Here is a 54335-nt window from a genome sequence, read left to right on the forward strand (position 1 = left end):
GCTTCCTTGACCAGCGCGTGCAGGGGTTTGACCAGAATTCGTGAGATCAACCAGCCCAGCGGCAGGCACAGCAATAACGTCGCGAGGGTAATCAGCGCACCTTGCCAGCGCATGCGATAGGCGTCGACCAACAGTTCGTCCTCTGGCACCAGCAAGGCCAATTGCAAACCTCGTGGCCCACCTTCCTGCATGCTGCTGCGGGCGACGATCCATTGGCGACCTTCGGATTCCAGGCGATTGCCTTTGTGCGCGCCGGACAGCAACGCATGCAATTGCGGACTGAGATCAGTCACCTTGGCCAGCCGTGCGGTGCGATCGTCGACGATCAGACGACTGCTGTCGGGGTAGGCCACGGCATTGCCGTCAGCATCGAACAAGGCGATTTCGGTGGCCGGGGTGACCACGTGTTTGGTCAGCGTCGCGGAGAGCGCTTCCAGCGTCAGGTCGGCGCCAATCACGGCGTTTTCGCCACTGCGCCGGGCGAGGGTGGTGCCGACATTGTGGGTGGAGAAAAATACGTAGGGTTCGGTGGTGATTTGCTCGGCCTGCTGTCGGGCGCTGGTAAACCAGGCGCGGTTACGCGGGTCATAAAGGTCTTCGGGGTTGTCCTGTCGGCTGATCGGCGTGAGCGATTGATCAAAGAACAGCGATTGCGACCGTGGCGGGCCATCGGCACCGTGCTCAATGCTCCAGACCTGAAACGCTGCGGCCTCCGGTGCTTTGAGCAGGGTTTTCAAAGCACCATTGCGCAACGGTCGCACCATGAAGAAGTCACCGTTTGCATAACCCAGATACAGCGAGGCCAGATCCGGATTGTCCGTCAGTGACTGGCTGAATGGCCTGAGCAAAGGCAGGCGCTGATCCAGCGCCAAGGCCTGTGTGGCTGGGTTGTCTGCCAGCAGGCTGAGCAGATGGCGAATCGGCTGATAGGTGGCGTGCAGGTCGACGCGTACATCCTGTTCGATGCGGTTGAACAGTTTTTCGCTGCTCGAGAGGATGATTTGCGTGGTCTGTCGGTAATTGAACAGCCCCAGGATCACCCCGGTAAGCAGCAACAGAAATGTGAACATGACGCTGATGTGCACATGCAAGGGAAACCGGCGTTGTTCCGGGCGCAGTGGGCTGGGCATTTCTGGCTCTCCAAAAGATTTAACTCACTGCTCAGCGCCCAAGCATAGTTAAGGCACAGTCATTTTGCCTTGGTCGGCCAGTGCCAATTGTTGCTGCAACGCCTGCTCCAGTTCGAGCATCACCTGATTGCTCGCCGCACAGCGCCGCGCAATCTCGTCTGCCGACATTGACTGGTTGCAGGCTTGTTCCAGTGCGTCGCAGCATTCGATCACTCGCGAAGCCTGTGCAATGCGTGCCGCGCCTTTGATCTTGTGGGCGACCAGCGCCAATGCCTGGCAGTCGTTCTGCGGCGACAACGCGAGTAATTCTTCACGATCGAGGCGGCTGCTTTTGAGCAACTCGGCCAACAATCGCCGACCCTGTGCAGGGTTGCCACCGGTCAGCAAGTTCAGGCTTTGCAGGTTGAATGCCGGCGATTGAGGGGCCGGGGTGATGCCGTCCACCCAGTGGCTCAGTTGGCTCAGGCTCAAGGGTTTGAACAGGCAGTCGTCCATCCCGGCCTGCTTACAGCGCAGGATTTCCTCGGGTTGAGCATTGGCGGTGAAACCCAGCACCGTGCACGGCGGGCTGTGGTTCTGCTGCTCATGCAGGCGTATCGCGCGGGTCAGGTCATAGCCATTCATCAACGGCATGTTGCAGTCGGCGATCACCAGATCGAATTGACCTGCTTTCCACATGTCCAGTCCGCTGCTGCCGTTTTCGGCGAGGCTGCACTGGTGCCCCAGAAACTCCAGTTGCTGACACATCAGCAGACGATTGGCCGGGTGATCATCCACCACCAATACGTTGAGTGGGGCGAGTGATGCCTTGATCGGCGGCTCGGCTTTGCGGGTGATCACTTCGGCGGGAAATGTTTCCAATGGCAGGGAAATACACACCTGAGTGCCGATCCCGGGATGGCTGCTCAACTGCAGTTTTCCGCCCATCATTTCGCACAGGCTGCGACTGATCACCAGACCCAGACCCGCGCCACTGCGGGCTTGCTGAGCGCTGTTCTCCGCTTGGGCAAAAGGCTCGAACAGACGCTGCTGATCTTCGGCGCTGATGCCGACGCCACTGTCTTGAACGGTCAGTTGCATCAATGAACGCGCCGGATCGTCGGTTTTCATCAGATCGAGAGTGATCCTGATTTGTCCGTGCTCGGTGAACTTGATCGCGTTGCTGATCAGGTTGGACAGCACTTGCTTGAACCGCAGCGGATCCAGTTGCACGTCGACCGCCAGTTGCGGCGGGTTGAACGTCATGTGCAGTGACAGGTTTTTTTGCCGCGCCAGACCATCGAAGATGCGCGTAACAGACGCCACCGTTTCGACCAGGTTGACCCGCTCCGGGCTCAGGCTCAGGCGCCCGGATTCGATTCGCGCGATATCCAGAATATCGCCGATCAGACCCAGCAGATCCTTGGCCGAATGGTAGGCGGTGTCGATCGATGAGCGATCGGGGTGCTGCTGATCCATGCGTTTGAGCGTCAGTTCGAGCATGCCGATGACCGCATTCATTGGCGTGCGGATCTCGTGGCTCATCGTCGCCAGAAAGGTACTTTTCGCACGATTCGCATCGTCGGCCTGCTCTTTGGCCGTGCGCAGTTCCTCGAACAGCTGGCGGCGTTCGCTGATGTCGATCCAGCCGCCGATGATGCCTTGCACGTCTGCGCTAGAGTCACGATAGGGCAGGATCCAGTGATAGATCGTCAGCCGCCGATTGCCGATGTGCAAGGGACGGTCGAGCACCAGCGGCTTGCCTTGGGCGATGACTCGCTGATAATCCGCCTGGAATGCCTGGGCTTCGAAGGCGTTGCTCAGCGTGCCCTGCATGACGCTTTTGCCGATCACGTCTTCTCGTTTGGCGTTGAAGGCTTCGAGGTAGCTGTCATTGCAGCTTTGCAACAGTCCTTGCCGGTCACGCACGTAGATCGGATGCGGCGTGCCGTTGACCAGTGAACGCATGAATTCGAACTGGTCGTTGAGCGCCCGTTCAGCGGCTTTGCGCTGGTTGATCTGGCGGCGCATATAAGCGTTCCACGCCAGCAACAACAGCAGAACCACGCCGGCAGCCCCGATGACTTGATAGAACAGGCGTTGATAATTGCGCCAGGTGTTCTGCGAGGCCGAGGTGTAGCCGCGCCAGCGACCATTGATCACACCCAGTTCTTCGGGTGCGATGCTCAGCAGTGCTTTGTTGATGATCGAACTCAGCTCGGTATTATCGCGCGCCGTGGCCAGAGAAAAGGCAGCCTGACCAGTGCCGATGGTGGTGGTGATCTGCAGCGCCCGCTCGAAAATCCGCGAAGAGATGAAGTAGTTGGCGATCACCAGAGAATTCACCGCGCCTTCAACATGACCTTCGGCCAGCAGCGAAACCGCGCTGAAGGTGTCCGGTGTCTCGATCAACTGGATGCGTGGAAATTCGCGGCGCAGGTACTCGACCATTGGATTGCCTTGCGCAATCGCGATCGGTTTGTCTTTGAGCTGGCCCAGATTGGTCGGGCTGCCCGCACTCTTGCGGGTCAGCAGGACGTAAGAGTTTTCCAGATAAGGGCGACTGAAAGTCAGGGTCTCTTCGCGCTCGGCGGTCGGCAGAAGCGCGGCGATGAGGTCGGCCTGGTGGTTGTCGATCTGTTTGACCATTTCGGCATCATTGCGGCTGCGGCGGATGTCGAAACGCAGGCCGGTACGCAGACGGATCAGCTCCAGCAGGTCGGCGCTGATGCCGCGAAAATTGCCATCGCCGTCGAAGAACGTCAGCGGCGCGTAAGCCTCGTTGACCAGTACGCTGACCACGGGATGCTGCTTGAGCCAGGCCTCTTCGCGGCGGGTCAGTTGCAGTTTCTGGTCGGTCAGCAACATGTCGCTGCCGGCGCTCCAGCGTTTGGCGATGTTCTCGCGCGCACTGCGCGGTACCGCTTTGAGTACCGTGTTGATGACGTCCAGCAAATGCGGATTGTTGCGGCGCACGGCGAAGCTGAACCCTTGGGCTTCCTGTTTGCCGAAGTTGGCCATGCGCACGTTGTTGAGGTAACCCTTGTTGATCATGTAGTGCGTGGACAGGGTGTCGCCGAGAAAGACATCGGCCTGGTCGAATGCCACCGCGTTAATTGCGTTCTGGTACGACGGATAGCAGGTGATCAGCGCTTTGGGGTACAGCGCCTTGACCTCGGCCAGCGGTAGATAGTGATAAACCATGCTCAAACGCAGGCCGGCCAGCCCTTCGCTCAGGGAGCGGGTTTCGCCTTCGCGTGTCACCAGCACCGGTTGGTCGACCGCATAGGGCTCGGACAGAGCCAGATTGGCGTTGCCGGCTTCGTAGCCGTTCGCCGTTCCGAGCAGATCGACCTGGCCGTCCAGCAATGCGCGAATGGCGGCATCCCGCGAGGGGAATCGTTGAATGCGGATCGGCAGGCCGGTGGCTTCGCTGAGGAAACCGGCGTAGTCGGCAGTCAGGCCTTCATAATCGCGGCCACTGACGGTCATGTCGAACGGCGGGTAATCCGGTGCCGAGGTGCCCAGCACCAGTTCGCTGCGGGTGTGCAACCACTGTCGTTGCGACGCCTCGAAGGTGACCGATAACGATTCGCCGGTCGTGCGACTGAATAAGGCATACACCGGTGATTCGCCAACCATGGCGAACACGTTTGAGCTCAGCAACAGGCTTGCACTCAACGCTATTAAATAGTCCTTTAAACGACTGGGCATGCGGGCTCTCACACGAGTGCGTTACGTTTGGCCATTTCGATTAGTTCAACAAGGGATTTGGCTTTGAGTTTTTGCATTAAGCGTTTTTTGTAAGTGCTCACGGTTTTGTTGCTGAGAAACATGCCTTTGGCAATTTCCTTGTTAGTCCGTCCTTGGGCAAATAGTTGTAACACCATGAGTTCGCGGTCGTTGACCGATTTGAATAATTCAAGTTCAGCATAACGAATGTCATCGCTACGTACAGGATTCAATGCCTGACTTGGGAAATAGTTGTAACCGGAAAGTACTGCCTTGATTGCACTGACCAGTTCACTCAAGTCTTCCTGCTTGCACACGTAACCCGAAGCGCCGGACTGCATGCAGCGAATGCCGAACAAGGTCGGGCACTGGGCGGTGAGCACCAGGGTTTTCAGGCAGGAACCCATGGCGTTGAAGCGGGCCAGCACTTCGAGCCCGTCGAGCTTGGGGATGCTGATGTCAAGGATGATCAGGTCAGGCATGCACTCGCGCACCATTTGCATGGCATCGACCCCATTATCGGTTTCGCCGACGACCTTATAGCCTTCATGTTCCAGCAGCATGCGAACGGCAAGACGGATGACCGGGTGATCGTCGACAATAAAAACGGAGTTCATAATCAAATCCCATACAAGCACGAATAAAGCGCGCACCTTAGCTCAGATGTATGAACGCTCGTATGAGCGAGCATGGCTCTAGGTGCGTTATAGGATAATTCCTACAATTACTTGGGAATGGGACTACGGGTGATTAGGTTTGACGTAAGGAAGGGCTATTTCAAATGTCGCGGGTTTGCGCAGAGTGTTTTGCAAGTGCGGGTCGCAACTGGGGTTTTATAGTGTGTTTAATATTTGTTTGAATTACGCCGCAAAAGAGGGTGCATCATAGCTAGCAGAGACCTTCGATAATGATTACACCCGACCGGCGCCGGTCGGGTGCAAACGGATCAATGACTGGAGCGTCCGGTCATTTCCAGTGCCATGTCGCTGGCGTAGCTGTCGGTCATGCCGGCGATGAAATCGATCATGCGCAGAAACGAGCTGTGTAACGACGCCTGTGGATCCGGCGCGTTATTGCCCAACAAGTCGAGGATGCGGCGGCTTTTGAACGACGGCGTGCGGCCATTGTGTTGTTCCAGCGCGGCGCCACAGAACGAGTTGAGGAGGATTTCCAGCGTGGTGTACGCGCCGATTTCATGCAGGGTTTTGCGCTTGTCCTGAAAGATCTTTTTGCGCGCAATGTCCTTGGCGTTCAACACGCAACGTTTGGCCGGACCGTGCATGTGTTCCACCAGATCGCCGTGCAAGGTGCCGGCGAGGAGGGCGTCTTGCTGTTCGACGAAGGCTCGCGCCGCCGCGTTTGTCAGGTGTTCGATGGCTTTGCCGCGCAGGATAGCCAGTTTGCGCCGACGTGAATCCTGCGGGCCGAGCTGGCGATAGGTTTCCGGCAGGTCGTCACCGACCAGACCGAGCAGCAGCGATTCGACCTCGGCGTACTCCAGCAGCTCCATCTCGAGGCCGTCTTCGAGGTCGATCAGCGCGTAGCAGATGTCGTCGGCGGCTTCCATCAGATACACCAATGGATGACGCGCCCAGCGCTGGTCTTCGATTTGCGGCAGACCTAGCTTATGAGCGATCTGCTCGAGCAGCGGCAATTCGCTCTGGTAGCAGCCGAACTTGTGCTTTTTGTAACCGAGGGAATCGGCGTGACGCGCAGTCCACGGGTACTTCAGGTAGGTGCCGAGGGTGGCGTAGGTCAGACGCGTACCACCGTCGAACTGGTGGTATTCCAGTTGCGTGAGCACGCGGAAACCCTGGGCGTTGCCTTCGAAATTGAGGAAGTCTCCGCGCTCGGCCTCGCTCATGCCATCGAGCCAGCCACGTCCGGCGGCCTGTTGGAACCAGTGACGAATCGCATCTTCGCCGGAATGGCCGAACGGCGGATTACCGATGTCGTGAGCCAGACACGCCGATTGCACGACCATACCGAGGTCAGCGGGGTCGCACCATTCCGGCAAAGCACTGCGCAAGGTTTCGCCGACGCGCATGCCCAGCGAGCGGCCGACACAACTGACTTCCAGCGAGTGGGTCAGGCGCGTGTGAATGTGATCGTTGCTGGTGACCGGGTGCACTTGCGTCTTGCGGCCCAGGCGACGAAACGCGCCGGAGAAAATAATGCGGTCATGGTCTTTGTGAAAAGGGCTGCGGCCGAGTTCTTGCGGGCTGTGCAGCGGCTTTCCGAGGCGTTCGCGGTTGAGCAGGGTCTGCCAATCCAAGGCTGATTCTCTCCGTCTGGATAACTGATGCCCTAGCTTCCCGGTTCAGCCCCGTGCCTGCAAGCGGAACTACAGTCCCGCTGCATCAATGTCGATCAGCAGCAGTCGTTCACCGTTGTCGAAAAACTGTCCGGCGGTGAGGCAGTACTGGTTGCTGGTGGCATCGCGGTAGGTGTTCGACAGGGTCAGACGGCGTTCTTCCCAGCCTTCGGCGAGCAGATGATAGAAGTACGGGCGCCACGACCAGTTGTGTCCCAGATAGCGGTTGTCGGCGAACCAGCCGTTCTGCCGCCATTCCAGATTGGGCGTCAGTTGTGTGCCGTGGCGGTCGCATTGGTAAAACCGCAGCAGCCACGGAAAGGCATCCAGTTGCGGCAATGCAGTCAAGGGCGCGCGGGCCTGAGCCCAGGTTTGCAGGATCGTCATCAGTTCGCTGAGTTGCTGGCGCATCTGCATCAATCGCCCGCGTTCGTTGAGTTTCTGCCGGACGTAGCGTTGGCGAAGTTCAGCGAAACGTTGCACAAACGCATCGGCGGGGAAGAAGTCTTGCTGGGCACGTGCGAACAGAAAACCTTGCACGTAGCGCGAGCCGCACTCCAGGGCAAAGTTCAGCTGCGCTTCGGTCTCGACACCTTCGGCGATGATCCAGCAGCCTGTCTTTTCTGCCATCTGTGCCAGCGCTTTGACCACGTCACTGCTGGGCCCGCCCAACGCGGCCGCCTGGAACAGGCGCATGTCGAGTTTGAGGATGTCTGGCTGCAAGGCCAGCACTCGATCAAGCTGCGAATAACCCGCGCCAAAGTCATCAATGGCGATTCTCGCTCCGGCCTGACGATAGCGCGCGACCACTTCGGCCAGGCGTTGGCTATTGCCGCCCAATTCGGTGATTTCGAAAACGATGCGCTGCGGATCGACGCCATGCCGGGCCAGTTGCTTGAGGCTGGGCAAGGCTTGGTCGGGGCGCAGACGACTGATCCAGCGTGGCGACATGTTCAGGCTGAGAAACCAGTCTGCCGGCGCTTCATGCAGACGGCTCAAGGCGTTGTCACGGATCTGCCGGTCGAGGCGGCGCAGGCCGATGGCCGGCACGCGCGGGTCGGCGAAAAGCGGCCCGACCGAATTCAGTTGTCCATCAGCCTGACGCAGGCGGCCCAATGCTTCAACGCCGGCAATGCGTCCGGTGGCAGTATCGATAAAAGGCTGAAAGCAAGCGAGCGGTTGCCCGTCGATCACGGGGCCTCCTTAGTCGTTCTTGTTCTGGTTGAACCCTGCCGACCGGGTAGGCGTGCAGGATTGAACCTCTGGATAAGAGGTTCATCCCGCCGGTGTTGCAAGAATGTAGCCAGATGCGTCAGTTCAGCGTTTGCCAGAGCTTTGCATGACCAGTCTGATCAATGGCCCAAGGCTGGTGCCGAGACGGATCAGACGGGTCAGACCACCGACGCCGCCGCTTTTCGCGCCCTTCCCGGTGATGAAGCCCAGTAGCGTTACCGCCGCCACGCCCCACAACGGCGCGTGTTTGATGCCGAAGCCGCCTTGCAGATTTTGCGTCATGCCGCGCATGCGCTGCAGGGGTTGCATCACTTGTGCGGTTTCGTGGCGGATTTCCTGACGGTGCATTTCCATGCGCAGACGGATCAGTGCCTTGCGCATTTCCCGTCGAGAACCATTGTGCGGAAGTTGAGGCAGGCTCATGGCAGCAGGCGCTCCCGGTCGTTGGCCAGCTCTTCGAGCGTGCCGTGGAAAGGCGAGGACTCATCGAAGATCGCGGCCTTCAGGCGCAACCCGCAGAAGATCGAGGCCAGGGTGTAAAAGACGCACAGGCCAATGATCGCGGCAAGACGATAGGTGTCCCAGAAGATGATCATCACCAGCGTCGATAAACCCACCAGCAACAACAGGGCAAAGACCAGCGCCAGGCCTGCGAACAGCAACAGGCTGACGGTACGTGATTTCTGCTCCTGCAATTCGATGCCGAACAATTCGACATGGCTGTGCAGCAGACCGAGAACGGCGGCGCCCAGACGCCGCGTGGAGGAGGCGGTGCCCGCTGTCGGGCCGGATTCACCGATCGACATGATCAGCGCCGAGTGGCCAGCAGGCCAATAAGGAAGCCGACGCCAGCGGCGATCCCCACCGATTGCCAAGGGTTGGCCGACACGTAGTCTTCGGTAGCGGAAACCGCTGCCTGACCGCGTTCGCGCAGGGTGTCTTCGGTCAGCTTCAGGGTCTCGCGGGCGCGCAACAGGCTGTCGTGGATCTGCTCACGCAGTTCATCTGCCTGATCGCCGGCCAGGGTGGCGGTGTGCTCGAGCAACCGTTCGGTGTCGGCGACCAGTGTCTGGAAGTCGTTCATCAGGATTTCTTGAGCAGTCTTTGCCTTGATGCTGGCCATGGGTGGATCTCCGTAGTTGGCTTTCTGATGCGTTCGAGTATGAGCCTTGCGCGAAGGTTCAGTACAAATGACTGGTACAACTTTTGCTATCTCGTGGTGCGTGGCCCGGTCGCTGTGCGCTGTTGCCGGGCGTACGCGCTGGAAAACCTTAACTCAAATAATCCCGGTACGTGTCAGGACATCGACCTCGTGCGCCAAAGCAGTTCACTGGACAAATCCCTTCAGTGACTGCGTGGTCGCAACTTGGTGCATGAAATGCCCGCATGAACCGCTTTGGTGCCTTTTTCGCCTTTAGGTCTGCCTGCTTATGGAAAATCTGCAAAGCGCTGTGGACACCCTGGTGCACAGCTCCAACACCTTGTTCATTTTGATCGGTGCAGTGATGGTGCTGGCGATGCACGCCGGTTTCGCCTTTCTGGAAGTCGGTACGGTTCGCCAGAAAAACCAGGTCAACGCCTTGGCGAAAATCCTCAGCGATTTCGCCGTCTCGACCCTGGCCTATTTCTTTATAGGCTATTGGCTCTCTTACGGCGTGACCTTCATGCAACCGGCGGCGGTACTCAACGCTGATCACGGTTATGGCTTGGTGAAGTTTTTCTTCCTGCTGACCTTCGCGGCGGCGATCCCGGCGATCATTTCCGGTGGCATTGCCGAGCGCGCGCGCTTCGTTCCGCAGTTGTGCGCGACGGCACTGATCGTGGCGTTCATCTATCCGTTTTTCGAAGGGATGATCTGGAACGGTAACTATGGCCTGCAAGCGTGGCTGACGGCGCAGTTCGGCGCGCCGTTCCATGACTTCGCCGGTTCCGTGGTGGTGCATGCGATGGGCGGCTGGCTGGCGCTGGCGGCGGTGTTGTTGCTCGGCCCGCGCAATGGACGTTATCGCGATGGACGCTTGGTGGCGTTTGCACCGTCGAGCATTCCGTTTCTCGCGCTGGGCTCGTGGATTCTGATTGTCGGCTGGTTCGGCTTCAACGTGATGAGCGCGCAGACGCTGCAAGGCGTCAGTGGGCTGGTGGCAGTCAACTCGTTGATGGCGATGGTTGGCGGCACCATGGTGGCGTTGATCGTCGGGCGCAATGACCCGGGCTTCCTGCACAACGGCCCCTTGGCCGGGTTGGTGGCGATCTGCGCCGGTTCCGACTTGATGCACCCGGTGGGCGCATTGGTCACCGGCGCGATTGCCGGTGCACTGTTTGTCTGGTGCTTTACCGCCGCGCAGGTGAAATGGCGTATCGACGACGTGTTGGGTGTGTGGCCGTTGCATGGTTTGTGTGGCGTATGGGGCGGGATTGCCTGTGGCATCTTCGGCCAGACCGCGCTCGGTGGACTCGGCGGCGTCAGCCTGATCAGCCAGTTGCTCGGCAGCGCGCTCGGCGTTGCTGTGGCGCTGATCGGTGGCTTTGTCGTGTACGGCGCGATCAAGGCCTTGCACGGGCTGCGCCTGAGTCAGGAACAAGAGTATTACGGCGCCGATCTGTCGCTGCACAAGATTGGCGCGGTGAGTCAGGACTAGGCTTCTTCATCGTCGGCACCGGGATAAAAACCGTGCAACAGACGATAGCGGTCGATGCGCACTTGATCGACTTGTTCCTGCACCTGGTGTGCGGGCAGACCGAGCATGATCAAAGCGTGTGAGGCGAGCATCAGGCTCGACTCCAACAGCTCCGGCACCACCTCGGTGGCGCCGGCGGCTTTCAGTTCACTCCATTGGCTGTCGTCGCGGGTGCGCACCAGAATCGGTATGTGCGTGTTGAGTCGGCGCGCTTCTTTAAGAATGCCCAGGGCGACATCGCTTTGATCGACGGCGATCACCAGTAAACGGGCGCGCAACAGGCCGACGGCAGTAAGCAGATCACCGCGCGCGGAATCGCCATAATGTACGTCACTCTCGCCGGATGCCGCTTCCTGAACGCGCACCGGATCATTGTCCAAAGCAATGAATGGTTGCTTGGCATTGCGCATGAAGCGGCCAATGGATTGGCCGACGCGACCGTAACCACAGATCACCACGTGCTTGTCGAGGTCCGCGTTGAGCGCGCTGATCTCTTCGATCTGCGCTTCCTGATTGGGCTTGCGGTGCAGGGCGGCGGCGATGCGTGGTGCGGCGCGTAACAGCAGCGGCGTCAGCACCATCGAGCAGAACGTCGCCGCCAGCAGCAAGGCGCCGAGCCTTTCCGGCAGCAGACTGCTTTGCTGCATCTGCGCCATCAGCGCGAAGCAGAACTCGCCACCCTGCGCCAAGGCGAGACCGCTGCGCCACGCGGTTTCGCTATCGCTACCGCGCCACTTCACCAGCAGCGCGACGACGATCCCCTTGATCACCATCAAACCGACCGTGAGCCCGAGAATCAGCAAGCCATCGCTGACAAACAGTTGCAGGTCGATCAGCATGCCGATGCTGACGAAAAACACCCCGAGCAAGATGTCGCGGAATGGCCGTATATCGGCTTCGATCTGATGCCGGTAATGACTCTCGCCGAGCAACATGCCGGCGAGAAACGCGCCGAGGGCAGGGGACAAGCCGAGCAAGTGCGTCAGCCACGCCGTCAGCAGTACGATCACCAGCGCCAACAGCACGAACAATTCCGCGGAGCGCGAAGCCGCCACTTCATGAAATAGCCGTGGCAGCAACCAGCGACTGGCGAGCAGCAGACCGACAAACAGCACCACGGTTTTCGCCAGCGTCAGCGGCAGGGCCCAGTACCAGGCCTGTGCGCTGCTGCCGGCGAACACTGGCACCAGCGTCAGCAGCAAAACCGCCACCACGTCCTGAAACAGCAACACGCCGATCGCGTTCTGGCCGTGGCTGCTGAACACTTCACCGAGACTGCCGAGTTCCTTGGTGACAATCGCCGTGGACGACAACGACAGCCCGGCGCCGAGCAACAAAGCGGGCGTCACCGGCATGCCCAGCAAAATCAGGATCAGACCCAGAAGCGCGGTGCTGATCAGCACCTGCTGACTGCCCAGCCGGAATACCACTTGGCGCAACGCAATCATCTTCGACAGAGAAAATTCCAGCCCGAGCGAAAACAGCAGGAACACCACGCCCAATTCAGCCACGTCCGGCAGATGCTCACTCTCGTTGACCCAGTCGAACGCACTTGGCCCGACCAGCAAGCCCACGAATAGGTAACCCAGCACCGGTGGCAATCGCAGACGGCGGAACAGGGCAATCACCACGAGGGACGAGGCGAGGATGATCAACAGGTTGGCAAACACTAGACACTCCGATGTCAGGCTCTGGCTGTTCAAGCGTAGAGGCAAAAAGAGCGGGAGGATCACGTAATTGCGATTTCTGCGGACTGATTTGCATCAGGGTTTTGCGCGCAAGCGCTGTCGGAAAGACTCAAGCCTTTGGGCGGCGGTGGGTCGACGGGTTTTGCGCTGCGGCCTAGAATAGGCGCACTCTTTTTGTGGTCGAGCCCATCATGCCTCCTGAATGTCAGCTGTTCGGCACCCTTGGATGCCATTTGTGCGAATTGGCCGAAGCCGAGCTGATGCCTTTTGTCGAGCACGGTTTGCTGGTGGAACTGGTCGACATTGCTGACGACGAGTCGTGGTTCGAGGCTTACAGTCTGCGCATTCCAGTGCTGCGCCGCGTCGACACCGGCGCGGAGTTGGGCTGGCCGTTCAACGCTGATCAGGTTGTGGCGTTCCTCCAATAGTCGGTTTTCTGCATCCTCCCCGCCGGTCGCGACCGCGCATCCATTCCTTGGCAGTTTGCCAAATATTCGGTTACTGTATGTTCATACAGTAATTGGGTTGACCTGCTGCATTCTGTGTTTTTTGCAGGGCGTGAGCTGGTGAGCCGGACGTCAGAGGGATGCACCGTGGTCAATGTCGAACAGTTGAAGAACAGCGTGAACCGGATGTCGGTTGACGTGGTGCGCGAGGCCGTCGCCGAATTGCGCCTCGACGGCTTGGTCACGGAAGGCAAGACGCCCTTCAATAAAGTCCATTTCAATACGTGCTTTGCCGAGATCGAGGCGCTGTTTCAGCGTGCCGGTTATCACAAGCAACTCGACGTAGTCGGTTATCAGGGCTTGCTTTACGCCTTGTATGACCCGGGTCGCTGGGAGGCGGTCGAGGTGTTGCGCTGGCTCAAGGAGTTCACTGAGGCGGCGGCGCTCAAGTCGATTCCGGCGTGAGGATTCTGCGCTAGGTTCGTTTCCCTCAGTGTTGGATAATGCCGGCCTGCACTGAGGGTTAGAATTTTCGTATGTCCATATCTCCATTTTCCGCTGCACACAATCAGGCCAGCACCCTGTATCTGCCACCGGGTTCCTGGTCGACGGTGCTTGATTGTTTGTGCGAGCACTTCCGGGCCATCGGCCGTGAGCAGTGGCTGGATCGTATCGCCCGTGGCCGAGTGCTCGACGGTAATGGTCAACCGATCTCGGTGGATCTGCCGTACAAGGAAGGTCTGCGCATTCACTACTTCCGTGAAGTGCCGGACGAGAAACCGATCCCGGTGGTCGAGTCGATTCTTTATGCCGACGAGCATCTGGTGGTGGCGGACAAACCGCATTTCCTGCCAGTGACCCCGGCTGGCGAGTACGTCGAACAGACGTTGCTGCGACGTTTGATTCGGCGTCTGGACAATCCTCATCTGGTGCCGCTGCACCGCATCGACCGGCACACCGCCGGGCTGGTGATCTTCTCGGCTAATCCGCAAACGCGCTCGGCGTATCAGTCACTGTTCCCGACCCGGCAGATCGACAAGCGCTACGAAGCCATCGCGCCAGCGCTGCCTGAGCTGAATTTCCCGTTGGTGCACAAAAGTCGACTGGTCGATGGCGAGCCGTTTTTCCGCATGCAGGAAGGGCCGGGCGTCAGCAATACGGAAACGGCGGTCGAAGTTCGCGAGAAGAACGGCGATCTGTGGCGCTATGGCCTGTACCCGGTCACCGGCAAAAAACATCAACTGCGTGTGCACATGAGCGCATTGGGCGCGAGCATCTGCAACGATCCGTTTTACCCGGATGTGTTGAAAGACGTTGAAGATGACTACGCCAATCCGTTGAAACTGTTGGCGCAGGGCCTGCGCTTCATCGACCCGGTCACTGGCGAGGAGCGCGAATTCGAAAGCCGCATCACCTTGCAGTGGTGATGTCGCTTATAGCTGCTGATTCTTGACACTGTACGGTCACGTTATCTAGCATGTGTTTATGCGCCGATTTAAACAGCTACTTGCGGGGCGCCAGGTGACTTCAACAGTTGCCGTCAGAAGCCGGAACAGGGCTTCGAAATACCGCTAAAGCGCTGGTTCGGTGTTGCCTCTCACCTGCCATGCAGACTTTTGAGGCAGAGACACGACCAATGAATGCACTACGCCCTCCTGCACGTCCCGCGCCGATCACCGCGCATATCACTCAACGCAACCCGAAAATCCTGCTTGGCGGCAAACATCAGCCGACGCTGTTGCGTTATCTCGATGGTTGGCCACGCCGCAGCGGCGGCCCTGCCGCATTCCTGATCCAGTTTGTTGAAGACGGTGAGTCGCTGGCGCGGTTTGCCAGTGACAGTTTTGATCTGGCAGTGATTCAGGCGCCAAGCGCGGAAGACGCGCCGGAAATGATCAAGCAACTGACCCGCGTTGCGCGGCAAGGCCTGATCACCCGCCGCTGACTTTTCAGAGATATTCGATCGCCACGATGTAGACGAACTGTTCTCCGGTCGGCGTTTGCACGCGCACCTCAGCGTCCAGCGCCTTGCCGATCAAGGCGCGGGCCAGTGGCGAATCGATGCTGATCAAACCGAGTTTCAAATCCAGTTCATCGGGGCCGACGATGCGGTAACGCGATTGCTTGCCGTCTTCGTCCTCGATCGTGACCCACGCACCGAAGTAAACCTTGTTCGGGTCGCTGGGTTTTTCGCTGACCACCTTGAGTGCTTCCAGACGTTTGGTCAGAAAGCGCACGCGGCTGTCGATCTCGCGCAGCATCTTTTTGCCGTAGGTGTATTCGGCGTTTTCAGAGCGATCACCTTGCGCCGCCGCCTCGCTGACGGACTGAGTCACCTGCGGGCGACGCACATGCCACAGCTCATGGAATTCGGCACGCATCCGCGCTTCACCTTCGGGGGTGATCAGCGCGGTGCCAGCGGGGCGGGGAGGGCGGTAACGACTCATGGCAACTTCTTGTGGTTAAGTCCGCTGGAGTCTATCAACCCTCGCGCAACACTGTCAGCGGACTTGCGTTGAGCGCCCGGCGCGTACCGAACACACCGGCGCCACCGATCAGCGCCGCGCCTATCAATGGCAGCACCAACAACCATGGATGCGGATGCCATGGCAGGTCAAAGGCGTAGTGATAGAGCACCAGACTCACCACTTCCGAACCGATGGCCGCGAGCAAACCGCTGACCGCGCCGAGCAAACCGAACTCGATGCGCCGCGCCTTGATGAGCAATTGCCGTTCCGCGCCCAGCGCACGCAACAACGCGCCTTGGCGAATACGTTCATCCAGCGTCGCTTGCAGGCCGGAAAACAACACCGCCATCCCCGCCGCCAAAACAAACAACAACACATATTCCACGGCCAGGGTGACTTGCGCGAGGATGCTGCGCAGCTGTTCGAGCAGGGCTTCGACCTGCAGGATGGTCACCGCCGGGAAGGCGCGCGACAGCTCGACAATCTGCTGATCATGACCCGGTGCCAGATAGAAGCTAGTCAGGTAGGTCGCTGGCAGATCTTTCAAGGTGCCCGGCTGAAAGATCATGAAGAAGTTCGGCTGGAAGTTATCCCAGTTGATCTCGCGCAGGCTGGTGACCTTCGCTTCACGATTGACCCCGCCGACAGTGAACACCAGATGATCGCCAAGCTTCAGTTTCAAGCTCTCTGCGACTTTACCTTCGACCGACACACCGGGTACGTCGTCCGACGGTTGTCCGCTCCACCATGACCCTGCGGTGATTTTGTTACCAGTGGGCAAATCGGCAGCCCAGGTCAGGCTCAGGTCGCGTTGTATCGCACGATCCCCCGCCGAGTCCTTGCTGACGATCTGCTGTACCGGATCGCCGTTGATGCTGATCAGTCGGCCCGGCACTACCGGATACAGCGGCGCCGCTTGGGCTGACACGTTTATCAGGTGATCGCTGAACGCCTGTTTATCGGCGGGCAGAATGTTCAGGGCAAAGTAGTTAGGGGCATTTTTCGGCAACTGGTTTTGCCAAGTGTCGAGCAGTTCGCCACGCAGTAGCGCGATCAACGCCATCGACAACAGGATCAAACCGAAGGCCAGCGATTGACCGGCGGCGGCCAAGGGATGACGCAGCAACTGGCCCAGACCCAGGCGCCACGGCAGCGAAGCGCGGGCGAGCATGCGGCGCAGACTTTTCAGGAGTAAGAGCAGCAAACCGCCAAGCACCAGCGCGGCAACCACACCGCCGCCGAGCAAGGCAAATGTCAGCAGCAGATCCAGACTCAAACGCCACATGATCAGACCGAGCGCGCTGAGTGCCACGCCATAAACCATCCAGGTGCTCGACGGAATAGGCAGCATGTCGCGACGCAGAACTCGCAGCGGTGGTACGCGGCCCAGTGCCGCGAGCGGCGGCAGGGCGAAACCGGCCAAGGCTACGAGCCCGGTGCCGATCCCGGCAATCGCCGGAAACAATCCGCCCGCAGGTACATCGCTCGGCAACAAATCATGCAATAACGCGAACAAGCCCAACTGCGCCAGCCAACCGAGCAGCGCACCGCTGAGGGCAGCGAGCAAGCCAAGTACGGTCAGTTGAATACTGAACAGCAGCATGGTTTCCCGGCGCGACAGTCCGAGACAGCGCAGTAACGCGCTGGCATCGAAACGGCGACTGGCAAAACGGTTCGCCGACAATGCCACTGCAACGCCGGCCAACAGCACTGCGACCAGGCTGGCCATGTTCAGATAACGTTCGGCCTTGCCCAGCGCGCCACCAATTTGCCGGTTACCGTCGCGGGCATCCTGAATGCGCTGATTGGCCGCAAGGCCCGGTTTGATCAGTTGCCGATAGGTTTCCAGCGCCTGCGGTTCGCCGCGCCACAGTTCGCGATAACTCACCCGGCTGCCCGGTTGCACCACGCCGGTGGCGGCGAGGTCGTCGAGGTTGATCAGGACCCGTGGGGTCAGGCTATAAAAGTTGCCGGCGCGATCCGGTTCGTAAGTCAGGATGCGGGTCAGCTTCAGCGTCTTCATGCCGACGTCGATGCTGTCGCCGATCTTCAGATCCAGCGCGGTCAGCAGGCGTGCTTCGACCCAGGCTTCGCCGGGTTGCGGTTCGCCGCCGATGTCTTCAGGGGCGAAGGGTGCCGGTGCACTTTTCAGTTCACCGCGTAATGGATAGGCGCGACCGACGGCTTTGATGCTCGACAACTGAATGCCGTTGTCGGTGGCGATGACGCTGGAGAACTCCACCACTTGCGCATGATTCAGGCGCAACTCGGTGCCGCTTTTGATTTGCTCCTCGCGGGCCGGTGAGCTGCCTTCAAGCACCAGATCGGCGCCGAGAAACTCAGTGGCGCGCAACATCATCGCGCCGTTCAACCGGGCGCCGAAGTAACCGATGGCGGTACTGGCCGCCACGGCCACCACCAATGCAAAGAACAACACGCGCAATTCGCCGGCGCGGGCATCGCGCAGCAATTGGCGAATGGCGAGACTGAACAGACGCAACAGCGGCAAACGTGCCATCAAGGCTCCAGAGGGGCGACCAACAGCCCGGCTTCAAGACGGATCAGGCGCCGGCAGCGATGGGCCAGGCGTTCGTCGTGGGTCACCAGCACCAGGGTGGTGCCGCGTTCCTTGTTCAACTCGAAGAGCAAGTCGCTGATGCGCTCGCCGGTGTGGCTGTCGAGGTTGCCGGTGGGTTCATCGGCGAACAGCACATCAGGCTCGGCGGCAAACGCTCGGGCAATCGCTACACGCTGCTGCTCGCCACCGGAGAGCTGGCGCGGCGAGTGAGTCAGGCGCTGACCGAGGCCGACGCGCTGGAGCAATTCGGTCGCACGCTCACGCGCGTCTTTGCGGCCGTCGAGTTCCAGCGGCAGCATGACGTTTTCCAGCGCATTGAGGCTGTCGAGCAATTGAAACGATTGGAAGACGAAGCCAACGTGCTCGGCGCGAATGCGTGCGCGCTGGTCTTCATCGAGATTGCTCAGGCTTTGCCCGGCGAGAATGACTTCGCCGCTGCTCGGCAGGTCGAGGCCGGCGAGCAGGCCGAGGAGGGTGGATTTGCCGGAACCGGACGCGCCAACGATGGCCAGGCTGTCGCCCTTGTTCAGTTCTAGGCTGAGTTCGTGCAGGATAGTCAGTTCACCTTCCGCGCTGGGAACCACTTTGCTGAGGTTCTTCGCGGTGAGAATGCTTGAGCCCATGGAGAATCCGATGCGTGTGTGGTTTTTGAGTGCTGGCCTGGCCGTTATGTGCATGGCCCAGAACGCAGCGGCGGGTACTGTCCTGATCGTTGGCGATAGTATCAGCGCCGGTTTCGGGCTGGATACCCGCTTGGGGTGGGTGTCGTTGCTCGAACAACGGCTCAAACAGGAGGGTTTCGACGATAAAGTCGTCAATGCCTCCATCAGCGGTGACACCAGTGCCGGAGGCCAGGCGCGCCTGCCGGCGCTGCTTGCAGAGCATAAGCCGGAACTGGTGATCCTCGAACTGGGCGGCAACGATGGCTTGCGCGGAATGCCGCCAACTCAATTGCAACAAAATCTTGCCTCGATGATCGACAGCTCGCGCCAGAGCGGCGCCAAGGTATTGTTGCTCGGTATGCAACTGCCGCCCAACTACGGCAAGCGGTACACCGATGCTTTTGCCGAGGTCTACGGCAAACTCGCCGACGATAAAAAGATCCCGCTGGTACCGTTTTTCCTCGACGGCGTCGGCGGTCATCCGGACTTGATGCAGGCCGATGGATTACACCCGGCGGTCGGGGCTCAGGGCAAGTTGCTGGAAAATGTCTGGCCGACGCTAAAACCGCTGTTATGAGGCTTTTCTAAGGGCAGGCTTTCGGCTAATGTGGCGCCCCCTTATTCGGAGCCCCAGATGTCGCGTTCTGCCTGGTCCCTGTTTGCCTACCAACTGATCGAGCCTGACGAGCAGCTGGATCTGTTCGCCTGCCAGGAAGTGCGGGTGCATTTGGTGACGCGTCAGCTCGAACTCGGTGGCTCGGCTGATCGAACCCTGTGCGGCAGCCTGCTGCCGGCGCAACCGCGCTGGTCGAGTGTTGATCGGCGGGTGTTTCAGGATCAGCGTCTGTGCTCGCTGTGCCGGGCGATTCTGGAGTCGCAGAAGCGTGGCACGTCGCCGATCTGGCCGGAGCTGCGTTTCGAGCTCTGATCTTGTAGGAGCCGAGCTTGCTCGCGAAGAGGCCGTGTCAGTCAACACTTCTGGCGACTGACACACCGCCTTCGCGAGCAGGCTCGCTCCCACCCAAAGCACCTTGCATCGCCTGCTGCAGGGTGGTCTCCCCGAAATTTCAAAGTGCGGTGTACAATCGCGCTCTTATACCCTTGTTGATCATGCGAAGGATTTTCCGGATGTTGCCGCGCTTGCCTGCCGTCACCCGCTGCCTGTCACTTGCCGCCCTGTGTGTGGCCGGTCCCGTTGCTGCATTGGAGTTTCCCCTGCCACCGCCCGGTGAAGACATCATCGGTCAGGTGCAGGTGATCAAAGCCAAGTACGAAGATACCTTCGCCGATCTGGGCACGACCTACGATCTGGGCTATTCGGAAATGGTCGCGGCTAACCCGGGCGTCGATGCCTGGTTGCCGGGCGCCGGCACTGAAATCGTCTTGCCGACCCGTTTCATCCTGCCGCCGGGCCCGCGCGAAGGCATCGTGATCAACCTCGCCGAGTACCGCCTCTACTACTTCCCGAAGGGCAAGAACGTGGTTTACACGTTCCCGCTGGGGATTGGCCGTGAGGGTTGGGGCTCGCCGATCGCGCACACCACCATCACCGCGAAGACGCCGAACCCGACCTGGACGCCGCCAGCGTCGATCAAGGCTGAGCACGCCGCTGATGGCGATCCGCTGCCGAACGTCGTGCCGGCCGGCCCGGACAACCCGTTGGGGCCGTTCAAGTTCAACCTCGGCACGCCGGGTTACCTGATTCACGGTTCGAACAAGAAATTCGGTATCGGCATGCGTACCAGCCACGGTTGCTTCCGCATGTTCAACAACAACGTGCTGGAGATGGCCAGCATGGTGCCGGTCGGCACGTCGGTGCGCATCATCAACGATGCCTACAAGTTCGGCAGCAGTGGCGGCAAGGTGTACCTGGAAGCGCACACGCCGATCGACGACAAGGGCAACCCGTCGGTGGTCGACAAACACACGGCGGTCATCAATGCGATGCTCAAGCGTGAAGACGTCACCAGTAACCTGCGGGTGAACTGGGATGTAGTGCGCGATGTGGTCGCCGCTGAAGATGGTCTGCCGACAGAAATCGGCACGCCGAGTGCGTCGGCACCGATTGTTTCGAGCACACCGATCGATCTGCAGCAGTAAGCTGGCGATCAAGAACCCGTCGATGCCTTAAGCGTCGGCGGGTTTTTTATTGTCCGGACAAAAGCATCAGGCACAAAAAAGCCGATCCAGACATCGGATCGGCTTGATAACAATCCCGAAGGACTATTACTTGCGGCTAGCTTTGTCCAGCATGCGCAGAGCACGCTCGTTAGCTTCGTCAGCAGTCTGTTGTGCTTTTTGAGCAGCAGCCAGAGCTTCATCAGCTTTACGGTAAGCTTCGTCAGCACGAGCCTGGGAGCGAGCAGCTGCGTCTTCAGTAGCGGTCAGACGTGCTTCGGTTTCTTTCGAAGCGCTGCTGCAACCGGTAGCCAGAACTGCGGCCAGAGCCAGAGCAGAGAATTTCAGAACGTTGTTCATCGTGTTCCCCTTCAAGGACTTTCAATTAAGTGACTGTCTCCTCCGATTGAGGAAATAGCCGGCGTACATACTACCCATTACTTGTAGTAAGTAAACTGACGTAGCGCAAGATGCAAAAAAAATTGTAGGCGTTGATTCTTTTTCGAGCAACTTTTAACTGCGCTGTTTAAAAAATAAACAGCTACAAGCCCCGCGCTGAGCGAGTTAATGGGAAAAAGTTCCCGTTGTGATGGTTGTTTTTGCAGTCTTGGCTAAAGTCTGTCTATATCAATTCGTCCATACTTTCATTGCGATTTTGCGTGGTGCATCACCTATCTTTATGTTTCGTGAGGTGACTTTAAAAAAGGCTGCACGTCTTAAGTCTCAACATCCGGCAATGTTCAGGTGAGCGGCCCGGGAAGATCTTCTCCCACGCCACCCCTGCGTCCATCGGAGCAACCCCCGTCAACTGGCTTGATGACGAGCGCACCTTGAGCATTTTTGCCAATGGTGCCTACTATTTATCAGGTGCTCGGTTGCGCGAGATCGGTGTGGCTCTTCTCGGTGTCCAACAGGCACGGGGTGGCGTAGATGTTCCTTCGCCGGAAAAACATCGGTAAGGTAGGGGTCAGAATTCAAGACCCGCGAGGAGTAGTGATGAGCGAGGCGTTGTCCATCCACCATGACCAGGCTGGTCATCAGTTCGAGACCAATGTGGACGGTCATCGTGCCTATCTGACCTATATGGATCTGGGGAAACAGACCCTGGATATCTATCGCACGTTCGTGCCCAACGCCTTGCGTGGCCGAGGCATAGCGGCAGCGCTGACCGAAAGCGCGCTGCAGTACGCCGAAGAAATGGGCTACACGGTGATCCCGTCGTGCTCCTACGTCGAGCGCTATATGGAACGCCACCAGCGCCGCGCCGCGAAGATCTGAATCGCACACACAAAAACGCCGGGCATTGCCCGGCGTTTTTTTATGCCTGCGAAACCTTGATCAGTTGCGCTGACGTTTCGGCAGCACGTCTTTTAGCTTGGCGTGCATGCTGCGCAGGGTAGTCTCGGTGGCCGACCAGTCGATGCAGGCATCGGTGATCGACACGCCGTATTGCAGATCGGCGAGGTCTTTCGGAATCGACTGGCAGCCCCAGTTCAGGTGACTTTCGACCATCAGGCCGATGATCGACTGGTTGCCTTCAAGGATCTGGTTGGCGACGTTTTCCATCACCAATGGTTGCAGGGCCGGATCCTTGTTGGAGTTGGCGTGGCTGCAATCGACCATCACGTTCGGCTTGATCTTGGCTTTGTTCAGCGCCTGTTCGCACAGGGCAACGCTGACCGAATCGTAGTTCGGCTTGCCGTTGCCACCGCGCAGCACGACGTGACCGTAGGCGTTGCCTTTGGTGGTGACGATCGACACGCCACCTTCCTGGTTGATACCGAGGAAGCGGTGCGGGCTGGAGACTGACTGCAAGGCGTTGATCGCAACCGTCAGGCCGCCGTCTGTGCCGTTCTTGAAGCCGACCGCCGAGGACAGGCCGGAAGCCATTTCACGGTGAGTCTGCGATTCAGTGGTGCGCGCGCCGATGGCCGACCAACTGATCAGATCCTGCAAATATTGCGGGGAGATCGGGTCGAGGGCTTCGGTGGCGGTTGGCAGGCCTTTTTCGGCCAGATCCAGCAGCAACTGGCGACCGATGTGCAGGCCGTCCTGAATCTTGAACGAGTCGTCCAGGTACGGATCGTTGATCAGGCCTTTCCAGCCGACGGTGGTGCGCGGCTTCTCGAAATACACGCGCATGACCAGATACAGGGTGTCGGAGACTTCCTCCGCCAGCACCTTGAGGCGATCGGCGTATTCGTGGGCAGCCTTGATGTCGTGGATCGAGCACGGGCCGATCACTACGAACAGACGGTGGTCGGTGCCATCAAGAATGTTGCGAATGACTTCGCGGCCCTTGGTGACGGTGCGCAGGGCGGCGTCGCTCAGAGGGATATCACGCTTGAGCTGATCAGGAGTGATCAGGGTCTCGTTAGAGGCGACGTTTAGGTCGTTGATCGGTAAATCAGCCATCGTTTACTCGTCAGGTCACGGGTGCCGGCCGCCAGCGATCCCCGCGCGGCGGAGCACAGCAGATTTAAGCGCGTCGGGGAGCGGAACCTTAGCGCGTAAAGCGCCTGCTCGACAATGGGCAAAAGGTGCTTTAGTCCAGCGCTGGCTGCGCAAAAGCCTTGCGCACGCTGTCATGGGAGAACTCATCGGCGTGTTGCTCGACCCATTGCAGGGCCACAGCCTGAATTTCCTGCAGATCATCGTGGGTTTCGTTCATGCGGCAGTAGCGCTCGATCTGACACACCTGCTCACCCATTCGTGCGCTGAACAGCGTCTGCTCATCGGTAAACGCGATGCCCACCAGATAACCTTTTTTACGCCGCAAACACCACGCCACGTAGCCCGGATAACAGATGTCGGTGTTGAGCGTCGGCATGCGCACTTGCAGCGCCGTGCCATGGCGCCAGGCACGGTGGTAATTGCAAGCGATGCCGCCGAGGCTGATAGTGTGCAGCTGTTGCCTGGAAATACATTCAGGCTTGAGCAAGGTTAATTCAACCGGCACCTCGTCCGGATGAGGAATGAAACGTCCCATGAGCACAGACTCCCTGTGTCGGCCATTTGACATTGTTTCCCCCAGTATAGTGGTCGAATCCGAACTGACCGATTTCGACGCCGACCAACGGCTGCTGGCGATGAGCGGCGTTTCCCTGGTGATTTTCACCAGTGTCGGCTGCGCGAGTTGCCGCTATGCCCGCGAAGTATTGCCGGGGATGGCGCTGGCGGCCGATCGCTTGTGCTGGATCGACGCCGGCGACAACGGTGGTTTGGTCGAGCGTTATCAGGTCTTTCATTTGCCGGCGCTGTTTGTAGTGCGCGACGGCGAGTTCTTTGGGGCGGTGCACGCACGCCTGACCGCCGATGCACTCAACGAAGCATTGGCGCAGGCGCTGGGTCGAATTGCAGAGGAGTTGCCATGATGGCGGCAGTGAATAAGCCGGTGATCGGGATTATTGGTACCGGCGCAATCGGCGGATTTTACGGTGTGATGCTGGCGCGGGCCGGTTTTGATGTGCACTTTTTGTTGCGCAGCGAATTCTCGGCAGTCGCCGAGCGCGGTTTGCAGGTGAACAGCGCGGTGCATGGCCAGATGACGCTGAACCCGGCGCAAGCCTATTCGTCAGCCGAAGACATGCCCAAGTGTGACTGGCTGCTGGTGGGCGCAAAAACCACCAGCAACGCTGATCTGGCGCCGGCAATCATTCAAGCCGCCAAGCCGGATGCGAAGGTGCTGTTGCTGCAAAACGGTCTGGATGTCGAAGACAGTTTGCGTGCGCTGTTGCCTGATTCGCTGCATCTGCTCGGTGGTCTGTGCCTGATCTGCGTGCATCGCGATGGGCCGGGTCTGGTGACGCATCAGGCGCTCGGCGCAGTCAACGTCGGTTATCACAGCGGCTCGGCGATTGATGATGTCGCGCGCATGGCGATCGTTGAGGAGGGCGCCGAGCTGTTCCGTACCGCCGGTCTTGATTCGCAAGCGATGCCCAATCTGCACCAGGCGCGCTGGCAGAAACTGGTCTGGAATATCCCTTATAACGGTCTCTCGGTATTGCTCGGCGCGGGCACCACGCCGTTGATGGCCGATGCCGACAGCCGCGCGCACATCCAGGCATTGATGGCCGAAGTGGTTGAGGGCGCCAAAGCCTGCGGCCACGACATGCCGCCCGGTTACGCCGGTTTCCTGTTCACGATGACCGAGAAAATGCCCGACTACTGGCCGAGCATGTACCACGACTTTTTGCATAAACGTCCGCTGGAACTCGAAGCGATCTACGCTCGACCATTGGCGGCAGCGAAAGCGGCAGGCTGTGACTTGCCGCGTATCGAAGCGCTGTACCGCAATTTAAGCTTTATCGACCGACGCAACGTTTAGGTCGGTTTTTTGTAAGGGGCGGGGAAAGGCATGGCCAAAAACATCGATGACAAACTGGTGCTGGCGATTTCGTCGCGAGCCTTGTTCGACCTGAGCGAGAGCCACAAGGTGTATCTGTCGAGCGGCGTCGAAGCCTATCGGCAATATCAGATCGAACACGAAGACGAGATTCTCGCGCCCGGCGATGCCTTCCCGCTGGTGGAAAAACTCCTGGCACTCAACAGTCGCCTCGGCCGCGCGCGGGTCGAGGTGATTCTGGTGTCGCGCAACAGCGCCGATACTGGCCTGCGCGTGTTCAACTCGATTCACCATTATGGGCTGGCGATTTCCCGCGCGGCGTTTGTCGGCGGACGCAGTCCTTATCCGTATCTGAAAGCCTTTGGTTGTGATCTGTTTCTGTCGACCCACGCCGAGGATGTGCGCGCGGCGCTGGACGCTGGTTTTGCCGCCGCAACCATTCTGTCCGGGGGTGCCAGCCGTGCCGCCAGCGACGAATTGCGCATCGCCTTCGATGGTGATGCGGTGATTTTTTCCGACGAGTCGGAGCGTGTGTATCAGTCCGGCGGGCTGGAAGCGTTTCAGGCCAAGGAGCGTGAATCGGCCCGCGAACCGTTGCGTGGTGGCCCGTTCAAAGGATTTCTGGCCGCACTCAATCTGCTCCAGCGCGAATTCCCCGATGACGATTGCCCGATCCGCACGGCGCTGGTCACCGCGCGTTCGGCACCGGCGCACGAGCGGGTCATTCGCACCTTGCGCGAGTGGGATATTCGTCTCGACGAATCGCTTTTTCTCGGCGGTCTGACCAAATCGGCGTTCCTCGAAGCGTTCGCCGCTGACGTGTTTTTCGACGATCAGGCCGGGCATTGCGAGGCGGCCCGCGAAGTGGTTGCCACGGGCCATGTCCCCCACGGCATCAGCAACGAACCAGCGGTCTAAAGCCCAAACGGTTCAAGACGTTGCGCCGCACGTCGTAGTCGCCAAGGCACTGCTAAGCTGAATCAAATCTCCGCCATGTTGGCTTGCGAGGAGGTCATATGATTCGTTCGATGCTGTATGCCACTGACCTCGGTCTGTACGCACCGTTAGTGATGCAGCATGCCCTGGCGTTGGCGCGAACATTCAATGCTGACCTGTACGTGGTGCACGCGGTGGAGCCGATGGGGCTATTCGCCGAATCGGTGTTGCAGAGCTATCTCGATGAGCAGGCATTGAACGAATTTCATAGCCAAGGTCTGAAAACAGTCATCGCCAATATCGAGCAGCGGGTGCTGGAAAGCTTTCGTGAAGAATTGGGCGATGAAGGCGAACAAGACTTGCAGCGCATTCGCGCGGTGCGCGTGCTGCAGGGTGATCCGTCACAGGTGATTCTCGACCAGGTGCAGAAGCTCTCTGTCGACTTGCTGATCGTTGGCAGTCATAGCCATGGGGTGGGCGCGGAAACGCCGTTGGGGCGAACGGCGGCGCGGGTTCTGCAGTTATCGAAGGTGCCGGTTTATCTGGTGCCGCTGGTTGAGCGTCGGCGCAGTGAGGATCGCTGAAGCAGAATAATGGCACTTTGACAAAAAAGTTCTAGATTTATTCTTCAAACCATTAATATAGTTATATACCGTCGCTGATGCCCGTGGCGTCTACCTGCTTTGAGGGATACATATGAAGCTTCAACAATTGCGCTACATCTGGGAAGTGGCGCACCACGACCTCAACGTTTCCGCTACAGCCCAAAGCCTTTACACCTCGCAACCGGGCATCAGTAAACAAATCCGTCTGCTGGAAGACGAACTCGGCGTTGAAGTGTTTGCCCGCAGCGGCAAGCACCTGACCCGCGTCACCCCGGCCGGCGAGCGCATCATCACCACCGCCGGTGAGATTCTGCGCAAGGTCGAAAGCATCAAGCAGATCGCTCAGGAATTCTCCAACGAGAAGAAGGGCACCCTGTCGATCGCCACCACGCACACCCAGGCGCGTTATGCCTTGCCGCCGGTGATCAGCAATTTCATCAAGCAATACCCTGACGTCGCATTGCACATGCACCAGGGCTCGCCGATGCAGATCGCCGAAATGGCCGCTGACGGCACTGTCGATTTCGCCATTGCCACCGAAGCGCTGGAACTGTTCGGCGATCTGGTGATGATGCCGTGCTACCGCTGGAACCGCTGCGTGGTCGTGCCGCAAGGTCACCCGCTGACCAAACTGCCGAAGCTGACTCTGGAAGCACTGGCCGAATACCCGATCGTGACTTACGTGTTCGGGTTCACCGGCCGTTCGAAACTCGACGAAGCCTTCAGCCATCGCGGCCTGACGCCGAAAGTGGTTTTCACCGCTGCCGACGCCGACGTGATCAAAACTTACGTACGTCTGGGTCTGGGCGTGGGCATCGTCGCGAAAATGGCGGTCGACACCAAACTCGACAACGACCTGGTAGTGCTGGACGCCAGCGAGCTGTTCGAGTCGAGCATCACCAAGATCGGTTTCCGTCGCGGCACCTTCCTGCGTGGTTTCATGTGCGACTTCATCGAGAAGTTTGCGCCGCACCTGACCCGCGAAGTGATGGCCAAAGCCATTCAGTGCCACAACAAGCAGGAACTGGAAGAACTGTTCGACGGCGTCGAACTGCCGGTTCACTGATCCGTTGAATCAGAGCACCTCGGTGACAGCAAACTGTTGCCGGGTGCCCGCCACCAGAATCTCCACCTCATCACCTTCGCACTTGCCCAGCAGACTTTTGCCCAGCGGCGAGCGCGGGGTGATGACGGTAATCGGCTGACCGACCACGTCGACTTTCAGGCCTGCCGCATCCGGCGCCAGAAACAGCCATTGCTCGCGACCCTTTTCATCCTCCAGACCGAGCAGGGCGCCGACTTCGATGCCGCGATTTTCGTCGTAGGCACGCAACGTCAAGTTCTGGCACAGCGCCAGTGACTGCCGAATTTCCTCGACCCGTTTCGCCTGACCCGCCGCCAGATACGACGCTTCCAGTCCCAACGTGTCGTACTTGTTTTCGGCGATGTTCTCTTCGTGAGTCGCGGTTTCGTAAGCGGTTTGCGCCGCACGTTCGGCGATGTCGAGGTCGATGCGCAGCTTGTCGAGAATCAGTTGGTGGACGGTATGCTTGTTCATGGTCAATCGCAGAATTGCAAAACGTTGGCGCGGGATTTTTCGCTTGGAGCCGTCTGATCTTGCTGCAGCCAGAACTGGCAGTTGGGGTTCGACTGATTGCGGCTGCTGTTGCGCGCCTGATCCAGACGAGCCTGCTGTTCATTTTTGCGCAGGTTTTCTTCGTACTGCTGGAACAGTTGGCTTTGCGGCGGAATGTCCGGCTGAACCGGAATCGCCGCTGGTGGTTTGGCGACTTGCTGAACGGCTTGAGCGACCGGCGCCAATTGTTCAGCGAACAGAAAACGAGAAAGCACCCAGCAGGTCAGCGCGATGGCGAGAAAACCTAGCCACATGCCCAAAGCAATGCTGCCGGTCAGGCGCAGCGCACTAAGCTGAACAGGCAAGGGGCGACGCGGGTTTGGGCGGTAGGGCATGGCTGCCTCCTGGCGGATGATGACGGGCGAGCGGCGATTGTCGCACGAAGATTAATCGCCGTCGGCTCTTCTGCGCGAGGTGATTTATGCGGACAATTGCAGCTTTTGCCAACGGGAGTCTTGAATGTCGGAACTGAAACCCCGCTGGGATATTTTCTGCACCGTGGTCGACAACTATGGCGACATCGGCGTGACCTGGCGTCTGGCTCGGCAATTGGTCGCTGAGCATGCTTTGCCGGTGCGCTTGTGGGTCGATGATCTGCGTGCGTTTGAGCGTATCTGTCCCGAGATTGATATCAACGTCGCGCAGCAAATCCAGCAAGGTGTCGAGGTGCGGCACTGGCCGAGCGAGTGGCTGCACACCGAGGCGGCCGATGTGGTCATTGCTGCGTTTGCCTGTCAGCTGCCGAGTGATTACATGGACGCCATGGCCGAGCGCGAGAAGCCGCCGCTGTGGATGAACCTTGACTATCTGAGCGCCGAAGACTGGGTGATCGGTTGCCACGGACTGCCGTCGGTCAAATACAAAACCGTGCAGAAGTTCTTCTTTTTTCCCGGATTCCAAGCGGGGACGGGCGGATTGTTGCGTGAGCGAGGATTGCTGGAGCGTCGTAGGCAATTTCAGCAGGACGCGCAGGCGCAGCGAACATTCCTGCAAGGTCTGGGGATTGATCGCGCCGAGGGTGCGCAACTGATCTCGCTGTTTGCTTACGAAAACGCAGGGCTGGCCAGTTGGCTTGATGTGTTGGCGGCGGACAGCCAACCGACGCATCTGCTGGTGCCAGAAGGGCGCGTGCTGGGAGATGTCGCCCAGTGGCTGGACGTGGAAACGCTGAGTGTCGGCGCAATTCATGTGCGCCAGTCGTTGACCGTGCAAGTGCTGCCGTTCGTCCGACAGGATCAATACGATCATCTGCTGTGGTGTTGCGATTTCAACGCAGTGCGTGGCGAAGATTCGTTCGTGCGTGCGCAATGGGCGGGGCGGCCGATGCTCTGGCACATCTATCAGCAGGACGAAGACATCCATCTGGACAAGCTCGACGCCTTCCTCGCGCTTTACACAAAAGGCTTGTCGCCGGCCGCTGCTGAGGCGATGAACGGTCTGTGGCGGGCGTGGAGTGCCGGTCAGCCGATCGGTGAACACTGGCTGGCGAGCCGCAAACACTGGCCAGAACTGCAGGAAAATGCGCAAAAATGGTGTCTGGAACAAGGCTTGCAGGCCGATCTTGCCGCAGCGCTGGTACAGTTTTACCTAAATTGGATATGATACGCGGCCTAGATTTTTGTAAATCCCATCCAAATTCGGATATTCGCAATGAAAACTGGTAAAGAACTGAAACCCGGTACCGTGATCCGTCTCGAAAACGATCCTTGGCTGGTTCAGAAAGCTGAATTCACCAAGTCGGGCCGTAACAGCGCGATCATGAAGACCAAGCTGAAAAACCTGCTGACCGGTTACAAGACCGAGATCGTTTACAGCGCTGACGACAAACTGGACGACGTAATCCTCGACCGCAAAGAAGCGACCCTGTCCTTCATCAGCGGCGACACCTACACGTTCATGGACACCACTGACTACACCATGTACGAGCTGAACGCTGAAGACATCGAAGCCGTTCTGCCTTTCGTTGAAGAAGGCATGACCGATGTTTGCGAAGCGATCTTCTTCGAAGAGCGTCTGGTTTCCGTAGAGCTGCCGACCACCATCGTGCGCGTAGTTGACTACACCGAAGGTTCGGCTCGTGGCGACACTTCCGGCAAAGTCATGAAGCCAGCCAAACTGGCTAACGGTACTGAGCTGCAAGTTGCTGACTTCATCGAAATCGGTGACAAGATCGAAATCGACACCCGCGAAGGCGGTTCCTACAAAGGCCGTGCTAAATAAGCACCGGTTTTTGCGGAAAGAAAAAGCCCGACCATTGAGTCGGGCTTTTTTGTGCCTGAAAGAAAGAGCAAAAGATCGCAGCCTGCGGCAGCTCCTACAGGGATCGGTGTAGGAGCTGCCGCAGGCTGCGATCTTTTGCTTTGTTTACACAGTGACGTGCAAGCGTACGTCGACATTGCCACGGGTGGCGTTGGAGTACGGGCAGACCTGGTGCGCCGCGTCGACCAGCGATTGCGCGTCGGCTTGTTCCAGGCCGGGCAGGCTGATGTGCAGATCGATGTCCAGACCAAAACCGCCGGGGATCTGACCAATGCCGACGTGGGCGGTGATCGATGCGTCATCCGGGATCTTGCGTTTGGTCTGGCTGGCGACAAATTTCAGTGCGCCGATGAAGCAGGCCGAGTAGCCGGCGGCAAACAGTTGCTCAGGGTTGGTCGCCGCGCCGCCAGCACCGCCGAGTTCTTTCGGGGTGGCGAGTTTGACGTCGAGGATGTTGTCGCTGGAGATCGCGCGACCATCACGGCCGCCAGTGGAGGTTGCGATTGCGGTGTAGAGAGTTTGCATGGTGAGAGCCTCGTAGGGTGTGATGTGTTGCGCTAATTGTTTGCGCGCTAAGTAAGTGCGAAGTGAATGTATCGCGCTAATATTCAGCGCGCAAGATAAATTTAAAAAATGATTCGTGTTGATTGGCTGAAGCACTTGTAGGAGCTGCGGCACGCTGCGATCTTTTGATCTTAAAAACCAAGGTCAACAGATCGCAGCGTGCCGCAGCTCCTACAGGGGGAGAGGGTGGATTCAGGTGAGGCTGTTTTGCAGGTGGCTGCGCAGTGCTTGTAGCTCTGCTTGCAGGTTTTGCAGGCGTTCGATGGAGAAACCGCTGGCGCCGAGAATGCATTGCGGAACGGTTTGAGCGCTCTCTTTGAGTTCACGCCCCTTGGCAGTCAGTTCGACGATGACGACCCGCTCATCCTCTCGGCTACGCGTACGGCTCAATAACCCTTCACCCTCCAGCCGTTTAAGCAGTGGCGTCAGCGACCCCGGATCGGTGAGCAACTTTGTGCTGATTTCCCCGACCGTCAAACCGTCCTTTTCCCACAACACCATCATCGCCAGGTACTGCGGATAGGTCAGCCCCAGCGCTTGCAACAAAGGTTTGTACACCTTGGTCATCATCAGCGAGGTGGAATGCAGGGCGAAGCAGGCCTGATTGTCGAGTAGCAGGTCGTCGCAGGTGTCGCGTTCGGAAGTCATGTCTACGCCTTGATCGTTGATGGTCACGAATCTAGCGCTCGAGTGTTTAATGCGCCAGATAATTTTCCAGCGCTAGTGCCGGCCGAGATCCCTTTGCAGCGCCAGATCCCACGGCGGTATAGGGCTGAAGCGCGTTTTCAGGTATTCCAGAAGCAAGCGGCTGCGCGAGTGGGTTTGTTGTTCCATGCGCAACGCGTAGATGCCGGTGGTTTCCGGTTTCGGCAGACCGTCGGCGCAAAACAGTGGCAATAATTCGCCGCGCAGCAAGTATTCACTGGCCAGCCATGTGGGCAGATGCGCAATGCCCAACCCGGCCAGCGCCCCGCACACCAAGGCTTCGGCATTGTTGGCGCTCATGCGGATGCGCGCCGGGCGATGCAATTGCATCTGCCCGTCCTGCTCGAAGCGCCAGGCGAACGGCGGGGCGAGGCCTTCCCAGTCGAGGCCGTCATGTTCGCTCAATTGCGCTGGAGTGCTCGGCACGCCCCGACGCTTGAGGTAGTCAGGACTCGCACAAGCGACGCGCACCATGCTCGCCAGCGGCGTTGCGACCAATCGGGTATCCGCCAGTTGCCCGGCGCGCAGCACCAGATCGACCTTGCCGAGATTGGAACCGCCCATGTCGACAAAACTGTCGATCAGGTGCAACTGCACATCGAGCCCTGGGTACAACACCAGAAAGTCGGCAATTACTGGCGCCAGATGCCGTCGACCAAACGCCGCCGGCGCATCAATCCGAATCAAACCTTCCGGCGCGCTGCTCAAAGACACGGCTTCGGCGCGAGCCAGTTGCAGCTCAGCTACGATTCGACGTGCCCGTTCGGCGAACGCCAGCCCGGCCGGCGTGGCGAGCACCGCGTGAGTGCTGCGGACAAACAACTGGCTGCCCACGGCGCTTTCCAGGCTGTCGATCCGTCGCGCAATGGCTGATGGCGTCAGCGGATGGCGGCGCGAGACGGCAGAAAAACTGCCGCTCTCCAGCACATCCAGAAACAATCCGAGCTGGTCGGTGAGTTGATTGGGATTCATGGCGAACTCGATGCTTGTGCGAAATCGGCATAGCCATTGTGCGTTGCTGTGCGTTTCCCCGCCAGCCGCGACTGCGTAGGATGATTCGCCTGACGTAAGAGGAATTCGGCTGTGATGGAGTTTTTGTTGTACCTGTTATTCGGTGCCGCACTCGGCACCCTCGGTGGCATCTTCGGCATCGGTGGTGGCCTGATCGCGATTCCGCTGCTCGGTGTTTGGTTTGGCCTTGATCAACAGATCGCCCAAGGCACGGCGCTGGTGATGGTGGTGCCGAACGTGATGTTGGCGCTGTGGCGCTACCACCAGCGTAATCGCATTGAATTGCGCCACGCGTTGCCGCTGGCGGTGATGGGTTTTTGCTTTGCCTGGATCGGCTCGATTTGGGCTGTCGGTATCGACGCGCAAACCATGCGCATCGGCTTCGTCGCTTTTCTGGTGGTGTTGTCGGTTTACAACCTGTTGAAGATGTTCGGCCGCCAACCTGCCGCGACGTCGGAGATGCGCTACTCATGGCCGTGGCTTGGTGTGCTCGGCGCGGCCTCGGGCACCATGGGCGGTTTGTTCGGGGTTGGCGGGGCGGTGGTGGCGACGCCGGTTTTGACCAGTCTGTTCGGCACCACCCAAGTGGTTGCTCAGGGCTTATCGCTGGCGCTGGCCTTGCCGAGCACCGGCGTGACGTTGATGACGTACGCGGTGCATCACGAAGTGGACTGGATGATCGGCCTGCCGCTGGCCATCGGTGGTCTGGCCAGCATCAGTTGGGGTGTAAAAGTCGCCCACGCGATGCCGGAAAAACTCCTGCGTGGGCTGTTCTGCGGGTTTCTGGTGCTGTGTGCGGTGATGCTCGCGTTTAAAGTTTGAAGCCTTCGACGATGTGCTCGGCCAGGCATTCGGTGATCGGCGATGGATTGTTCAGGTTGCGCACCAGCATGATGCTGGCCTCCGGCAACAACGGCAGGTCTTGGTCGGCACCAAGAATGCGCATGTCCGGGGTGATCAGGCTTTCCAGTTGCGCGGTGATCGCCAGACCCGCGCTGACCACGGCCATCAGCGCCGACAAACTGGTGCTGTTGTAGGCGATGCGGTAGTCGCGGCCCATCGCGTCCAGCGCATTGCACGCCCACAAGCGGCAGAAACAATCACTGTTGAACATTGCCAGCGGCAGCGGCGTTTGTTCGTGGGCGCTGAAGTTCTGCGCCTCGGCCCAGACGAAACGCTCCTTGCGCAGCAGTTGGCCGATCTCGTTGCCCGGCTCGCGGGTGACGATCGACAAGTCCAGGTCGGTGCGCTGCAACAGTTGTTTGGTCGACTCGCAATGCACTTCGATCTGGATCAGCGGATAGAACTGGGCGAATCGCGACAGAATCCCCGGCAGAAAACGCATCACGTAATCGTCCGGCGTACCGATGCGTACCGTGCCGACCATGTGCGGCTCGCGCAGCGTGTTGAACACTTCACTGTGAAGTTTAAGAATGCGCCGCGCATAACCGAGCAGCACCTGGCCCTCAGCCGTGAGGCGCACCTGACGTCCATCACGCTCGAACAATTGGCGCTGCAACACGTCTTCTTCCAGACGCTTCATCTGCATGCTCACCGCCGATTGCGTGCGGTTGACCATTTCGCCGGCGCGGGTGAAACCGCCCTGATCGGCAATCGCGACGAAGGTACGCAACACATCGGTATCGATACTGGGGTAGGCGGACAATTGATGAATCTCCGTGATGCATGCCATCAGAAACATTCGTTGGATTGATCTTAGCGCCAGGCAGAGACTTGAGCCATCCACAACGGAGGGCAACACGATGAAAGGTCAAAGAGAGTTTGCAGGCGAAGAAAAATTCAGCGGTCACATCGTTTCCGATCTGCTGCACAAGTTTAGCCGCTGGTACGATTTGCACCGTGAACGTGAGTTGCTCGCCAGTCTGAGCGACGAAGCGTTGAAGGACATCGGGGTCAGTCGTGCCGACGTCGAACACGAAACCGTGCGGCCATTCTGGGACGACCCGATGCATAAATGATGAGGGCGCCGCTACACAAACCACTTTCAGGTGAGGTAGGTTGCGAGCAGACAAGGAGATGCTCATGCCCGCGACACTGTCCTTTTCCCTCAAACAGGCGCGACGACTGGCGCTGGCTGCCCAAGGGTTCAGCGGGCGCCAGCCGCCGACCGTCAAAGCCACTCACGTCAACCGGCTGATCGAACGGCTGGGCTTGCTGCAAATCGACTCCGTCAACGCCGTGGTGCGCTCGCACTACCTGCCGCTGTTTTCCCGTCTCGGTCCCTATTCTTCTGACTTGCTCGACCAGGCTGCCTGGAGTTCGGGGCGCCGTCGCACGTTGTTTGAATATTGGGGCCATGAAGCATCGTTACTGCCGCTGTCGATGTATCCGTTGATGGCTTGGCGCATGCAGCGAGCGCGGCGCGGCGAGGATATTTATCAGCAACTGGCGAAGTTTGGTCGCGAGCAGCAGGACGTGGTGCGTCGCGTGTTGAGTTCGGTGCAAGAGCAGGGCGCGGTGGGCGCCGGCAGTCTGTCGACCCGCGAAGACAAGGCCGGGCCATGGTGGGACTGGAGCGCGGAAAAGCATGCGCTGGAGTGGTTGTTTGCGGCTGGTGAAGTGACGGTGGCGGGACGGCGTGGTTTTGAGCGTTTGTATGATTTGCCGGAGCGGGTAATTCCTTCTTCGATCTTGCAGCAGGCATTGCCGGATGAAGCCGAGGCGCAACGGGGATTGCTATTGCATGCGGTGCAGGCGATGGGTGTCGGCACTGAGAAAGACCTGCGTGATTACTTCCGCTTGAATCCAGCGGATGCGCGACCACGACTGGCGGAACTGGTCGAGGCGGGGCAGTTGCAGATGTGCGAAGTGGCCGGTTGGCGGCAGATCGCTTACTGCCTGCCGGAGCCGAAAATCCCGCGCAAAGTGACGGCGAGTGCGCTGTTGTCGCCATTCGATTCGTTGATCTGGGAGCGCAGCAGGACGGAGCGATTGTTTAATTTCCGCTATCGGCTGGAGATTTACACGCCGCAGGACAAGCGGGTTTACGGCTATTACGTGTTGCCGTTTTTGCACAATGAACGGATTGCCGCGCGGGTTGATTTACGCGCTGAGCGAGCGTCGGGGCGGTTGGCGGTGCATGCGGTGCACGAGGAAGAGCCGGGGTTGGATGAAGAGGGGATGTTGGCGCTGGCGATGAATTTGCAGCGGATGGCGGATTGGTTGGGGCTGGCGCGGGTGCAGCTCAATTGTCAGCGCGAGAGTGCGCTGCGGTTGCGGGTGGCATTGGCCAAAATCGACGGCCCCCTGTAGGAGCTGCCGAAGGCTGCGATCTTTTGATCTTGATCTTAAAAAAACAACATCAAAAGATCGCAGCCTTCGGCAGCTCCTACAGGGGCGGTGGCCAGGCGGTTTAGCGGCGAACCTGCTTGAGGGTTTCGGCGATGAGGAATGCCAACTCCAGCGACTGATCGGCATTCATCCGAGGATCACAATGCGTGTGATACCGATCTGACAAGCCGTCTTCCGTAATCGGCCGCGCTCCACCGATGCACTCGGTGACGTTCTGCCCGGTCATCTCTATGTGAATCCCGCCGGCATAACTGCCTTCCGCTTCGTGCACCTGGAAGAACTGCTTCACCTCGCCAAGGATCTGCGCGAAGTCGCGGGTCTTGTAGCCGCTGCTGGCCTTGATGGTGTTGCCGTGCATCGGGTCGGAACTCCATAGCACTTGCTTGCCTTCGCGCTGCACCGCGCGGATCAGCGCCGGCAGGTGATCGCCAACCTTGTTCGCGCCCATCCGCGCGATCAGGTTAAGACGCCCCGGATCGTTGTCCGGGTTTAGCACGTCGATCAGGCGGATCAGATCATCCGGGTTCATGCTCGGGCCGACTTTCACGCCGATCGGGTTGTTCACGCCACGCAGAAACTCAACGTGAGCGCCGTCGAGCTGACGGGTGCGGTCGCCGATCCACAGCATGTGCGCCGAGCAATCGTAGTAATCGTTGGTCAGGCTGTCGCGGCGCACGAAGGCTTCTTCGTAGTTCAGCAGCAACGCTTCGTGAGCGGTAAAAAAACTGGTTTCGCGCAGTTGCGGCGAGCTGTCCATGCCGCAAGCGCGCATGAATGCCAGGGTTTCATCGATGCGGTCGGCGAGGTGGCTGTACTTCTCGGCCAGCGCCGAGTTGGCGATGAAATCGAGGTTCCATTTGTGCACTTGGTGCAGGTCGGCAAAACCGCCCTGAGCGAAGGCGCGCAACAGGTTCAGCGTCGCGGTGGACTGGTGATAGGACTGCAGCAGACGCTCCGGATCCGGTACGCGGCTCTTCTCATCGAAACCGATGCCGTTGACGATATCGCCGCGATAAGCCGGCAGCGTCACGCCGTCGATGGTCTCGTCGTTGGCCGAACGCGGCTTGGCGAACTGACCGGCCATGCGCCCGACTTTGACCACCGGGCAACCGGCGGCGAAGGTCATGACGATCGCCATTTGCAGCAACACTTTAAACGTGTCGCGAATCTTCGCCGCGGAGAATTCGGCGAAGCTTTCTGCGCAATCGCCACCCTGCAGCAGGAATGCCCGGCCCTGGGTGACTTCGGCAAACTGCCGGCGCAGTTCACGCGCCTCACCGGCAAACACCAGTGGCGGATAACTGGCCAGGGTTTGCTCGACCTGGCGCAGGTGTGCGGCGTCGGGGTATTGCGGTTGTTGCTGGATCGGCAGGGCGCGCCAGCTGTCAGGGCTCCACGGTTGGCTCATCACGGTCTCTAAGGTTCTACGCACGGACGGCCATGTTAGCAGCAATTAGTGCGTGACCTGCTCCCGCCCCTTCGCCGACAATTGCCGCTTTGCCACGGCGCCACAGCGGTGCCATCGCGTCACCGCGCCCGGTGACCATCAGGAGACGAAATGACTGAGGAGCGCGTCGAGCATCTGCTCGCCGAAGTACAGGATGAGTTCGGCGTGATTCGCGTGCTGGAAGTGGCCGATTACCGCTTTCTCGAATTCGGCGATGCGATCGAGCAGAGCTGCGTGTTCACCGCTGACCCGAGCTGGCTGGAGTACGACTACACCCGCGCGATGCTGATCGGCGCGTTGTGCCATGAGCAACCGGACAGCGCGCTGTTTCTCGGGTTGGGTGCGGGGACATTGACCCAGGCCTGCCTCAAGTTTCTGCCACTGGAAGATGTTGAAGCCATCGAGTTGCGCCCGGACGTGCCGCGTCTGGCGATCGAATATCTTGGGCTGGATGATGACCCGCGTCTGTACATCCGTGTTGGCGATGCGCTGGAATTGCTGCCGACGGCGGAACCTGCGGATTTGATCTTCGTCGACCTCTACACCGACGTCGGGCCGGGTGTCGGGCACCTGGCCTGGGGGTTTCTCGGTGATTGCCAGAAGCGTTTGAATCCGGGCGGCTGGCTGGTGATCAATCAGTGGGCCACCGATGATGGCCAGCCGTTGGGCGCGGCGCTGTTGCGCGGGCTCTATCACCGGCATTACTGGGAGCTGCCGGTGAAGGAGGGCAATGTGATTCTGCTGGTGCCGGCGGATCTCGATCAGGAACTGGACATGCAGGCGTTGACTGCGCGGGCCGAAGCGCTGGCGCCACGGTTGGGGTATTCGTTGCAGTCGTTGATCAACGCGATTCGCCCGGCCACTTGATCCGAAACCCCTGTAGGAGCTGCCGAAGGCTGCGATCTTTTGATCTTGTTTTTCATAGGATCAAGATCAAAAGATCGCAGCCTTCGGCAGCTCCTACAGGAGTTAAATTCCTTTGAATATTCCAGGCCGCCGTTCCACTAAAGACCGCACGCCCTCCTTGGCATCCTCACTCGCCAACAACTTCTTCACCAACGCCGGCAAGCCCTGCGTCGCCGCCGTCTCACCCTCATACCGCGCCTGCCGCGCCGACATCAACGTCGCCTGCACCCCCAATGGCGCCTGTCGCGCGATCCGCTCCGCCAATTCCATTGCCCGTGGCAACAAATCCACACTGGCCATCACTTCCTGCACCAACCCCAAGCGCAACGCATCGTGCGCATCAAACTCATCGCCGGTCAGCAGCCAGCGCATCGCATTGCCCCAGCCGGCAATCTGTTGAAAACGTAAAGTCGCGCCACCAAAAGGAAAGATCCCACGCTGCACTTCCATTTGCGCGAAGCGGGTGTTGCTCGCGCAAAGATTGATATCCGCCGCCAACATGAGCTCGATCCCGATGGTCAGGCAATAACCCTGCGCCGCGACAATCACCGGTTTGCTCACCCGTGGCCCGACGAAAACACCCCACGGATCGCAACCGCCGGTCGGAACCTGCCAACCTTCGGCCAATGCTGAGCTGGCATTTACCAGATCCAGACCGGCGGTAAAGTGTTCGCCATGGCCGAACACCACCGCTACCCGCGCCTCGCTGTCGGCTTCGAACTCGCCATAGGCCAGGCTCAAGTCGTTGAGCAGGTCGAGGTCGAAAGCATTGCGCTTGGCCGCTCGATCCAGGCCGATCAGGTGGACGTGACCACGACGTTCTCGGCTGACGCGGCCGGCGCAGGGCTGATTCATCGGTAGATCCTCGGGCGGGAAGGGCAGGTGCAGCGACGGAATGCCGCACGTCGGTGAATCGTTTAAGCCTCATCGCCCGCAGGGCCGGGCCTTTGAAAAATAGACCTTGAAACGATTATCCGCAAAACCCCATTACACAGCGGTGACACACGCATTTTGCCGATAAAAAAAGCTCCCTTTTTGGGCAATTTCCGGTATAGTGCGCGCCGGCCTTTAACCGGGCCGCGTTTAGGTAGCGCAATTCCCCGAAGTCAGCTTCGGCTGCACGTCCGCACTGCGGGCTCTTCCCGGACGATTCTTTTTTTTCATTCATTCGTTTTCGCAAATCCCCGCCGACAAAGCAGCCAGGGCGACTCTTGAGTCTCAACACGGCATGCGCAGCTTTGGAGCATGGGTCTTTGCGGATGCACTTAGAGGCAGACCCATGACCCAGGAAACCGGCGGCTTCGCCGCTTTTAATCTTAATCCGAACATTCTTGCAGCCGTCATCGCGACTGGCTACGAAGAACCTTCGGCTATTCAGCAGCAATCGATCCCGATCATCATGGCCGGTCAAGACATGATTGGTCAGGCGCAAACCGGTACGGGTAAAACCGCCGCATTCGCCCTGCCGATCCTGCACCGCATCGATCCTGCCAAGCGCGAGCCGCAAGCCCTGATCCTGGCGCCAACCCGTGAGTTGGCGCTGCAAGTAGCAACCGCTTTCGAAACCTACGCCAAGCAAATGCCAGGCGTTACTGTTGTGGCCGTTTACGGCGGCGCGCCGATGGGCCCGCAACTGAAAGCAATCCGTAATGGCGCACAGATCGTTGTCGCCACCCCGGGCCGTCTGTGCGACCACCTGCGTCGTGACGAAAAAGTCCTGTCGACCGTGAACCACCTGGTTCTCGACGAAGCGGACGAAATGCTCAAACTGGGTTTCATGGACGACCTCGAAGTTATCTTCAAGGCTCTGCCACCGACCCGTCAGACTGTACTGTTCTCGGCCACCTTGCCGCAGTCGATCCGCGCCATTGCCGAACGCCATCTGCGCGATCCGCAACACGTGAAGATCCAGACCAAGACCCAGACCGTTACCGCGATTGAACAGGCTCACCTGTTGGTTCACGCTGACCAGAAGACTTCGGCTGTTCTCAGCTTGCTGGAAGTGGAAGACTTCGACGCTCTGATCATGTTCGTGCGCACCAAGCAAGCGACCCTGGATCTGGCCAGCGCCCTCGACGCCAAAGGCTACAAAGCCGCCGCGTTGAACGGTGACATCGCCCAGAACCAGCGTGAGCGCGTTATCGACTCGCTGAAAGATGGCCGTCTGGACATCGTTGTTGCGACCGACGTTGCTGCTCGTGGTCTGGACGTTCCGCGCATCACTCACGTGTTCAACGTTGACATGCCGTACGATCCAGAGTCCTACGTTCACCGTATCGGCCGTACTGGCCGTGCCGGTCGCGAAGGTCGTGCACTGCTGCTGGTGACTCCACGTGAGCGCCGCATGCTGCAAGTGATCGAGCGTGTAACCGGTCAGAAGGTTGCTGAAGTTCGCCTGCCGGACGCTCAAGCCGTTCTCGATGCGCGCATCAAGAAACTGACCAACAGCCTGTCGCCGCTGGTGGCTGATGCTGAATCGACTCACGGTGAGTTGCTCGATCGTCTGACCGCAGACATCGGCTGCACTCCGCGTGCTCTGGCTGCTGCGCTGCTGCGCAAAGCCACCAACGGTCAAGCGCTGAACCTGGCTGCAATCGAGAAGGAACGCCCACTGGTGCCGAACAATGCACCGCGTGGCGACCGTCCTGAGCGCACTGGCGATCGTCCTGATCGTGGTGACCGCGAGCGTCGCGCGCCAATGCCTTTGGGCGAAGGCCGTGCTCGTTGCCGTACCGCGCTGGGTGCGCGTGACGGTATCGCTGCGAAAAACCTGCTGGGCGCCATCCTCAACGAAGGCGGTCTGGCCCGTGAAGCGATCGGTCGCATCCAGGTGCGTGACAGCTTCAGCCTCGTCGAGCTGCCGGAAGATGGTCTGGACAAACTCCTGACCAAACTGAAGGACACTCGCGTTGCCGGTAAGCAGTTGAAGCTGCGTCGCTACCGCGAAGATTGATCCGCCCTTAGGCTGATTGATCGCAGATAAAAAATCCCCGACTGGTTCGGGGATTTTTTTACCTGTTTTTCAGGATCAAAAGATCGCAGCCTTCGGCAGCTCCTACATTTGGAATGCGTTCCCCCTGTAGGAGCTGCCGAAGGCTGCGATCTTTTGCTTTAACCGAAGCGGTAAATATCCATCCCCAACGCACCCATCGTGAATCCCTTGTGCGCCACACTAAACTCACCCCCCGCACCCCGGGCAAAATACAGCGGCAACAAATGCTCATCACTCGGATGGTTGCGCACCGCATTCGGCGCCTGCTGACGATAATCGTGCAGCGCCGCCTCATCATCGGCCTGCAGCTTATCGATCACCCAATCACGGAAATCCCGCGCCCATGGCTCAACGCTTTCCGGCCCGGCATGCCAGTCCAGTTCGCGCAGGTTGTGGGTGATGCTGCCAGAACCGATCAACAGAATCCCTTGCTCGCGTAAACCGGCCAAGGCTCGACCCACACGGGTCTGAAGCGCCGGGCCTGCCCGACTTGGCAGCGAAACCTGCACCACCGGAATATTCGCCTGCGGATACATCAGCGACAACGGCACCCACACGCCATGATCGAAAGGGCGCTGCGGGTCGAGACGTGCTGGCAGGTTGTTCGCCGTCAGCAACTGCGCCACTTCTCCAGCCAGTTGCGGATCGCCCGGCGCCGGGTATTGCACTTCAAACAGCGCACGGGGAAACCCGCCAAAGTCATGCCAGGTTTCCGGTTGCGGATTGCTGCTGACCAACAGTTCGTGGCTCTCCCAGTGTGCAGAGACGATCACGATGGCTTTCGGTGTCGGCAGTTCGGCGGCCAATCGCGCGAGGGCCGGGCCGCTGGCGCCTGGCTCCAATGCAAGCATCGGTGAGCCGTGTGAGATATACAGACTGGGAAACATGTGCGGGCTCCTGAACGGTAAGATGGCCCATCTTCAGTCAGTTCATTGATCTAAATCTAATATAAGTTTTAACGCTTTTTGATCGAATTTTTAGGGGGGATGCATGCAGCCTGAGTTTTGGCACAAGAAGTGGGCTTCGAACCAGATTGGCTTTCATTTGCCGGACGTTAATCCTTATCTACAACGCTTCTGGCCGGATCTGAACCTCGCGGCACACGCGCCGGTGCTGGTGCCTTTGTGTGGGAAAAGTCTGGATTTGCTGTGGCTGGCTGGGCGCGGGCATCGGGTGCTCGGTATTGAACTGTCGGAGAAAGCCGTTGAAGACTTTTTCAGCGAGCAAAAACTGCAGCCACAGATCAGCGAGCACGGCGTCTTCAAGGTTTACCGCGCTGGCACAATCGAGTTGTGGTGCGGTGACGTTTTCGCGCTGAGCGCTGAGGACGTTGCCGATTGTTCCGCGCTGTACGACCGTGCAGCAGTGATCGCCTTGCCGCCGCCAATGCGCGAGCGTTATGCCGAGCATTTGCAGAATATTCTGCCGGCGGGTTTGAAGGGGCTGTTGATTACGCTGGATTACGATCAATCGCAAATTTCCGGGCCGCCGTTCTCCGTAGACGATGCTCAAGTGCGACACTTGTTCGGCGGCGCATGGCAGATGCAGGTGCTGGAATCGCAGGATGTGCTGAGTGACAGCGGCAAGTTTGTGCAGGCAGGTGCGACGCGGCTTGAGGAGCGGGTCTATCGGATAACCGCTCGGTAACTTTCTTGCGCGCATAAAAAATGCCCCGACGTATCGGGGCATTTTTTTAGCCGGGCAAACCGGCTGGGTCAGACGTCGCTTCGAAGAACCTTACAGTTCTTTAACGGTGCGAACCTGATCCTTGTTGATGCGAGTTTCTTTGCCGTCCAGTTGCTGGAACTCGTAGAAACCCGAATCATCATCGTATTTCGGCGTGTCGACGGCCTGGATTTCGCGACCGTCATTCAGCGTGATCACTGTAGGCGACGAGCAACCGGCGAGGGTGGCCAGGCCCAGTGCGAGCATGAGAGAGGCGATGGTCCGTTGAGTCATGGGTGTGTCTCCGAATGGGAATTCTTTTGGTTACTGAGCTTGAGACGTATACAAGGCGTGAGAGTTCCTTGAATAGTGTCAGTCTGACACAGTGTTATGCGCCTTTAACAGTTCGGGGGTGTTGAGGTTGGCCAGTCGCGGGTCATTGTCCGGGCATTCCAATGCAGTGGCGCCGAGGCTGCGCATCACCCGGCCGGGGCTGCGTTCACCGCTGTTCCAGGCGGTTTCGAAGGCTGGCAGCAGGCTCACGGGAATCACGCACAACAACGGTTCCCAGTGCTCGTCGTGCCACAACATTAAAGGTTTGTCAGGATTGTGATTGGCGGTTTCGCGCATGCTTTGCAGCAGTGCTTCGTCGATTCGCGGAACATCGCACGGCAACACCAGCAAGTGCGAATGGCGCGCCGCTTTCAAGCCTGCACGAATACCGGCGAGTGGCCCGGGGAAGTCACCTTCGTCATCCACCACCAATTGATCGGCATAGGTTTCATAGCGTTCGCGATTGCGGTTGCAGGAGATGATCAAGTCGTCCGTCAGCGCTCGTACTTTGCGCTGCAGATGCGCAATCAGCGGTTCGCCGTGCCACTCGATCAAACCTTTGTCCTGACCGCCCATGCGCTGGCCGCGTCCGCCTGCCAGCAGCAGCACGGAACAAGGGGGCAATGGCGTATTTGCGGTCATTTTGGCTCTCCGTAGGGGCGGCGTAAAAAGGGGGCGCTGTGATATAACACCGGGCTGTTTCTCCTACAACTGGACGAGCCTATGAAAGCCAAGGCTGATGTACCTTTCGCACCGCTCAATATTGCCGTGCTGACTGTCAGCGATACCCGAACACTGGAAACCGATACCTCAGGTCAGGTCTTTGTCGATCGCCTGTTGGCGGCTGGCCACAACCTGGCCGAGCGGGTTCTGCTCAAAGATGATCTGTATAAAATCCGTGCGCAAGTCGCCAACTGGATCGCCGACGATGTTGTGCAGGTCGTGTTGATCACTGGCGGCACCGGCTTCACCGGCCGTGACAGTACGCCGGAAGCGGTGGCCTGTCTGCTCGACAAACAGGTCGATGGCTTTGGCGAATTGTTCCGCCAGATCTCGGTGGCCGATATCGGCACCTCAACCGTGCAATCCCGCGCACTGGCCGGTCTGGCCAATGGCACGCTGGTGTGCTGCCTGCCGGGTTCGACCAACGCCGTGCGCACCGGTTGGGACGGGATTCTCGCCGAGCAACTGGATTCCCGTCACCGTCCATGCAATTTCGTCCCGCATCTGAAACAGGCGGCGCCTTGTGAATCCCGTGGGTAAGCCGGGCAAGACTGGTGCGCTGATGCCTGTCGAAGTGGCCTTGGCGCGGCTGCTGGAAATGGCCGAGGCCTCGCCAATCGTCGAGCGTGAGTATTTGCCGCTCGCTGAGGTTCAGGGGCGCGTGCTGGCCGAGGATCTGGTTTCGACGCTGGATCTGCCGCCGTGGCCGAACAGTGCGATGGACGGTTACGCACTGAATCTGGCCGACTGGACGGGCGAGCCGTTGCCGGTCAGCCAGAAAATATTCGCCGGGCAAGCGCCTGAACCTTTGCAGCGTGGAACCTGTGCTCGAATCTTCACCGGCGCACCTGTGCCGGCCGGAGCCGATTGTGTCGAGATGCAGGAAAACGCCGAAGTCATGGCGGACGGCCGCGTAGGTTTTTCCGAAGCCATGAAAGTCGGGCAGAACATTCGTCCGCAGGGCCAGGAAACCACGGTGGGTGAACTCGTCCTGTCGGCCGGCACTCGCCTGGGGCCGATCGAGCAGGGCTTGTCCGCTTCATTGGGCCGCGCCGGCCTGAATGTCGTGCGCAAGGTGCGCGTAGCCGTGCTGTCGACCGGCGATGAACTGATTGAGCCCGGTCAGGCATTGGGGCCGGGGCAGATTTACAACAGTAACCGTGTGGTGCTGTGCAGCTGGTTGCAGCGGCTGGGCTGCGAAGTGATCGATGCCGGGATTCTTCCGGACAATCTGGCGACGACCCGAGAGCGTTTGGGTGAATTGCAGGATGTCGATCTGATTCTCTCCACTGGTGGTGTTTCGGTCGGTGAGGCGGATTTTCTCGGCATCGCATTGAGGGAAGAAGGCGAGCTCGCCTTGTGGAAGCTGGCGATCAAACCCGGGAAACCGCTGACCTTCGGCCATTTCCGTAACGTGCCGGTGATCGGGCTGCCGGGTAACCCTGCTTCAACGCTGGTGACCTTCGCCCTGTTAACCCGACCATATCTGTTGCGGCGCCAAGGCGTGCAAGACTTTGAACCACTCAAGTTCCGCGTGCCGGCAGGGTTCAACTGGCCAGTGGCTGGCAACCGTCGTGAGTACTTGCGCGGACGGCTGGAGCAGGGGCGGGCAATCATCTATCGTAATCAAAGCTCTGGCGTTTTGCGCAGTGCGGCCTGGGCTGACGGTCTGGTCGAGGTGCTTGAGGGCCGGACGCTGGTTGAGGGCGACGAAGCTGTCTTCATTCCCCTGAGTGAGCTTCTGGGTTAACTGCCTCGGTATCCGCAGGTGCTGGCGCGTGTCGCCGGCACCTGCGGGCCCGCTCAGGCGTCAGTGAGCCATGAGCGAAATGATCTGGTCAAAACGACTGTTGGCTATCCATCCCAGCAAACCCATCACGACGGCTGTTGCGCCTGCCGCGTAGGCGAGGCGATGCTTGATGGTTCTGACATCGCCCCTGACTTCATCCATGTCCCTGCGGATGTATTTGAGGTGGGTTTCCAGCTCGGTGACGCGAGGTTCCATGTTCGTTTCTCCAGTGGGTTTGGCGCCGCTGTGGAAGTCAGTGGTGTGGCTGGTGCGACTTTGCGCGAGTGGAGCAACCGGGCTCACTGGCAGTCTGGCTTCATGACTATGCATTGATGTTGACGCCTGCTGGAAATGGACGCGGGTCGCTAACGGTGTCAATGAAAGTATCGAAAGCCCTAGAGGTGTATCCACTCATTACATGCACATCCTTGTGTGTTTTCAGATTGAAGATTGATACCGCCGACGCACGATCTACCAATGGCTGGAGTTGGTCAATGCAGCCAATTCATCACATCTTGTAAGAAAAATCCCAGCCCTGTAGGACGCGTGCGCCGAGACGCCTGAATTAATTACGGTTCTTGCGGCTTTTTTCCGTGCGCCAGTGGTCAAGATGTCTCATACCGAATCCATTCACGGAGTGATTGCAATGAGTGAACGCAGGGCGCTGTTGATTCTGCATGGCAAGCAGGCACTCAACGAGGCGGTTCGTGCCGCCGTCGAAAGTAAACGCGAACAAGGCTGGGAGCTGGCCGTGCGCCTGACCTGGGAGGGCGGCGATGCCGAGCGTCTGGTCGAAGAGGCGCTGGCGGCTGGCTATAAACAGATTATCGCTGGTGGTGGCGATGGCACCTTGCGTGATATCGCCCAGGCGCTGGCGGCGCATCCGGGCGAAGCCAGCCTGGTGCTGTTGCCGCTGGGTACGGCGAACGATTTTTCCCGTGCGGCGGGCGTTCCGCTGGAGCCGGCAGAGGCGCTTGAGTTGCTCGATGTGCCTGCGCGCGACATCGATCTGGGCCAGGTTGGCGGGCAGATCTTCCTCAATATGGCCACGGGCGGTTTTGGTAGCCAGGTCACGGCCAATACTTCTGAAGACTTGAAGAAAGTACTCGGGGGCGCGGCCTACCTGTTCACCGGTCTGTCGCGCTTCAGTGAGCTGCATGCTGCCTATGGCGAGTTACAGGGGCCGGATTTCCACTGGCGTGGCGAGCTGCTGGCGCTGGGCATCGGCAATGGTCGTCAGGCGGGCGGTGGGCACGTGCTGTGTCCGCAGGCACTGGCCGATGATGGTCTTTTGGACATCAGCATTCTGCCGGCGCCACAGGAGTTGGTGGGTACCTTGAAGAATCTGCTCACTGATGGCTTCGGCCTCGACAACATGTTCGTGCGGACACGTTTGCCGTGGGTCGAAATCAAGGTGTCTGAAGGGCTTTACATCAATCTGGATGGTGAACCACTGGAAGGCGATAGCCTGCGCTTCGAAGCGCGCCCTGCGGCATTGCAGGTGCATTTGCCTGAGGACTCTCCGCTGTTGAGCGCTACAACGCCGATCAGTCGTCCAGACTGATGATCTGTTCGCGCACGGCGAACAGCACCAGGCCCGCCACATCGTAGATCTGCAGACGTTTCATGATCTGCGCGCGGTGGGTCTCGACGGTTTTGATGCTCAGGCCCAGGCCGTTGGCGATTTCCCGGGTCGACTTGCCGCGCACGATCAGTCGGAGGATTTCCAGTTGGCGTGCCGTCAGGTTGTGCGAATCGGTGGTGTCCGGCTGGCCTTTCTGATTGCGGACCAGGGCCTGATTGATCACCGTGTGGGCGATCGCCGGACTTAGATAACGCTCGTTATTGCGCAGCGCGTCCAGCGCGTGTTCAAGCTCGGTGCCGGTGGTGTCCTTGAGCAGATAACCGTAAGCGCCGGATTCCAGCGCCTGCATGATCAGCGCCGGGTCGGTGTGCATCGACAGGATCAGCACTTTGCTTTGCGGGCGCACGCGTTTGAGTCGCTGCAACGCTTCGAGGCCGCCGGTTTCCTTCATGGAAATATCCAGCAAGACAATATCGGGGTTCAGCAGCTCGACCATTTCAAGCAACTGCGAGCCGTCATTGGCCTCGCCGATTACCGCGTAACCGGGAATATCCATAACCAGAGCGCGCACGCCGGCCCTGATCAGCGAGTGGTCATCCACCAGAAGTAAGTTACAAGTCAACGCATAACCTTATTCGTACTGGCCCGCTCGAGTGCGCGCGGCGCCCAGGGGAAAAGTGCTTCGATTTGAGTGCCTTTGCCCGGTTCGCTGATCACGCTCAGGGTGCCACCCAGTTGTTCGATCCGTTCGGCCATGCCGGCCATGCCACGTTGTCCTTCACGCCCCGGATTGACGGCCGGCGCGAAGCCCTGGCCATCATCGCTGATCAGCAGGGTCAAACCCTTGGGCAAGCGCTGCACGCGAATCAGCAGGTTTTTCGCCTGGGCGTGACGCAGGATGTTGGTCACTGCCTCCTGCGCAATACGAAACGCGGCGACGGCCATTTCTTCCGGAATACCGTTCAAGCGCTGCTGGCAGTCGAGGCTCCAGTGCACGTCGGTGTTGGTCAACGTTTTGAGCAGGTGCGCGCGCAGGCTCGCTTCAAGGCCAAGGCTGGTTAGTTGCCGTGGGTTAAGGATGGCCGATACGTCGCGGACTTTGTTGAGGGTTTCTTCGAGGGTGTCGCAGAGGACTGTGCATTGCTCCTGCAATTCCTCCGGCATGCGCCGTTTCAGCCAGTCGCTTTGCAATTTGGCGGCGGTCAGCAATTGGCCGATGTCATCGTGCAGCTCGCGGCTGAGGCGATGGCGTTCGTTTTCCTGGACTTCCAGCAGGCGATCGGCGAGTTCCTGTGGCTGGAACTTGATCGATTTGCGTGACAGGCGATATTGCACCCAGACGCACGCCGTAGCTGCGATGTCGAGCAACAACAGACCCAGGCCCAACGGCTTGGAAAAACCGTAGGTCAGAAGGCTGCCCAGCGCAGCGGCGACACACAGGATGAGTGTGAACCGGCGGGCATTTTCCCGGGAGGGTGGCCATGTTGTGAGGGTCTTTATGCTGGCGTACATAACGGATGGAGCCAATGGATGTTCGCTGCGGGTAGACCGGCCGGTGGCTGGCGGGTCTCTGTCTGGAAATGCTGTCAATTATGTGAATGATTTCAACAGGCTGCAGTGAACGGTAGTTTACCGCCAACTTCTCTGAATGCCGATCAATGAAATCACTTTGCCATTAATTTGAAAGCAACTAATGGGCGGCATAGTACCACTTAAGATACCGTTGGTCGCGCCTGCTCTATATGTCCAATGAGTCAGGAAAGACGCCATTATGGACGTATGTTCCATAATGGAAAAAAGTCGAAGTATGGTATTCGACAGATAAACAAATTGACTAAACGAGGATTCTTAACACACAGGAAAACCCTGAGGCGGGCTGAAAATTATCCGTCGCATCAGGTGTATTTATTTAGTTCGATATGTCGCTGGCAGGTATGAACTATTCAATAACGACATTAAATGAGTAGTGCTCAAGCCTGACGCCAGATCAGGCCTGTCGCTCAGAGAACGACAGAGGTGGCAAACGTTTGCCCGGCAAAGGCATCCGGAACTGGCTTTGCCCGACATGAAAGGCGAACGCTTCGATTAATGAGGCCTGTTCGCTGCCATCAAGGCTCAGTTGCCCGGTCTTCACATCGACCAGCTCCAGTTGCCAGGCCATCAGCGTGAAGCAATCTTTCAAGGCGCTCAGCGCTTGTTCGTGCAGGTCGACGTGATCCTGGGTCAGATTGAGCAGGCTGTAGATGTGCAGGGAAAACTCGGAAATCGCTTCCAGCGCCAGTGCCTCAGCTCTGCCGGCGAGCTTGAGCAGCGTGCCCTGCATGCACGCGATGGCATCCTTGTCATTGCTGATCAGTTGCAGATGGCTCAGGCATTCTTCCGACTTGGCCAGCAGCGTCTCAGCCTCGAGCAGAAATTCGGGGAAGCGTTGCGCCCAGTCTTTACGGTCGATTGGCATGCTTACCTCCACAGCGTCATGTCTGATGGGGGAGTGCCGTGTGTGGCGACGATCGTGAATCGTCGGCAGATCGCGCCCAGACGTGCCGCAAGTGCACTGGCTGTGGATTTCCATAGGATGGGTTGCCACTGAGTTGCGATCGCACACAATAGCCTGACTCCGTTCATGCAATGAGAATGGCGTCACATTAATGGCTATTGGATATCGCGAATATCAGGTTAGGCCTGATTGATACTAGGGGAATCCCTTAGGCGCGGGAACCTACCGTGCAAACCGAGGTCGCGCCGCAAAGACTGTAGCAGATGAAAACAACCGAGCCAGTAAAGCATGATGTTAATGTGACATCAATGCCCGGTTGTGGCATTTTGATGGCTAATTTCGCAGCAATCAAGATTCGTCATTAACTGCCGATAAAGCCAGTTAGTGAATTCATCTGAACAAGCCCAGGAGTCATTGATGGCCGGCATTCTCGACACGGTAGACCAACGCACGCAACTGGTGGGTGAGAATCGCCTGGAAATTCTCATGTTTCGTCTGGCTGGACGCCAATTGTTTGCGATCAACGTGTTCAAGGTTCAGGAAGTCCTGCAACTGCCGAAGCTGACTCTGATGCCGCAGCGTCACCCGTTCGTATGCGGCGTGGTCAACCTGCGCGGGCAGACCTTGCCGGTGATCGACCTGTCCCAGGCGATCGGCATGCGGCCGTTGGTGCCGGGCCCGAACAGCACCATCATAGTCACTGAATACAACCGTTCGGTGCAGGCATTCCTCGTCGGCGGTGTGGATCGCATCGTCAACATGAACTGGGAAGCCATTTTGCCGCCACCGACCAGCGCTGGCCGTCAGCATTACCTGACGGCGATCAGCAAGGTCGACGATCAGTTGGTGGAAATCATCGACGTCGAGAAAGTTCTCGCCGAAATCGTCCCGTACAACGCCAAGGTCTCGCGGGAAAAGCTCGAAGACCCGGTGCTCGAACGTGCCCGTGGTCGCGAAGTGCTGCTGGTCGACGATTCCAACGTGGCGCTCTCGCAACTGCGTGACACCCTCGGCCAGTTGGGCGTAAAGATGCACATCGCCAGCGACGGTTTGAAGGCGCTGAACATGCTCAAGGCCTGGGCTGACACCGGCGTGAACATGACTGACAAGTTGCTGATGATCTTCACCGACGCGGAAATGCCGGAAATGGACGGTTACCGTCTGACCACCGAAATCCGCAACGACCCGCGTCTGCGTGGGCTGTACGTGGTACTGCACACGTCGCTGTCGGGCAGCTTCAACGATTCGATGGTGAAGAAGGTTGGCTGCGACAACTTCCTCTCGAAATTCCAGCCGGACAAACTGGTCGATGTGGTGCGCCAGCGCCTGATGCTCGACGAAGTCCCTGCCTGATCACACACCCTTTGTAGGAGTGAGCCTGCTCGCGATAGCGGTTTGTCAGCCCCAAATCATTATCTGACACACCGCTATCGCGAGCAGGCTCACTCCTACAGTTTGCTCTTTGATTCCCTGACCAAGCTCGTATAGGGTGGCGTTTTTATCCTCCAGGGAGCTGGCCATGCTGCGTCTGAGCGCGCTTTATCGTTACCCGTTGAAATCCGGCAAAGTCGATGTGCTGCAAAGCGTCGACCTCGACAAGCTGGGGCTCGATGGCGACCGACGCTGGATGCTCGTGGACGAAGCCAGCGGCCGCTTCCTGACCCAGCGTGCTGTAGCAAAAATGAGCCAGTTGTCGGCGCTGTGGAATGCGCAGGGCGGTCTGACCCTGAGCGCGCCGCAACAGTCTTCCATCGAAATCGCTTTGCCGGGCACCGACGCCGAACTGCGCGGCGTGACTATCTGGCGTGACACCCTGCGCGTGCCGGATGCCGGTGATGAGGCGGCGCGTTGGGTCAGCGAGTTCATCGGCAAACCGACACGTCTGGTACAAGTTCCGCTGGATCGTGCGCGCACCACGCCGTCAGGTGTCGGCAAGGATGATGATCAGGTCGCGTTCGCCGACGGGTTTCCGCTGTTGCTGATTGGCGAGGCGTCGCTGCAAGATCTGTCGCAACGGGTCGGGCGACCGCTGGAGATGCTGCGTTTTCGCCCGAATCTGGTGATCGAAGGTAGCGAAGCGTACGCCGAGGATGGCTGGAAACGCATCCGTATCGGCGACGTCGAGTTCCGCGTGGTCAAGCCGTGCGCGCGCTGCATCCTTACCACCATCGACCCGCAGACTGGCGAGCGCAGTGCTGATCGTGAACCGCTGGCGACCTTGCAGAAATACCGCGCTGAAGCCGATGGCGCGATGTTCGGGCAGAATCTGGTGAATGACAGCAACGGTCGTCTCGAGGTCGGAATGCCGGTGGAAATCCTCGAATAAGCCGCCCCTGAAACGAAAAATGCCCGAGTCCTTGGACCCGGGCATTTTTATTGGCGCTGTGAAAACCGACGACTTAGCCGCGGTACTCGCACAGGTAAGCGGTATCAACCGCGACTTTCAGCTGGAATTTGCTGTTCGCCGGAACGTTGAACTGGCTGCCGGCGGCGAAGGTTTCCCAGTCGCTGCTGTCGGGCAGTTTCACGGTCAGTGCGCCGGAGACCACGTGCATGATTTCACGCTGGCTGGTGCCGAATTCGTATTCGCCCGGGGCCATGACGCCGATGGTCGCCGGACCTTCAGCGGTGCCAAAGGCGATCGACTTGACGGTGCCGTCGAAGTACTCGTTGACTTTAAACATGGGCGATTCCTCGAAAAGGGCTAAAAAATGGAGGCGGCCAGTATGCACAAGGCTTTCGGCGCCGTCACCTGCCCGGCGCCTGTCCAGCCAGTTCTCGAATTGACCCTAGAGTGGCAAAACCAGCGGCAACAATCGTGCGGTGTTGCGCGCATCTTCCAGCGCCCGGTGTTGCTGACCGCTGAACTGCATGCCGGCCAGTTGCAGCGCGCCGTTGAGCCCCAGCGGCCGCTCGAGGCGTCGGGCCTTGGCGAAGCGCTGTTTGAGGTTCATATGCGGCACTTTGCTCAATCCACTGTCGATCTGCAGGCGCTGCCATTCCTGGAGCAGTTGCTTGCGGTCGTAATCGCCCCAACTGGCCCAGCCTTCAAGACGTGATTGATGCTGCGCGAGCCAGCGTTCGAACGCCGGCCAGACCTCAGTCAGCGGTTGCGCCGTATCGATATTGGCCTGGGTGATGTGCGTCAGCTCGCGGCAGAACGGCGTCAGCAACGGCCGTCGAGTCGGTTTGACGAAGCGCTGGAAGTGATCCTGTTCGCGCCCGGCACGGTCGACCAGCGTCGCGCCGATCTCGATAATTTCCATCTCGGTGACCGGCCAGCCACCCTCATCGGTGGTGGCTTCCAGATCTATGACCAGCCAGTGGGGCATCGCAGGGTTCCTGATTTGTACGTTCTGATTATTCAGAGCGTAGCCAAACCCTGCGTTTGCGCTCGGCTGACTACTCCACCTGCAACAGAACCTGACGATTTTTTACCTGATCGCCGACTTTGACCTGCACCCGCTTCAGCACGCCGTCGATGCCGGCCTTGAGCGGGTGCTCCATTTTCATTGCCTCCAGTACCACCAGCAGCTGACCTTTGCTGACCGGGCTGCCTTCGCTGACGAGTACGTCAACAATGGCGCCGTCCATGGGCGCTTTCAAGGTGCCGGAACTGACGCTGGTCTGACTGCCGATCACCGCGTGAGTTCGATCCTCCAGGCGCAGGCTGCCGGGGTGAGTGAACAGCCAGAGTTGTTCGCCATCGAGACGACAGGCGTGGCGTTGGCGCAAGCCGTCGATTTCCAGTGTTATCGAGTGGGCGTCTTGATCGATGAGTTTCAATGCCAGTGTGCGTTCGGCGACTTGCACTTTGAACGCACCTTGCGGCTCAGCGAGCAGTTGCAGCGTCCAGTTTTGCTCATCAAGACCGAGGCGAAAATGCAGCGGCACACTGGCGTTATTACGCCAACCGGACAACGGCGCGCGGTGACTGAGGGCGCTGCTTTGATAGAACAACATTGCCGCGATTGCCAGGTCTTCGGCACTCGGCGCGTA

At 59.0% G+C, this 54335-nt stretch carries 60 protein-coding genes (2 of these 60 cut by a window edge); 27 read left to right on the plus strand and 33 right to left on the minus strand.

Features of this window, described 5'->3' with window-relative positions; all coding sequences use genetic code 11:
• The 8 genes from ACIOMO_RS14665 to ACIOMO_RS14700 form a co-directional block, all read right to left on the minus strand.
• On the minus strand, window positions 1-1130 hold the 5' portion of the coding sequence (locus ACIOMO_RS14665; protein WP_401241560.1) for an HD domain-containing phosphohydrolase. The gene continues 1816 nt to the left of window position 1, outside the view; the window shows 1130 of its 2946 coding nt (coding positions 1-1130); its start codon is at window positions 1128-1130; the stop codon falls past the left edge of the window.
• A 48-nt stretch (window positions 1131-1178) separates the two neighbouring features.
• Complete coding sequence (locus ACIOMO_RS14670) at window positions 1179-4823, minus strand: transporter substrate-binding domain-containing protein (protein WP_401241563.1); 3645 nt, start codon at window positions 4821-4823, stop codon at window positions 1179-1181.
• Between the two features lie 8 nt (window positions 4824-4831).
• A complete protein-coding gene (locus ACIOMO_RS14675; protein WP_053122385.1) occupies window positions 4832-5458 on the minus strand; it encodes a response regulator transcription factor in 627 nt (208 codons plus the stop codon).
• 329 nt (window positions 5459-5787) lie between these two features.
• Window positions 5788-7116 (minus strand): deoxyguanosinetriphosphate triphosphohydrolase, encoded by a 1329-nt coding sequence (locus tag ACIOMO_RS14680; protein ID WP_053122321.1) that lies wholly within the window; start codon window positions 7114-7116, stop codon window positions 5788-5790.
• Window positions 7117-7185: 69 nt separating this feature from the next.
• A complete protein-coding gene (locus ACIOMO_RS14685; RefSeq protein WP_400751736.1) occupies window positions 7186-8349 on the minus strand; it encodes an EAL domain-containing protein in 1164 nt (387 codons plus the stop codon).
• A 123-nt stretch (window positions 8350-8472) separates the two neighbouring features.
• Entirely contained in the window at window positions 8473-8811 is a 339-nt protein-coding gene (locus tag ACIOMO_RS14690) for a hypothetical protein (protein ID WP_401241567.1), read from the minus strand.
• On the minus strand, window positions 8808-9194 hold the full coding sequence (locus ACIOMO_RS14695; RefSeq protein ID WP_008079909.1) for a phage holin family protein: 387 nt from the start codon (window positions 9192-9194) through the stop codon (window positions 8808-8810). The genes ACIOMO_RS14690 and ACIOMO_RS14695 overlap by 4 nt, the downstream gene beginning before the upstream one ends.
• Before the next feature lie 2 nt (window positions 9195-9196).
• On the minus strand, window positions 9197-9511 hold the full coding sequence (locus ACIOMO_RS14700; protein ID WP_053122315.1) for a YqjD family protein: 315 nt from the start codon (window positions 9509-9511) through the stop codon (window positions 9197-9199).
• A 307-nt stretch (window positions 9512-9818) separates the two neighbouring features.
• Here ACIOMO_RS14700 and ACIOMO_RS14705 point away from each other — a divergent pair, with 307 nt between their 5' ends.
• Entirely contained in the window at window positions 9819-11027 is a 1209-nt protein-coding gene (locus tag ACIOMO_RS14705) for an ammonium transporter (protein ID WP_401241570.1), read from the plus strand.
• Here ACIOMO_RS14705 and ACIOMO_RS14710 read toward each other — a convergent pair.
• Window positions 11024-12736 (minus strand): monovalent cation:proton antiporter-2 (CPA2) family protein, encoded by a 1713-nt coding sequence (locus tag ACIOMO_RS14710; protein ID WP_159811578.1) that lies wholly within the window; start codon window positions 12734-12736, stop codon window positions 11024-11026. The genes ACIOMO_RS14705 and ACIOMO_RS14710 overlap by 4 nt on opposite strands.
• A gap of 209 nt (window positions 12737-12945) precedes the next feature.
• Here ACIOMO_RS14710 and ACIOMO_RS14715 point away from each other — a divergent pair, with 209 nt between their 5' ends.
• From ACIOMO_RS14715 to ACIOMO_RS14730, 4 genes are all read left to right on the plus strand, one after another.
• Window positions 12946-13182, plus strand: coding sequence for a glutaredoxin family protein (locus ACIOMO_RS14715; protein ID WP_053122310.1), 237 nt, complete (start codon window positions 12946-12948; stop codon window positions 13180-13182).
• 165 nt (window positions 13183-13347) lie between these two features.
• Window positions 13348-13665 carry a transcriptional regulator gene (locus ACIOMO_RS14720; RefSeq protein WP_053122309.1) on the plus strand — a complete coding sequence of 106 codons (318 nt, stop codon included), beginning with the start codon at window positions 13348-13350 and terminating at the stop codon, window positions 13663-13665.
• Between the two features lie 71 nt (window positions 13666-13736).
• Window positions 13737-14627 (plus strand): pseudouridine synthase, encoded by an 891-nt coding sequence (locus ACIOMO_RS14725; RefSeq protein ID WP_053122308.1) that lies wholly within the window; start codon window positions 13737-13739, stop codon window positions 14625-14627.
• A 209-nt stretch (window positions 14628-14836) separates the two neighbouring features.
• Window positions 14837-15145, plus strand: a complete 309-nt coding sequence (locus ACIOMO_RS14730; RefSeq protein ID WP_003226820.1) for a hypothetical protein — start codon at window positions 14837-14839, stop codon at window positions 15143-15145.
• A gap of 4 nt (window positions 15146-15149) precedes the next feature.
• On the opposite strand, the gene greB is transcribed toward ACIOMO_RS14730, so the two are convergent.
• The 3 genes from greB to ACIOMO_RS14745 are packed head-to-tail and all read right to left on the minus strand — an operon-like array spanning window position 15150 to window position 18869.
• The gene (gene greB, locus ACIOMO_RS14735; RefSeq protein ID WP_053122307.1) at window positions 15150-15647 is read right to left on the minus strand and encodes a transcription elongation factor GreB; all 498 of its coding nucleotides are present in this window, start codon (window positions 15645-15647) and stop codon (window positions 15150-15152) included.
• A gap of 34 nt (window positions 15648-15681) precedes the next feature.
• The gene (locus ACIOMO_RS14740) at window positions 15682-18186 is read right to left on the minus strand and encodes an ABC transporter permease (protein WP_401241574.1); all 2505 of its coding nucleotides are present in this window, start codon (window positions 18184-18186) and stop codon (window positions 15682-15684) included.
• Window positions 18186-18869: an ABC transporter ATP-binding protein gene (locus ACIOMO_RS14745; RefSeq protein ID WP_159811583.1), complete on the minus strand. Its 684-nt coding sequence runs from the start codon at window positions 18867-18869 to the stop codon at window positions 18186-18188. Before ACIOMO_RS14745 ends, ACIOMO_RS14740 begins: the two co-directional genes overlap by 1 nt.
• 10 nt (window positions 18870-18879) lie before the next feature.
• Between ACIOMO_RS14745 and ACIOMO_RS14750 the strand changes: the two genes are divergently transcribed.
• From ACIOMO_RS14750 to ACIOMO_RS14760, 3 genes are all read left to right on the plus strand, one after another.
• Window positions 18880-19485, plus strand: coding sequence for an arylesterase (locus ACIOMO_RS14750; RefSeq protein WP_053122303.1), 606 nt, complete (start codon window positions 18880-18882; stop codon window positions 19483-19485).
• A gap of 57 nt (window positions 19486-19542) precedes the next feature.
• Window positions 19543-19836: a hypothetical protein gene (locus tag ACIOMO_RS14755; RefSeq protein WP_007908575.1), complete on the plus strand. Its 294-nt coding sequence runs from the start codon at window positions 19543-19545 to the stop codon at window positions 19834-19836.
• Between the two features lie 200 nt (window positions 19837-20036).
• Window positions 20037-21008, plus strand: a complete 972-nt coding sequence (locus tag ACIOMO_RS14760) for a L,D-transpeptidase family protein (protein WP_401241578.1) — start codon at window positions 20037-20039, stop codon at window positions 21006-21008.
• A gap of 126 nt (window positions 21009-21134) precedes the next feature.
• Here the strand turns inward: ACIOMO_RS14760 and oprI are convergent, their stop codons facing one another.
• On the minus strand, window positions 21135-21386 hold the full coding sequence (oprI, locus tag ACIOMO_RS14765; RefSeq protein ID WP_003199355.1) for an outer membrane lipoprotei OprI: 252 nt from the start codon (window positions 21384-21386) through the stop codon (window positions 21135-21137).
• A gap of 636 nt (window positions 21387-22022) precedes the next feature.
• Between oprI and ACIOMO_RS14770 the strand changes: the two genes are divergently transcribed.
• A complete protein-coding gene (locus tag ACIOMO_RS14770; protein ID WP_003226804.1) occupies window positions 22023-22304 on the plus strand; it encodes a GNAT family N-acetyltransferase in 282 nt (93 codons plus the stop codon).
• 60 nt (window positions 22305-22364) lie between these two features.
• Here ACIOMO_RS14770 and ACIOMO_RS14775 read toward each other — a convergent pair whose 3' ends face one another.
• Window positions 22365-23441: a 3-deoxy-7-phosphoheptulonate synthase gene (locus tag ACIOMO_RS14775; RefSeq protein ID WP_401241582.1), complete on the minus strand. Its 1077-nt coding sequence runs from the start codon at window positions 23439-23441 to the stop codon at window positions 22365-22367.
• 130 nt (window positions 23442-23571) lie between these two features.
• A complete protein-coding gene (locus ACIOMO_RS14780) occupies window positions 23572-24015 on the minus strand; it encodes a PilZ domain-containing protein (protein ID WP_053122296.1) in 444 nt (147 codons plus the stop codon).
• Here ACIOMO_RS14780 and ACIOMO_RS14785 point away from each other — a divergent pair.
• The 5 genes from ACIOMO_RS14785 (at window position 24014) to cysB (ending at window position 27978) form a co-directional block, all read left to right on the plus strand.
• Window positions 24014-24400 carry a co-chaperone YbbN gene (locus ACIOMO_RS14785; RefSeq protein WP_053122294.1) on the plus strand — a complete coding sequence of 129 codons (387 nt, stop codon included), beginning with the start codon at window positions 24014-24016 and terminating at the stop codon, window positions 24398-24400. The two genes, ACIOMO_RS14780 and ACIOMO_RS14785, sit on opposite strands and share 2 nt — an antisense overlap.
• Window positions 24397-25353, plus strand: coding sequence for a putative 2-dehydropantoate 2-reductase (locus ACIOMO_RS14790; RefSeq protein WP_401241586.1), 957 nt, complete (start codon window positions 24397-24399; stop codon window positions 25351-25353). Before ACIOMO_RS14785 ends, ACIOMO_RS14790 begins: the two co-directional genes overlap by 4 nt.
• 30 nt (window positions 25354-25383) lie before the next feature.
• Window positions 25384-26289: a 5'-nucleotidase gene (locus ACIOMO_RS14795; protein ID WP_053122291.1), complete on the plus strand. Its 906-nt coding sequence runs from the start codon at window positions 25384-25386 to the stop codon at window positions 26287-26289.
• A gap of 98 nt (window positions 26290-26387) precedes the next feature.
• The gene (locus tag ACIOMO_RS14800) at window positions 26388-26891 is read left to right on the plus strand and encodes a universal stress protein (protein ID WP_053122288.1); all 504 of its coding nucleotides are present in this window, start codon (window positions 26388-26390) and stop codon (window positions 26889-26891) included.
• Window positions 26892-27003: 112 nt separating this feature from the next.
• Window positions 27004-27978 (plus strand): HTH-type transcriptional regulator CysB, encoded by a 975-nt coding sequence (cysB, locus tag ACIOMO_RS14805; RefSeq protein ID WP_007908591.1) that lies wholly within the window; start codon window positions 27004-27006, stop codon window positions 27976-27978.
• Window positions 27979-27987: 9 nt separating this feature from the next.
• Here the strand turns inward: cysB and ACIOMO_RS14810 are convergent, their stop codons facing one another.
• Window positions 27988-28470: a GreA/GreB family elongation factor gene (locus tag ACIOMO_RS14810; RefSeq protein WP_053122286.1), complete on the minus strand. Its 483-nt coding sequence runs from the start codon at window positions 28468-28470 to the stop codon at window positions 27988-27990.
• Between the two features lie 2 nt (window positions 28471-28472).
• Window positions 28473-28883 (minus strand): hypothetical protein, encoded by a 411-nt coding sequence (locus ACIOMO_RS14815; protein WP_053122285.1) that lies wholly within the window; start codon window positions 28881-28883, stop codon window positions 28473-28475.
• A 124-nt stretch (window positions 28884-29007) separates the two neighbouring features.
• Between ACIOMO_RS14815 and earP the strand changes: the two genes are divergently transcribed.
• A complete protein-coding gene (gene earP / locus ACIOMO_RS14820) occupies window positions 29008-30150 on the plus strand; it encodes an elongation factor P maturation arginine rhamnosyltransferase EarP (RefSeq protein ID WP_401241591.1) in 1143 nt (380 codons plus the stop codon).
• 48 nt (window positions 30151-30198) lie between these two features.
• Window positions 30199-30768: an elongation factor P gene (locus ACIOMO_RS14825; protein WP_007908599.1), complete on the plus strand. Its 570-nt coding sequence runs from the start codon at window positions 30199-30201 to the stop codon at window positions 30766-30768.
• 144 nt (window positions 30769-30912) lie between these two features.
• Here the strand turns inward: ACIOMO_RS14825 and ACIOMO_RS14830 are convergent, their stop codons facing one another.
• The 3 genes from ACIOMO_RS14830 to ACIOMO_RS14840 all read right to left on the minus strand — a co-directional run bounded on the left by ACIOMO_RS14830 (window position 30913) and on the right by ACIOMO_RS14840 (window position 33048).
• Window positions 30913-31332, minus strand: a complete 420-nt coding sequence (locus ACIOMO_RS14830; RefSeq protein ID WP_034155242.1) for an organic hydroperoxide resistance protein — start codon at window positions 31330-31332, stop codon at window positions 30913-30915.
• A 231-nt stretch (window positions 31333-31563) separates the two neighbouring features.
• Window positions 31564-32019, minus strand: a complete 456-nt coding sequence (locus ACIOMO_RS14835) for a MarR family winged helix-turn-helix transcriptional regulator (protein WP_400755707.1) — start codon at window positions 32017-32019, stop codon at window positions 31564-31566.
• 72 nt (window positions 32020-32091) lie between these two features.
• Window positions 32092-33048 (minus strand): LysR family transcriptional regulator, encoded by a 957-nt coding sequence (locus ACIOMO_RS14840; protein WP_401241594.1) that lies wholly within the window; start codon window positions 33046-33048, stop codon window positions 32092-32094.
• Between the two features lie 111 nt (window positions 33049-33159).
• On the opposite strand from ACIOMO_RS14840, the gene ACIOMO_RS14845 reads away from it, so the two are divergent.
• Complete coding sequence (locus ACIOMO_RS14845) at window positions 33160-33909, plus strand: sulfite exporter TauE/SafE family protein (RefSeq protein ID WP_401241596.1); 750 nt, start codon at window positions 33160-33162, stop codon at window positions 33907-33909.
• Here ACIOMO_RS14845 and ACIOMO_RS14850 read toward each other — a convergent pair.
• A complete protein-coding gene (locus tag ACIOMO_RS14850) occupies window positions 33899-34753 on the minus strand; it encodes a LysR substrate-binding domain-containing protein (RefSeq protein ID WP_172680137.1) in 855 nt (284 codons plus the stop codon). The two genes, ACIOMO_RS14845 and ACIOMO_RS14850, sit on opposite strands and share 11 nt — an antisense overlap.
• A 97-nt stretch (window positions 34754-34850) precedes the next feature.
• On the opposite strand from ACIOMO_RS14850, the gene ACIOMO_RS14855 reads away from it, so the two are divergent.
• On the plus strand, window positions 34851-35066 hold the full coding sequence (locus ACIOMO_RS14855; protein WP_053122393.1) for a DUF1127 domain-containing protein: 216 nt from the start codon (window positions 34851-34853) through the stop codon (window positions 35064-35066).
• A gap of 64 nt (window positions 35067-35130) precedes the next feature.
• Window positions 35131-36360: a winged helix-turn-helix domain-containing protein gene (locus tag ACIOMO_RS14860; RefSeq protein ID WP_401241599.1), complete on the plus strand. Its 1230-nt coding sequence runs from the start codon at window positions 35131-35133 to the stop codon at window positions 36358-36360.
• A 100-nt stretch (window positions 36361-36460) separates the two neighbouring features.
• Here ACIOMO_RS14860 and ACIOMO_RS14865 read toward each other — a convergent pair whose 3' ends face one another.
• A complete protein-coding gene (locus tag ACIOMO_RS14865) occupies window positions 36461-37807 on the minus strand; it encodes a class II 3-deoxy-7-phosphoheptulonate synthase (protein WP_003226774.1) in 1347 nt (448 codons plus the stop codon).
• 150 nt (window positions 37808-37957) lie between these two features.
• Here ACIOMO_RS14865 and ACIOMO_RS14870 point away from each other — a divergent pair, with 150 nt between their 5' ends.
• Window positions 37958-38713, plus strand: a complete 756-nt coding sequence (locus ACIOMO_RS14870; protein ID WP_053122388.1) for a spermidine synthase — start codon at window positions 37958-37960, stop codon at window positions 38711-38713.
• Window positions 38714-38815: 102 nt separating this feature from the next.
• Here ACIOMO_RS14870 and ACIOMO_RS14875 read toward each other — a convergent pair whose 3' ends face one another.
• The gene (locus ACIOMO_RS14875) at window positions 38816-39607 is read right to left on the minus strand and encodes a crotonase/enoyl-CoA hydratase family protein (protein ID WP_401241602.1); all 792 of its coding nucleotides are present in this window, start codon (window positions 39605-39607) and stop codon (window positions 38816-38818) included.
• 424 nt (window positions 39608-40031) lie between these two features.
• Here ACIOMO_RS14875 and ACIOMO_RS14880 point away from each other — a divergent pair, with 424 nt between their 5' ends.
• On the plus strand, window positions 40032-41705 hold the full coding sequence (locus tag ACIOMO_RS14880) for a DEAD/DEAH box helicase (protein ID WP_053122275.1): 1674 nt from the start codon (window positions 40032-40034) through the stop codon (window positions 41703-41705).
• A gap of 158 nt (window positions 41706-41863) precedes the next feature.
• Here the strand turns inward: ACIOMO_RS14880 and ACIOMO_RS14885 are convergent, their stop codons facing one another.
• Window positions 41864-42631 (minus strand): DODA-type extradiol aromatic ring-opening family dioxygenase, encoded by a 768-nt coding sequence (locus tag ACIOMO_RS14885; RefSeq protein WP_400751615.1) that lies wholly within the window; start codon window positions 42629-42631, stop codon window positions 41864-41866.
• 103 nt (window positions 42632-42734) lie between these two features.
• Between ACIOMO_RS14885 and ACIOMO_RS14890 the strand changes: the two genes are divergently transcribed.
• Window positions 42735-43391 (plus strand): thiopurine S-methyltransferase, encoded by a 657-nt coding sequence (locus ACIOMO_RS14890; RefSeq protein ID WP_401241606.1) that lies wholly within the window; start codon window positions 42735-42737, stop codon window positions 43389-43391.
• A 90-nt stretch (window positions 43392-43481) separates the two neighbouring features.
• Here the strand turns inward: ACIOMO_RS14890 and ACIOMO_RS14895 are convergent, their stop codons facing one another.
• Both ACIOMO_RS14895 and mobA read right to left on the minus strand, forming a co-directional pair.
• Window positions 43482-43703, minus strand: a complete 222-nt coding sequence (locus tag ACIOMO_RS14895; RefSeq protein ID WP_053122269.1) for a YgdI/YgdR family lipoprotein — start codon at window positions 43701-43703, stop codon at window positions 43482-43484.
• 78 nt (window positions 43704-43781) lie between these two features.
• Entirely contained in the window at window positions 43782-44384 is a 603-nt protein-coding gene (mobA, locus tag ACIOMO_RS14900) for a molybdenum cofactor guanylyltransferase MobA (RefSeq protein ID WP_053122267.1), read from the minus strand.
• An 81-nt stretch (window positions 44385-44465) separates the two neighbouring features.
• On the opposite strand from mobA, the gene moaB reads away from it, so the two are divergent.
• Together moaB and glp are read left to right on the plus strand one after the other, a co-directional pair.
• Window positions 44466-45005 carry a molybdenum cofactor biosynthesis protein B gene (gene moaB / locus ACIOMO_RS14905; RefSeq protein ID WP_053122265.1) on the plus strand — a complete coding sequence of 180 codons (540 nt, stop codon included), beginning with the start codon at window positions 44466-44468 and terminating at the stop codon, window positions 45003-45005.
• Window positions 44989-46215, plus strand: a complete 1227-nt coding sequence (glp, locus tag ACIOMO_RS14910) for a gephyrin-like molybdotransferase Glp (protein ID WP_401241610.1) — start codon at window positions 44989-44991, stop codon at window positions 46213-46215. The genes moaB and glp overlap by 17 nt, the downstream gene beginning before the upstream one ends.
• A 60-nt stretch (window positions 46216-46275) precedes the next feature.
• Here glp and ACIOMO_RS14915 read toward each other — a convergent pair whose 3' ends face one another.
• Entirely contained in the window at window positions 46276-46584 is a 309-nt protein-coding gene (locus tag ACIOMO_RS14915; protein ID WP_212543693.1) for a hypothetical protein, read from the minus strand.
• Window positions 46585-46900: 316 nt separating this feature from the next.
• On the opposite strand from ACIOMO_RS14915, the gene yegS reads away from it, so the two are divergent.
• Window positions 46901-47818, plus strand: coding sequence for a lipid kinase YegS (yegS, locus tag ACIOMO_RS14920; RefSeq protein ID WP_053122259.1), 918 nt, complete (start codon window positions 46901-46903; stop codon window positions 47816-47818).
• Here the strand turns inward: yegS and ACIOMO_RS14925 are convergent.
• The 3 genes from ACIOMO_RS14925 to ACIOMO_RS14935 form a co-directional block, all read right to left on the minus strand.
• Window positions 47802-48461: a response regulator transcription factor gene (locus tag ACIOMO_RS14925; RefSeq protein ID WP_053122257.1), complete on the minus strand. Its 660-nt coding sequence runs from the start codon at window positions 48459-48461 to the stop codon at window positions 47802-47804. The genes yegS and ACIOMO_RS14925 overlap by 17 nt on opposite strands.
• On the minus strand, window positions 48458-49351 hold the full coding sequence (locus ACIOMO_RS14930) for a sensor histidine kinase (RefSeq protein ID WP_053122255.1): 894 nt from the start codon (window positions 49349-49351) through the stop codon (window positions 48458-48460). Before ACIOMO_RS14930 ends, ACIOMO_RS14925 begins: the two co-directional genes overlap by 4 nt.
• A 475-nt stretch (window positions 49352-49826) precedes the next feature.
• Window positions 49827-50297 carry a hypothetical protein gene (locus ACIOMO_RS14935; RefSeq protein ID WP_401241614.1) on the minus strand — a complete coding sequence of 157 codons (471 nt, stop codon included), beginning with the start codon at window positions 50295-50297 and terminating at the stop codon, window positions 49827-49829.
• Between the two features lie 456 nt (window positions 50298-50753).
• Here ACIOMO_RS14935 and ACIOMO_RS14940 point away from each other — a divergent pair, with 456 nt between their 5' ends.
• Window positions 50754-51689, plus strand: a complete 936-nt coding sequence (locus ACIOMO_RS14940; RefSeq protein WP_007908676.1) for a chemotaxis protein CheV — start codon at window positions 50754-50756, stop codon at window positions 51687-51689.
• A gap of 166 nt (window positions 51690-51855) precedes the next feature.
• Window positions 51856-52662: an MOSC domain-containing protein gene (locus tag ACIOMO_RS14945; protein ID WP_401241617.1), complete on the plus strand. Its 807-nt coding sequence runs from the start codon at window positions 51856-51858 to the stop codon at window positions 52660-52662.
• Between the two features lie 73 nt (window positions 52663-52735).
• Here ACIOMO_RS14945 and ACIOMO_RS14950 read toward each other — a convergent pair whose 3' ends face one another.
• The 3 genes from ACIOMO_RS14950 to ACIOMO_RS14960 form a co-directional block, all read right to left on the minus strand.
• Entirely contained in the window at window positions 52736-53020 is a 285-nt protein-coding gene (locus tag ACIOMO_RS14950) for a pyrimidine/purine nucleoside phosphorylase (RefSeq protein WP_007940055.1), read from the minus strand.
• Window positions 53021-53125: 105 nt separating this feature from the next.
• Window positions 53126-53668, minus strand: coding sequence for an exonuclease domain-containing protein (locus ACIOMO_RS14955; RefSeq protein WP_127929212.1), 543 nt, complete (start codon window positions 53666-53668; stop codon window positions 53126-53128).
• A 70-nt stretch (window positions 53669-53738) separates the two neighbouring features.
• Window positions 53739-54335, minus strand: partial view of an acetyl/propionyl/methylcrotonyl-CoA carboxylase subunit alpha gene (locus ACIOMO_RS14960; RefSeq protein WP_401241620.1) — the 3' end only. It continues 1365 nt past the right edge of the window; 597 of the gene's 1962 nt are visible here — the last part of the coding sequence; its start codon lies off the right edge, out of view; its stop codon occupies window positions 53739-53741.

The organism is Pseudomonas sp. NPDC087804 (assembly GCF_044742965.1).
GTDB classification, from domain to species: Bacteria; Pseudomonadota; Gammaproteobacteria; order Pseudomonadales; family Pseudomonadaceae; genus Aquipseudomonas; species Aquipseudomonas rustica.

Bases quoted from the DNA above. Each gene is read 5' to 3' on its own strand.
- ACIOMO_RS14815 (WP_053122285.1), bottom strand. From the start codon at position 28,883: ATGCCCTACCGCCCAAACCCGCGTCGCCCCTTGCCTGTTCAGCTTAGT.
- ACIOMO_RS14690 (WP_401241567.1), bottom strand. From the start codon at position 8,811: ATGAGCCTGCCTCAACTTCCGCACAATGGTTCTCGACGGGAAATGCGC.
- ACIOMO_RS14950 (WP_007940055.1), bottom strand. From the start codon at position 53,020: ATGTTTAAAGTCAACGAGTACTTCGACGGCACCGTCAAGTCGATCGCC.
- ACIOMO_RS14755 (WP_007908575.1), top strand. From the start codon at position 19,543: ATGTCGCGTTCTGCCTGGTCCCTGTTTGCCTACCAACTGATCGAGCCT.
- ACIOMO_RS14885 (WP_400751615.1), bottom strand. From the start codon at position 42,631: ATGTTTCCCAGTCTGTATATCTCACACGGCTCACCGATGCTTGCATTG.
- yegS (WP_053122259.1), top strand. From the start codon at position 46,901: ATGAGTGAACGCAGGGCGCTGTTGATTCTGCATGGCAAGCAGGCACTC.
- ACIOMO_RS14740 (WP_401241574.1), bottom strand. From the start codon at position 18,186: ATGGCACGTTTGCCGCTGTTGCGTCTGTTCAGTCTCGCCATTCGCCAA.
- greB (WP_053122307.1), bottom strand. From the start codon at position 15,647: ATGAGTCGTTACCGCCCTCCCCGCCCCGCTGGCACCGCGCTGATCACC.
- ACIOMO_RS14745 (WP_159811583.1), bottom strand. From the start codon at position 18,869: ATGGGCTCAAGCATTCTCACCGCGAAGAACCTCAGCAAAGTGGTTCCC.
- ACIOMO_RS14790 (WP_401241586.1), top strand. From the start codon at position 24,397: ATGATGGCGGCAGTGAATAAGCCGGTGATCGGGATTATTGGTACCGGC.
- ACIOMO_RS14935 (WP_401241614.1), bottom strand. From the start codon at position 50,297: ATGCCAATCGACCGTAAAGACTGGGCGCAACGCTTCCCCGAATTTCTG.
- ACIOMO_RS14715 (WP_053122310.1), top strand. From the start codon at position 12,946: ATGCCTCCTGAATGTCAGCTGTTCGGCACCCTTGGATGCCATTTGTGC.
- cysB (WP_007908591.1), top strand. From the start codon at position 27,004: ATGAAGCTTCAACAATTGCGCTACATCTGGGAAGTGGCGCACCACGAC.
- ACIOMO_RS14670 (WP_401241563.1), bottom strand. From the start codon at position 4,823: ATGCCCAGTCGTTTAAAGGACTATTTAATAGCGTTGAGTGCAAGCCTG.
- ACIOMO_RS14825 (WP_007908599.1), top strand. From the start codon at position 30,199: ATGAAAACTGGTAAAGAACTGAAACCCGGTACCGTGATCCGTCTCGAA.
- ACIOMO_RS14675 (WP_053122385.1), bottom strand. From the start codon at position 5,458: ATGAACTCCGTTTTTATTGTCGACGATCACCCGGTCATCCGTCTTGCC.
- ACIOMO_RS14780 (WP_053122296.1), bottom strand. From the start codon at position 24,015: ATGGGACGTTTCATTCCTCATCCGGACGAGGTGCCGGTTGAATTAACC.
- moaB (WP_053122265.1), top strand. From the start codon at position 44,466: ATGAAAGCCAAGGCTGATGTACCTTTCGCACCGCTCAATATTGCCGTG.
- ACIOMO_RS14840 (WP_401241594.1), bottom strand. From the start codon at position 33,048: ATGAATCCCAATCAACTCACCGACCAGCTCGGATTGTTTCTGGATGTG.
- ACIOMO_RS14810 (WP_053122286.1), bottom strand. From the start codon at position 28,470: ATGAACAAGCATACCGTCCACCAACTGATTCTCGACAAGCTGCGCATC.
- ACIOMO_RS14895 (WP_053122269.1), bottom strand. From the start codon at position 43,703: ATGACTCAACGGACCATCGCCTCTCTCATGCTCGCACTGGGCCTGGCC.
- ACIOMO_RS14760 (WP_401241578.1), top strand. From the start codon at position 20,037: ATGTTGCCGCGCTTGCCTGCCGTCACCCGCTGCCTGTCACTTGCCGCC.
- ACIOMO_RS14870 (WP_053122388.1), top strand. From the start codon at position 37,958: ATGACTGAGGAGCGCGTCGAGCATCTGCTCGCCGAAGTACAGGATGAG.
- ACIOMO_RS14775 (WP_401241582.1), bottom strand. From the start codon at position 23,441: ATGGCTGATTTACCGATCAACGACCTAAACGTCGCCTCTAACGAGACC.
- ACIOMO_RS14770 (WP_003226804.1), top strand. From the start codon at position 22,023: ATGAGCGAGGCGTTGTCCATCCACCATGACCAGGCTGGTCATCAGTTC.
- ACIOMO_RS14700 (WP_053122315.1), bottom strand. From the start codon at position 9,511: ATGGCCAGCATCAAGGCAAAGACTGCTCAAGAAATCCTGATGAACGAC.
- ACIOMO_RS14955 (WP_127929212.1), bottom strand. From the start codon at position 53,668: ATGCCCCACTGGCTGGTCATAGATCTGGAAGCCACCACCGATGAGGGT.
- ACIOMO_RS14795 (WP_053122291.1), top strand. From the start codon at position 25,384: ATGGCCAAAAACATCGATGACAAACTGGTGCTGGCGATTTCGTCGCGA.
- ACIOMO_RS14945 (WP_401241617.1), top strand. From the start codon at position 51,856: ATGCTGCGTCTGAGCGCGCTTTATCGTTACCCGTTGAAATCCGGCAAA.
- ACIOMO_RS14730 (WP_003226820.1), top strand. From the start codon at position 14,837: ATGAATGCACTACGCCCTCCTGCACGTCCCGCGCCGATCACCGCGCAT.
- oprI (WP_003199355.1), bottom strand. From the start codon at position 21,386: ATGAACAACGTTCTGAAATTCTCTGCTCTGGCTCTGGCCGCAGTTCTG.
- ACIOMO_RS14695 (WP_008079909.1), bottom strand. From the start codon at position 9,194: ATGTCGATCGGTGAATCCGGCCCGACAGCGGGCACCGCCTCCTCCACG.
- ACIOMO_RS14915 (WP_212543693.1), bottom strand. From the start codon at position 46,584: ATGCATAGTCATGAAGCCAGACTGCCAGTGAGCCCGGTTGCTCCACTC.
- mobA (WP_053122267.1), bottom strand. From the start codon at position 44,384: ATGACCGCAAATACGCCATTGCCCCCTTGTTCCGTGCTGCTGCTGGCA.
- ACIOMO_RS14800 (WP_053122288.1), top strand. From the start codon at position 26,388: ATGATTCGTTCGATGCTGTATGCCACTGACCTCGGTCTGTACGCACCG.
- ACIOMO_RS14835 (WP_400755707.1), bottom strand. From the start codon at position 32,019: ATGACTTCCGAACGCGACACCTGCGACGACCTGCTACTCGACAATCAG.
- ACIOMO_RS14830 (WP_034155242.1), bottom strand. From the start codon at position 31,332: ATGCAAACTCTCTACACCGCAATCGCAACCTCCACTGGCGGCCGTGAT.
- ACIOMO_RS14880 (WP_053122275.1), top strand. From the start codon at position 40,032: ATGACCCAGGAAACCGGCGGCTTCGCCGCTTTTAATCTTAATCCGAAC.
- ACIOMO_RS14860 (WP_401241599.1), top strand. From the start codon at position 35,131: ATGCCCGCGACACTGTCCTTTTCCCTCAAACAGGCGCGACGACTGGCG.
- ACIOMO_RS14865 (WP_003226774.1), bottom strand. From the start codon at position 37,807: ATGAGCCAACCGTGGAGCCCTGACAGCTGGCGCGCCCTGCCGATCCAG.
- ACIOMO_RS14855 (WP_053122393.1), top strand. From the start codon at position 34,851: ATGAAAGGTCAAAGAGAGTTTGCAGGCGAAGAAAAATTCAGCGGTCAC.
- ACIOMO_RS14875 (WP_401241602.1), bottom strand. From the start codon at position 39,607: ATGAATCAGCCCTGCGCCGGCCGCGTCAGCCGAGAACGTCGTGGTCAC.
- ACIOMO_RS14705 (WP_401241570.1), top strand. From the start codon at position 9,819: ATGGAAAATCTGCAAAGCGCTGTGGACACCCTGGTGCACAGCTCCAAC.
- ACIOMO_RS14725 (WP_053122308.1), top strand. From the start codon at position 13,737: ATGTCCATATCTCCATTTTCCGCTGCACACAATCAGGCCAGCACCCTG.
- earP (WP_401241591.1), top strand. From the start codon at position 29,008: ATGTCGGAACTGAAACCCCGCTGGGATATTTTCTGCACCGTGGTCGAC.
- ACIOMO_RS14785 (WP_053122294.1), top strand. From the start codon at position 24,014: ATGAGCACAGACTCCCTGTGTCGGCCATTTGACATTGTTTCCCCCAGT.
- ACIOMO_RS14940 (WP_007908676.1), top strand. From the start codon at position 50,754: ATGGCCGGCATTCTCGACACGGTAGACCAACGCACGCAACTGGTGGGT.
- ACIOMO_RS14930 (WP_053122255.1), bottom strand. From the start codon at position 49,351: ATGTACGCCAGCATAAAGACCCTCACAACATGGCCACCCTCCCGGGAA.
- ACIOMO_RS14890 (WP_401241606.1), top strand. From the start codon at position 42,735: ATGCAGCCTGAGTTTTGGCACAAGAAGTGGGCTTCGAACCAGATTGGC.
- ACIOMO_RS14750 (WP_053122303.1), top strand. From the start codon at position 18,880: ATGCGTGTGTGGTTTTTGAGTGCTGGCCTGGCCGTTATGTGCATGGCC.